This is a genomic window from Lentzea sp. NPDC042327, from assembly GCF_040647275.1.
Classification (GTDB): Bacteria; Actinomycetota; Actinomycetes; order Mycobacteriales; family Pseudonocardiaceae; genus Lentzea.
In genome coordinates this window covers 402482-458373 of record NZ_JBEZBX010000001.1, presented here as the reverse complement: position 1 = coordinate 458373, position 55892 = coordinate 402482, and the positions used below count along the sequence as shown (strand labels likewise).

Annotated in this window: 54 protein-coding genes (2 of these 54 running past the window's edge); 23 read left to right on the top strand and 31 right to left on the bottom strand. The window is 71.8% G+C overall.

From position 1 onward, the window contains the following. Positions 1-954 carry the 5' portion of an EamA family transporter gene (locus AB0A63_RS01745; RefSeq protein ID WP_360384180.1) on the bottom strand. Its footprint begins 27 nt before the window's first position, so 954 of the gene's 981 nt are visible here — the first part of the coding sequence; it begins with the start codon at positions 952-954; its stop codon lies off the left edge, out of view. Between the two features lie 54 nt (positions 955-1008). On the opposite strand from AB0A63_RS01745, the gene AB0A63_RS01740 reads away from it, so the two are divergent. Further along, on the top strand, positions 1009-1569 hold the full coding sequence (locus tag AB0A63_RS01740; protein WP_360384178.1) for a CGNR zinc finger domain-containing protein: 561 nt from the start codon (positions 1009-1011) through the stop codon (positions 1567-1569). 3 nt (positions 1570-1572) lie between these two features. Here AB0A63_RS01740 and AB0A63_RS01735 read toward each other — a convergent pair whose 3' ends face one another. The 3 genes from AB0A63_RS01735 to AB0A63_RS01725 form a co-directional block, all read right to left on the bottom strand. Then, positions 1573-2673, bottom strand: a complete 1101-nt coding sequence (locus AB0A63_RS01735) for an amidohydrolase family protein (protein ID WP_360384176.1) — start codon at positions 2671-2673, stop codon at positions 1573-1575. 1 nt (position 2674) lies between these two features. Beyond that, entirely contained in the window at positions 2675-3163 is a 489-nt protein-coding gene (locus tag AB0A63_RS01730) for a MarR family transcriptional regulator (RefSeq protein ID WP_360384174.1), read from the bottom strand. Positions 3164-3228: 65 nt separating this feature from the next. Next, positions 3229-4017 (bottom strand): SDR family NAD(P)-dependent oxidoreductase, encoded by a 789-nt coding sequence (locus AB0A63_RS01725; protein WP_360384172.1) that lies wholly within the window; start codon positions 4015-4017, stop codon positions 3229-3231. Positions 4018-4127: 110 nt separating this feature from the next. On the opposite strand from AB0A63_RS01725, the gene AB0A63_RS01720 reads away from it, so the two are divergent. Both AB0A63_RS01720 and AB0A63_RS01715 read left to right on the top strand, forming a co-directional pair. Continuing rightward, the gene (locus AB0A63_RS01720) at positions 4128-4715 is read left to right on the top strand and encodes a TetR/AcrR family transcriptional regulator (protein WP_360384170.1); all 588 of its coding nucleotides are present in this window, start codon (positions 4128-4130) and stop codon (positions 4713-4715) included. Positions 4716-5012: 297 nt separating this feature from the next. Next, positions 5013-6125, top strand: a complete 1113-nt coding sequence (locus AB0A63_RS01715) for a glutamate--cysteine ligase (RefSeq protein ID WP_360384168.1) — start codon at positions 5013-5015, stop codon at positions 6123-6125. Between the two features lie 35 nt (positions 6126-6160). Here AB0A63_RS01715 and AB0A63_RS01710 read toward each other — a convergent pair whose 3' ends face one another. Further along, on the bottom strand, positions 6161-6598 hold the full coding sequence (locus AB0A63_RS01710) for an Lrp/AsnC ligand binding domain-containing protein (protein ID WP_360384166.1): 438 nt from the start codon (positions 6596-6598) through the stop codon (positions 6161-6163). A 106-nt stretch (positions 6599-6704) separates the two neighbouring features. Between AB0A63_RS01710 and AB0A63_RS01705 the strand changes: the two genes are divergently transcribed. After that, positions 6705-7973 carry an ArgE/DapE family deacylase gene (locus AB0A63_RS01705; RefSeq protein WP_360384164.1) on the top strand — a complete coding sequence of 423 codons (1269 nt, stop codon included), beginning with the start codon at positions 6705-6707 and terminating at the stop codon, positions 7971-7973. Positions 7974-7997: 24 nt separating this feature from the next. Here the strand turns inward: AB0A63_RS01705 and AB0A63_RS01700 are convergent, their stop codons facing one another. Next, the gene (locus AB0A63_RS01700; protein WP_360384162.1) at positions 7998-8747 is read right to left on the bottom strand and encodes a glycoside hydrolase; all 750 of its coding nucleotides are present in this window, start codon (positions 8745-8747) and stop codon (positions 7998-8000) included. A gap of 266 nt (positions 8748-9013) precedes the next feature. Here AB0A63_RS01700 and AB0A63_RS01695 point away from each other — a divergent pair, with 266 nt between their 5' ends. Continuing rightward, the gene (locus AB0A63_RS01695) at positions 9014-10600 is read left to right on the top strand and encodes a molybdopterin-dependent oxidoreductase (RefSeq protein ID WP_360384160.1); all 1587 of its coding nucleotides are present in this window, start codon (positions 9014-9016) and stop codon (positions 10598-10600) included. Between the two features lie 99 nt (positions 10601-10699). Here the strand turns inward: AB0A63_RS01695 and AB0A63_RS01690 are convergent, their stop codons facing one another. The 3 genes from AB0A63_RS01690 to AB0A63_RS01680 form a co-directional block, all read right to left on the bottom strand. Then, complete coding sequence (locus AB0A63_RS01690) at positions 10700-13018, bottom strand: hypothetical protein (protein ID WP_360384158.1); 2319 nt, start codon at positions 13016-13018, stop codon at positions 10700-10702. A 274-nt stretch (positions 13019-13292) separates the two neighbouring features. After that, positions 13293-14423 carry a BMP family ABC transporter substrate-binding protein gene (locus AB0A63_RS01685; protein ID WP_360384964.1) on the bottom strand — a complete coding sequence of 377 codons (1131 nt, stop codon included), beginning with the start codon at positions 14421-14423 and terminating at the stop codon, positions 13293-13295. Between the two features lie 133 nt (positions 14424-14556). Next, a complete protein-coding gene (locus AB0A63_RS01680; RefSeq protein WP_360384156.1) occupies positions 14557-15114 on the bottom strand; it encodes a helix-turn-helix domain-containing protein in 558 nt (185 codons plus the stop codon). A 99-nt stretch (positions 15115-15213) separates the two neighbouring features. Between AB0A63_RS01680 and AB0A63_RS01675 the strand changes: the two genes are divergently transcribed. Beyond that, positions 15214-16095 carry an NmrA/HSCARG family protein gene (locus AB0A63_RS01675; protein ID WP_360384154.1) on the top strand — a complete coding sequence of 294 codons (882 nt, stop codon included), beginning with the start codon at positions 15214-15216 and terminating at the stop codon, positions 16093-16095. A gap of 85 nt (positions 16096-16180) precedes the next feature. After that, on the top strand, positions 16181-16912 hold the full coding sequence (locus AB0A63_RS01670) for a hypothetical protein (protein ID WP_360384152.1): 732 nt from the start codon (positions 16181-16183) through the stop codon (positions 16910-16912). Positions 16913-16918: 6 nt separating this feature from the next. Here AB0A63_RS01670 and AB0A63_RS01665 read toward each other — a convergent pair whose 3' ends face one another. After that, positions 16919-17242, bottom strand: coding sequence for a hypothetical protein (locus tag AB0A63_RS01665; protein ID WP_360384149.1), 324 nt, complete (start codon positions 17240-17242; stop codon positions 16919-16921). On the opposite strand from AB0A63_RS01665, the gene AB0A63_RS01660 reads away from it, so the two are divergent. After that, complete coding sequence (locus AB0A63_RS01660; RefSeq protein ID WP_360384146.1) at positions 17228-17530, top strand: hypothetical protein; 303 nt, start codon at positions 17228-17230, stop codon at positions 17528-17530. The genes AB0A63_RS01665 and AB0A63_RS01660 overlap by 15 nt on opposite strands. Here the strand turns inward: AB0A63_RS01660 and AB0A63_RS01655 are convergent. Further along, the gene (locus AB0A63_RS01655) at positions 17499-18782 is read right to left on the bottom strand and encodes a PQQ-binding-like beta-propeller repeat protein (RefSeq protein WP_360384143.1); all 1284 of its coding nucleotides are present in this window, start codon (positions 18780-18782) and stop codon (positions 17499-17501) included. The genes AB0A63_RS01660 and AB0A63_RS01655 overlap by 32 nt on opposite strands. A gap of 217 nt (positions 18783-18999) precedes the next feature. Here AB0A63_RS01655 and AB0A63_RS01650 point away from each other — a divergent pair, with 217 nt between their 5' ends. Together AB0A63_RS01650 and AB0A63_RS01645 are read left to right on the top strand one after the other, a co-directional pair. Beyond that, a complete protein-coding gene (locus AB0A63_RS01650; protein WP_360384140.1) occupies positions 19000-19644 on the top strand; it encodes a TetR/AcrR family transcriptional regulator in 645 nt (214 codons plus the stop codon). 133 nt (positions 19645-19777) lie between these two features. Further along, a complete protein-coding gene (locus tag AB0A63_RS01645; RefSeq protein ID WP_360384137.1) occupies positions 19778-20875 on the top strand; it encodes a ricin-type beta-trefoil lectin domain protein in 1098 nt (365 codons plus the stop codon). Between the two features lie 42 nt (positions 20876-20917). On the opposite strand, the gene AB0A63_RS01640 is transcribed toward AB0A63_RS01645, so the two are convergent. Next, a complete protein-coding gene (locus AB0A63_RS01640; protein WP_360384134.1) occupies positions 20918-23677 on the bottom strand; it encodes an EAL domain-containing protein in 2760 nt (919 codons plus the stop codon). Positions 23678-23880: 203 nt separating this feature from the next. Between AB0A63_RS01640 and AB0A63_RS01635 the strand changes: the two genes are divergently transcribed. Next, a complete protein-coding gene (locus AB0A63_RS01635) occupies positions 23881-25041 on the top strand; it encodes a beta-ketoacyl synthase N-terminal-like domain-containing protein (RefSeq protein ID WP_360384131.1) in 1161 nt (386 codons plus the stop codon). A 13-nt stretch (positions 25042-25054) separates the two neighbouring features. Here AB0A63_RS01635 and AB0A63_RS01630 read toward each other — a convergent pair whose 3' ends face one another. From AB0A63_RS01630 to AB0A63_RS01600, 7 genes are all read right to left on the bottom strand, one after another. Beyond that, the gene (locus AB0A63_RS01630; RefSeq protein ID WP_360384128.1) at positions 25055-25984 is read right to left on the bottom strand and encodes a PDR/VanB family oxidoreductase; all 930 of its coding nucleotides are present in this window, start codon (positions 25982-25984) and stop codon (positions 25055-25057) included. Then, complete coding sequence (locus tag AB0A63_RS01625) at positions 25981-26139, bottom strand: hypothetical protein (protein WP_360384125.1); 159 nt, start codon at positions 26137-26139, stop codon at positions 25981-25983. The genes AB0A63_RS01630 and AB0A63_RS01625 overlap by 4 nt, the downstream gene beginning before the upstream one ends. Further along, entirely contained in the window at positions 26136-27170 is a 1035-nt protein-coding gene (locus tag AB0A63_RS01620; protein ID WP_360384122.1) for an aromatic ring-hydroxylating dioxygenase subunit alpha, read from the bottom strand. Before AB0A63_RS01620 ends, AB0A63_RS01625 begins: the two co-directional genes overlap by 4 nt. A 105-nt stretch (positions 27171-27275) precedes the next feature. Next, positions 27276-27995 carry an IclR family transcriptional regulator gene (locus AB0A63_RS01615; RefSeq protein ID WP_360384962.1) on the bottom strand — a complete coding sequence of 240 codons (720 nt, stop codon included), beginning with the start codon at positions 27993-27995 and terminating at the stop codon, positions 27276-27278. Positions 27996-28398: 403 nt separating this feature from the next. Continuing rightward, on the bottom strand, positions 28399-29142 hold the full coding sequence (locus tag AB0A63_RS01610; RefSeq protein WP_360384119.1) for an ATP-binding protein: 744 nt from the start codon (positions 29140-29142) through the stop codon (positions 28399-28401). Further along, a complete protein-coding gene (locus tag AB0A63_RS01605) occupies positions 29139-29624 on the bottom strand; it encodes a hypothetical protein (protein ID WP_360384116.1) in 486 nt (161 codons plus the stop codon). Before AB0A63_RS01605 ends, AB0A63_RS01610 begins: the two co-directional genes overlap by 4 nt. Before the next feature lie 326 nt (positions 29625-29950). Continuing rightward, positions 29951-30979 (bottom strand): GAF and ANTAR domain-containing protein, encoded by a 1029-nt coding sequence (locus AB0A63_RS01600; RefSeq protein WP_360384113.1) that lies wholly within the window; start codon positions 30977-30979, stop codon positions 29951-29953. A 346-nt stretch (positions 30980-31325) separates the two neighbouring features. Here AB0A63_RS01600 and AB0A63_RS01595 point away from each other — a divergent pair, with 346 nt between their 5' ends. The 3 genes from AB0A63_RS01595 to AB0A63_RS01585 all read left to right on the top strand — a co-directional run bounded on the left by AB0A63_RS01595 (position 31326) and on the right by AB0A63_RS01585 (position 32626). Continuing rightward, a complete protein-coding gene (locus tag AB0A63_RS01595; RefSeq protein WP_360384110.1) occupies positions 31326-31514 on the top strand; it encodes a hypothetical protein in 189 nt (62 codons plus the stop codon). A 285-nt stretch (positions 31515-31799) separates the two neighbouring features. Next, positions 31800-32363 carry a M15 family metallopeptidase gene (locus tag AB0A63_RS01590; protein WP_360384960.1) on the top strand — a complete coding sequence of 188 codons (564 nt, stop codon included), beginning with the start codon at positions 31800-31802 and terminating at the stop codon, positions 32361-32363. Positions 32364-32455: 92 nt separating this feature from the next. Continuing rightward, positions 32456-32626 carry a hypothetical protein gene (locus AB0A63_RS01585; RefSeq protein ID WP_360384107.1) on the top strand — a complete coding sequence of 57 codons (171 nt, stop codon included), beginning with the start codon at positions 32456-32458 and terminating at the stop codon, positions 32624-32626. 13 nt (positions 32627-32639) lie between these two features. Here the strand turns inward: AB0A63_RS01585 and AB0A63_RS01580 are convergent, their stop codons facing one another. The 7 genes from AB0A63_RS01580 to AB0A63_RS01550 form a co-directional block, all read right to left on the bottom strand. After that, positions 32640-33455, bottom strand: coding sequence for a hypothetical protein (locus AB0A63_RS01580; RefSeq protein WP_360384104.1), 816 nt, complete (start codon positions 33453-33455; stop codon positions 32640-32642). A 46-nt stretch (positions 33456-33501) separates the two neighbouring features. Then, complete coding sequence (locus AB0A63_RS01575) at positions 33502-34068, bottom strand: DUF305 domain-containing protein (RefSeq protein WP_360384101.1); 567 nt, start codon at positions 34066-34068, stop codon at positions 33502-33504. Then, positions 34068-35126 carry a DUF1996 domain-containing protein gene (locus tag AB0A63_RS01570; protein ID WP_360384098.1) on the bottom strand — a complete coding sequence of 353 codons (1059 nt, stop codon included), beginning with the start codon at positions 35124-35126 and terminating at the stop codon, positions 34068-34070. The genes AB0A63_RS01575 and AB0A63_RS01570 overlap by 1 nt, the downstream gene beginning before the upstream one ends. Positions 35127-35194: 68 nt before the next feature. Then, positions 35195-37057, bottom strand: a complete 1863-nt coding sequence (locus tag AB0A63_RS01565; RefSeq protein WP_360384095.1) for a sigma-70 family RNA polymerase sigma factor — start codon at positions 37055-37057, stop codon at positions 35195-35197. A 122-nt stretch (positions 37058-37179) separates the two neighbouring features. Next, positions 37180-38169: an inorganic phosphate transporter gene (locus tag AB0A63_RS01560; protein WP_360384092.1), complete on the bottom strand. Its 990-nt coding sequence runs from the start codon at positions 38167-38169 to the stop codon at positions 37180-37182. After that, complete coding sequence (locus AB0A63_RS01555; protein WP_360384090.1) at positions 38169-38789, bottom strand: DUF47 family protein; 621 nt, start codon at positions 38787-38789, stop codon at positions 38169-38171. Before AB0A63_RS01555 ends, AB0A63_RS01560 begins: the two co-directional genes overlap by 1 nt. A gap of 221 nt (positions 38790-39010) precedes the next feature. Further along, positions 39011-39910: an SDR family oxidoreductase gene (locus AB0A63_RS01550; protein WP_360384087.1), complete on the bottom strand. Its 900-nt coding sequence runs from the start codon at positions 39908-39910 to the stop codon at positions 39011-39013. 148 nt (positions 39911-40058) lie between these two features. Here AB0A63_RS01550 and AB0A63_RS01545 point away from each other — a divergent pair, with 148 nt between their 5' ends. Further along, complete coding sequence (locus AB0A63_RS01545; protein WP_360384084.1) at positions 40059-40811, top strand: alpha/beta fold hydrolase; 753 nt, start codon at positions 40059-40061, stop codon at positions 40809-40811. A gap of 111 nt (positions 40812-40922) precedes the next feature. Here AB0A63_RS01545 and AB0A63_RS01540 read toward each other — a convergent pair whose 3' ends face one another. Continuing rightward, the gene (locus AB0A63_RS01540) at positions 40923-41315 is read right to left on the bottom strand and encodes a hypothetical protein (RefSeq protein ID WP_360384081.1); all 393 of its coding nucleotides are present in this window, start codon (positions 41313-41315) and stop codon (positions 40923-40925) included. Between the two features lie 80 nt (positions 41316-41395). Here AB0A63_RS01540 and glgX point away from each other — a divergent pair, with 80 nt between their 5' ends. Next, positions 41396-43507 carry a glycogen debranching protein GlgX gene (glgX, locus tag AB0A63_RS01535; protein ID WP_360384078.1) on the top strand — a complete coding sequence of 704 codons (2112 nt, stop codon included), beginning with the start codon at positions 41396-41398 and terminating at the stop codon, positions 43505-43507. Between the two features lie 202 nt (positions 43508-43709). On the opposite strand, the gene AB0A63_RS01530 is transcribed toward glgX, so the two are convergent. Beyond that, entirely contained in the window at positions 43710-44975 is a 1266-nt protein-coding gene (locus AB0A63_RS01530; protein WP_360384076.1) for a cellulose binding domain-containing protein, read from the bottom strand. A gap of 93 nt (positions 44976-45068) precedes the next feature. Beyond that, the gene (locus AB0A63_RS01525; protein ID WP_360384073.1) at positions 45069-46421 is read right to left on the bottom strand and encodes an endo-1,4-beta-xylanase; all 1353 of its coding nucleotides are present in this window, start codon (positions 46419-46421) and stop codon (positions 45069-45071) included. Between the two features lie 549 nt (positions 46422-46970). On the opposite strand from AB0A63_RS01525, the gene AB0A63_RS01520 reads away from it, so the two are divergent. The 3 genes from AB0A63_RS01520 to AB0A63_RS01510 are packed head-to-tail and all read left to right on the top strand — an operon-like array spanning position 46971 to position 49902. Continuing rightward, entirely contained in the window at positions 46971-48038 is a 1068-nt protein-coding gene (locus AB0A63_RS01520) for a helix-turn-helix domain-containing protein (protein ID WP_360384070.1), read from the top strand. Then, positions 48035-48637: a transcriptional regulator gene (locus tag AB0A63_RS01515; protein ID WP_360384068.1), complete on the top strand. Its 603-nt coding sequence runs from the start codon at positions 48035-48037 to the stop codon at positions 48635-48637. The genes AB0A63_RS01520 and AB0A63_RS01515 overlap by 4 nt, the downstream gene beginning before the upstream one ends. Continuing rightward, on the top strand, positions 48625-49902 hold the full coding sequence (locus tag AB0A63_RS01510; RefSeq protein WP_360384066.1) for a PEP/pyruvate-binding domain-containing protein: 1278 nt from the start codon (positions 48625-48627) through the stop codon (positions 49900-49902). The genes AB0A63_RS01515 and AB0A63_RS01510 overlap by 13 nt, the downstream gene beginning before the upstream one ends. A 100-nt stretch (positions 49903-50002) precedes the next feature. Here AB0A63_RS01510 and AB0A63_RS01505 read toward each other — a convergent pair whose 3' ends face one another. Together AB0A63_RS01505 and AB0A63_RS01500 are read right to left on the bottom strand one after the other, a co-directional pair. Next, a complete protein-coding gene (locus tag AB0A63_RS01505; RefSeq protein ID WP_360384063.1) occupies positions 50003-50590 on the bottom strand; it encodes a histidine phosphatase family protein in 588 nt (195 codons plus the stop codon). 48 nt (positions 50591-50638) lie between these two features. Beyond that, positions 50639-52123 (bottom strand): family 43 glycosylhydrolase, encoded by a 1485-nt coding sequence (locus AB0A63_RS01500; protein WP_360384060.1) that lies wholly within the window; start codon positions 52121-52123, stop codon positions 50639-50641. A 296-nt stretch (positions 52124-52419) separates the two neighbouring features. Here AB0A63_RS01500 and AB0A63_RS01495 point away from each other — a divergent pair, with 296 nt between their 5' ends. The 4 genes in view from AB0A63_RS01495 to AB0A63_RS01480 are tightly spaced (at most 36 nt apart) and all read left to right on the top strand, a layout consistent with a single transcriptional unit that may run on beyond the window. Further along, positions 52420-53502: a LacI family DNA-binding transcriptional regulator gene (locus AB0A63_RS01495; protein WP_360384057.1), complete on the top strand. Its 1083-nt coding sequence runs from the start codon at positions 52420-52422 to the stop codon at positions 53500-53502. Between the two features lie 36 nt (positions 53503-53538). Further along, entirely contained in the window at positions 53539-54813 is a 1275-nt protein-coding gene (locus AB0A63_RS01490; RefSeq protein WP_360384055.1) for a sugar ABC transporter substrate-binding protein, read from the top strand. Next, complete coding sequence (locus AB0A63_RS01485; RefSeq protein ID WP_360384052.1) at positions 54810-55706, top strand: sugar ABC transporter permease; 897 nt, start codon at positions 54810-54812, stop codon at positions 55704-55706. The genes AB0A63_RS01490 and AB0A63_RS01485 overlap by 4 nt, the downstream gene beginning before the upstream one ends. 2 nt (positions 55707-55708) lie before the next feature. Then, positions 55709-55892: the 5' portion of a carbohydrate ABC transporter permease gene (locus AB0A63_RS01480; RefSeq protein ID WP_360384049.1), read on the top strand. Its footprint extends 629 nt past the window's final position; 184 of the gene's 813 nt are visible here — the first part of the coding sequence; it begins with the start codon at positions 55709-55711; its stop codon lies beyond the right edge, outside the window.

Sequence of the window (55892 nt, the reverse complement as noted above, 5' to 3'; positions counted from 1 at the left end):
CACCGCGACCGGCTCCACCCGCTCCCGTTCCGCGCGGACCGCAGCGATCCCGGCGAGGATCAGCGCGCCACCGGCGAGCTGCAGCGGGGACAGGCCCTGGCCGAGCAGCAGCCAGGCGAACACCGACGCCGACACGACCTCCAGCAGCGCGATGAACGACGCCAGCCGCGAGCCGAGGATGCCGGACGCCGTGATGCCGCTCGCGTAGGCCAGTGCGGTGCCGACGACCGCGACGACGAGCAGCGGCGCCCACCACGGCGTGCTCGTGCCGAACAGCGGCAGGTCGCCGAACGTCGCCGTGAACGGCAGCAGACCGGTGGCGCCGACCAGTGCCAGCACCGGCACGGCGAGCAGCAGGCCCGCACCGGCCAGTGCGACCGGCGGCAGCCCCTCGTTGGGGCGTGCGGCGATCACGAAGTACACCGAGCAGCCGATGGCCGCGCCGAAAGCAGCGGCGACGCCGACCGGGTCCACCGCCTGGAGCGCGCCGGGCCCGATCACGAGCACCAGGCCGCCGACGGCGAGCACCGAGCCGACGAGGACGACGGGTGCGGGTGTGCGGCGGCTGACCGCCCAGGTGAACCCGACGAGGATGATCGGCGCGAGGAACTCGATCAGCAGCGCCGTCGCCACCGGGATGCGCTGGATCGCCGCGAAGTACAGCACCTGCGTGACCGCCACGCCGACCACGCCCATGCCCACCACGGACCACCGGGCGCGCACCAGCGACGACCACCGGCCGCGCAGCGAGAGCAGCACGAACGGCAGCAGCACCAGCCCGGCGGTGAGCGCGCGGGCCGTGACCGCCGCGGTCGGCGACCAGCCGTTGTCCAGCAGCGGCTTGACGAACGCCCCGGAGGTGCCGAAGGAGAGGAACGAGACCGCTGCCGCGATCAGACCCGTGGACTTCGACGGGACTCCCATGCGCGCCTCCCGGCTTCCGAGCGTTGTCATGGCCTAACCTGGCCGATGCCCCTGACGCTAAGCCGCTTCGGGTAAGGAGTCAATTTGCGTTTTGCCCCTGACACGGAGGTGTCGCTCGCCTTCGTCGTGGACCTGTGCAACACCGACCCGTCGGCGTCCCGCAGCGGTGCCGACGAACTGGCCACGGTCGAGCAGCTCTCGGAACTGGTGACCCGCGTCGGGTTCACCGGCCGCATCGACCGCGACGAGGCCGAGCTGCGGGAGGTGCAGGAGGCGCGGGCGCAGCTGCGGCACGCGTGGACGCTCAGCCGTGACGACGCCGTCGAGGTCGTCAACAAGATGCTGCGCGACGCCAAGGCGCTGCCTCACCTCGTGCGGCACGACACGCAGGACTGGCACATGCACGCCACCGAACCCGGCTCGCCGCTCGCGGAACGGATCCGCGTGGAGGCCGCGCTCGCCCTCATCGACGTGATCCGGATGGACGAGGTGGACCGGCTGCGGATCTGCGCGGCCGACGACTGCGCCGGTCTGCTGCTCGACCTGTCGCGCAACGGGCTCAAGCGGTTCTGCAGCGTGCGGTGCGGCAACCGGATGAACATGATCGCCTTCCGGGAGCGCCGCGCGCAGGAGGGGCGGGAGTAGGGGTCAGCGCGGTACGGCGACCCCGCGCTTCCACACCCCGGCGATCTCGCGGGTGGCGCTGATGTCCCGCGTGGGATCGCGGGCGACCAGCAGGAGGTCCGCGCGTTTGCCCGCGGCGATGACCCCGCGGTCGTGCAGGCCGAACGTGGTCGCGGCCCGGGAGGTCGCGGCCGCGAGCGCGTCGGCCGGGGTGAGCCCGGCGGACACCAGCAGGGCGAGCTCCTCGTGGACCGCGCTGCCGTGGGCGACCCTGGCGGGCGAGCTCGGGTCGGCGTTCGCGTCCGTGCCGAGGACGATCGGCACCCCGGCGGTGTGCAGGGCGGTGGTCGAGGCGACGGTCTGGCCGAAGTGCAGCGACTTCGGCTTGAACGGCACGCAGAGGTTCTCCAGAGCCGTTCGCATCATGACCATCGTGGGGGACACGGCCGTTCCCGCGGCGGCGATCCGGCCGGCCAGGTCGGCGGGGAGCGCGGCGCTGACGGGGGCGTGCGTGATGACGTCGGCCCCGGCGGCGAGCGCGGTGGCGTAGGCCTGCGGTGAGGCGGCGTGGACGACCACCTTCTTCCCGGCGCGGTGGGCCTCCGCGACGAGGGCGGTGACGGTGTCCTGGCTGAGCGGCCTTGGCTGGAACGGCAGCAGCCGCTCCTCCAGCACGACCTTCAGGTAGTCCGGGTCCTGCCGCAGGCGTTCAGCCACCCAGCGGGCGGCGTCGAAGGGACCCCGCACCGCGGTGGAGGCCGGGAAACCCATCTTGCGCACGGCGGTGCCGCGCACGGCACACGCGGGGTGGGAGACGCCGCGGACGTCGGCTCGGGTGTCGGACTCGGTGTCGCGCAACGACCTCAGGTCGTCCCACCGCTTCGACCCCATGTCGAGCGCGGTGGTGACGCCCCAGTGCAGCGCGGTGGTGAGCTCGTCGGCGTGTCCGATGTGGACGTGCGTGTCGATCAGGCCGGGCAGCAGGTAACCGCCCCGTCCGTCGACGAGCTCGCCACCACCGGTGCTTCCGGTGATCACGCCGTTGTCGACGGTCACCGAACCGAGCGGGCCGAAGGTGTGCGCCGCGGTGAACGGGTGGATGTTGGTGATCGTGAACCGGGACATGTCACGCCTCCGTCGCCGCGAGCAGGGCCGTGAGCGCGGCCACGGCGGCCCGCACGTCCGCGGGGTCCGCCTTGCCGACCAGCTCGTGCTGGGCGGCGACGACCGCGCGGACGACCTCCTCGGCCAGTTCGGTGCCCTGCCGGGTCAACGCGATGCGCTTGCTGCGGCCGTCCGTCGCGTCCGAGGCCGGAACGGTGAGCCCGCGCCGTTCCAGCGACCGCAGCACGTTGCTCAGCCCGCCGGTCGTGAGCAGCAGCCGTGCCGACAGCTCCGACGGCTTCAGCGTCGGGCGGTCCGCCGTCAGGAGCGTGCCGAGCACGTCGTACTCGGCACGGCTCAGGTCGAACCGGCTCAGCACGGCGACCGTGACGCGGTCCGTGAGCGCGTGCAGCCGTGCTACCCGCTTGGTGAGCTCGATCGTCTGCGCCGGCAGCTCCGGGGCGTGGCGCTGCCACCACGCCACCACCCCGCCCACCAGGTCCGTCTCCACATGTCCTCCTCGACCAGTTGCCTTTCAATATAGCTTTCTAGAAAGGCAACTGGCCGGGGCGGGTGTCAGGCGGTCTTCAGCTGCCCGCCGTGGACGGCCCAGTTCGACCCGACGGCGCTCGGCATCGTCGGGGACGACAGCAGCACGACCGCGCGGGCGATCTCACTCGGGTCGATCAGGTCGCCGGTGACCATGCCCAGCTGCTCGGGCAGGCCCTGGAAGAACGCGTCGCGCTCGACGCCGAGGTGCTCGGCGATCCCGGCCGCGTACCCGTCGTCGCCGACCAGCAGGTCGGTGCGGGTGGCGCCGGGCGTCACGGCGTTGATCCGCACGCCCATCCGGCCCGTTGCCTCGGCCAGACCGCGGGTGAACGCGTTGAGCGCCGCCTTGGCCGCGGCGTAGGGCAGCGGCGCGGTGTGCGGGTCGCGGGCGCTGCTGGAGCTGATGTTCACGACCGCGCCGCGCGACTTCGCGAGTGCGGGCAGTGCGGCCCGCGTCGCGCGCACGGCCGCGTTGAGGTTCAACGCGAACACAGTCGCCCAGGCGTCGTCGTCGCCGCTGAACGGGTCCTCGAACATGCCCTCCGCCCGATCGCCGCCGCCGGCGTTGTTGACCAGCACGTCGAGCCGCGGGTCGCGGGCGAGCACGGCCTCGACGAGCCGGGCGGGACCGTCCGGGGTGGACAGGTCGGCGGGGACGAACACGGCACCGGTGGCGGCGAGGTCCGGGGTCTCGCGCCGGGCCGTTGCCACGACGGACGCCCCCTCGGCGATGAAGGCGCGCACGACGGCGAGCCCGATGCCCTTGCTCGCGCCGGTGACGAGCACGCGCTTGCCTTCGAGCTGCAGGTCCATGACGTGGGTCCTCTCTGTGGTGATCCCTTTCAAGTGATACACACCTGTCGCACTTAGCGCAACAACTGCGACAGTGTCGTATCGTTTGCGGTGACGAGAGGGGCAGGCACATGAGCACGTCCACGGGGGCGCGACGACTGCGGGCCGACGCGGAGAACAACACCGCGCGGATCCTCGCGGCGGCCGCGGAGGTCCTGGCCGCCGATCCGGCGGCGTCGCTGGAACGCATCGGCGAGGCCGCGGGGCTCACGCGCGCCACCGTCCACCGCCGGTTCGCCTCCCGCCAGGCGTTGCTCGACGCGTTGACCGACCAGCTCAACCAGCGCTACCTCAGCGCGCTCGACCAGTCCAGGATGGACACCGCCGCGCCGCTCGTGGTGTTCCTGCGGCTCACCGAGATCCTCTTCGAGCTCAAGGTGAGCCACCGGTTCGCGATGGAGCTGATGGGCCAGTCGGACGGCTGCCGGGACGGCCTGAGCCCGGAGGTCGCGGCCGGGCTCGAACAGGTCTTCGCCCGGCTGCGCGCGGCGGGCGACATCACCGCCACCGGCGCCGACTGGTGTCGGCAGGTGTTCCTGGCGCTGGTGCACGAGGTGAACCGGCTGCCCGACGACGCACCGGACCTCGTGGCGGCTGGTTCACGCCCGCAACTGCTCGTGCAAGCCGTAACCGGCGCGTTGGGCGGCACCCCTCGCTAGCCAGGTTCGCCCTCCGCCCGCCCGGCTGCCTCAGGACTGGTTCAGCGGACGGCGAACCGGTTGGTGGTGGTCAGCGGCGATTTGATCATGGGTTGGCGGTACTTGCAGATGCTGTCAGCAGCAGGGGAGGGGATGGCGGGCTGACTTGGCGTGACCGGTTGCACCGAACGGGGGTCATCCGGCGGTTTTCGCGATGGCCCGGGAGGGTATTCGGCCGCTGGTCGCTGCGGGTCTGCCGCGCGGCCGTTTCACGAGCGCGGGACGGGTGAGCCAGTGGAGAAGCCGCCATCGGAGCGGATGTGGAGTCCGACAGTCGGTGTGGAGGAGGAGTTCCTCCTCGTCGACCCGGAGACCGGTGTGCCGGTGAACCGGGCAGAAGAGGTCGTCGCGATCGCACGCGAGCAGCACGGCCTCGAGCTGGAGCACGAGCTGACCGGCGCGCAGGTCGAGATCAACACCTCTGTCTGCCGCGACGTGGAACAAGCGCGCGACGAGCTGCTGGAGACACGCCGCAAGGTCGCCGCCGCCGCACGGGCGGCCGGGTGCCGGGCCGTGTCCGTCGGCGCGCCGCCGCTGGGTGACGGCACGGGCGAGATCACCGACAGCGCGCGCTACCTCCGGATCGCCGAGCAGTTCGGGGTGCTGGCCGAGCAGCAGCTGATCTGCGGCTGCCACGTGCACGTCGCCGTGCCGGACAAGGAAACCGCCGTGCAGGTGTGCAACCACGTGCGGCCCTACCTGCCGGTGCTGGCCGCGCTCACCGCGAACTCACCGTTCTCCGGCGGCGAGGACACCGGGTTCGCGAGCTGGCGCACCACGGTGTGGTCGCGGTGGCCGGTCTCCGGCCCGCCGCCGTTCTTCCCCGCGTTGCAGGACTACGAGGACGCGTGCGAGGCGGTGATCGAGGCGGGCACGGCACTGGACCGCGCGATGGTCTACTGGGACGTCCGCCCCGCCACCGACCTGCCGACGGTCGAGGTGCGTGTCGCCGACGTCGCCGTGAGCGTGGACGACGCGGCACTGCTCGCGGCGCTCGTCCGCGCGCTGGTGGCCAGGGCCGTGGTGGACGTCGGCCGCGGGGTGACCGCCGAACCGGTGCCGCTGGAGACGTTGCAGCAGGCGTGCTGGCGCGCGGCCAAGGACGGTTACGACGGCAGCACGACGGACGTGCTGTCCGGCGAGCTGGTTCCGGTGCGCGACCAGCTCACCGCGCTGGTGCGGGACCTGACGCCGATCTTCGAGGCGAACGGTGACCTGCCCGTCGTGCAACGGGGTCTGCGGCTGCTGGAGGAGCAGGGTTGCGGTGCGGATCGGCAACGCCGGGTCTTCCGCGACGGTGACGTGCAGGAGCTGCTGGCTCTGGTCGACGTCGACGCCGCCGACCGCGATGCCGCGAAACCCGTTGGCTGATCGGGTCAGCACTGCCGGCCGGCCGCGGGACGGAGTCACAACCGCGGCCGGCTGAGCAGCCTGGAGAGCACGATCGTGCTCTCCGTCCGGTCCACCGGAGCGGTGGCGCGCACCCGCTGGATGGCCTGCTCCAGGTGCGGGATGTCCCGCGCCAGCAGGTAGAGGAGCGCGTCCGCCGCGCCGGAGACCGTGCAGGCCTCGACGACCTCGGGGATGCCGTCCAGCGCGCGCAGCAACTCGGCCGGGGTCGGGTTGCCGGTGCAGTACACCTCGACATACGCCTCGGTGTGCCAGGCCAGGGCCTGCGGGTCGACGAGCGCGGTGAAGCCGCGGATGGCACCGGAGTCCACCAGCCGGTCGAGGCGGCGCTTCGCGGCGGACGGGGACAGGCCCGCCTCCTTGCCGATCTGGGCGTAGGTGGCGCGGGCGTTGCGCACCACGCAGCGGATGATCGCCTCGTCGATGGTGTCCATGGCGCAATAATCCGGCAATACAGCCGGAAGATTGCAAATAATTGGGGCCAGTTCGGCGAAGATGACGATTGTTTGCGCGCCAAGATCGAACCTACTGTCACGGCTCGTGAACCTGAGCAACGTGGAAGCGGCCGCACTGGCCGCCGTGGACGAGACGGCGATCGGCCGGACGCTGGTGGAGCTGCTCGCGGTGCCGAGCATCACCGGCAGCGCGGCGGAGTCCGAGCTGCAGCACCTGCTGGCGCGCCGGCTGGAACACCTGGACCTCGACGTCGACCTGTGGTCGATGGACCTGGCGGAGCTGAGATCCGACCCGCTGTTCCCCGGCGGCGAGGCCCCGCGCGACGAGGCGTGGGGCCTCGCCGCCACCACCCGGCCGCGCGGGGACGGGCCGACCCTCGTGCTGCAGGGCCACGTCGACGTCGTCCCTTCCGGCGACCTGGCCCAGTGGGAGGGCGACCCGTTCCAGCCGCGCGTCGCGGGCGACGTGGTGCACGGGCGCGGTGCGTGCGACATGAAGGCCGGTCTCGTCGTGGTCCTCGCCGCGCTGGCGGCGATCCGGTCGTCGGGGGCGCAGCTGCGGGGAACGCTGGCGGCGCACTTCGTCGTCAGCGAGGAGGACGGCGGGCTCGGGGCGTTCGGCACGTTGCGGCGCGGCCACACCGGCGACGCCTGCGTCATCACCGAACCGACCGGCGGCGTGCTGATGACCGCGAACGCCGGTGCGCTCACGTTCCGCGTCGAGGTACCGGGCAAGGCCACGCACGGCAGCACCCGTTACGCCGGGATGAGCGCCATCGACGCCTACCTGCCGATCCACCACGCGCTGGCGCGGCTGGAGGCCCGGCGCAACGCGGACGCCGACCCGCTGATGGCCGAGTACCCGGTCCCGTACCCGTTGTCCGTCGGCACGGTGCGGGCGGGCGACTGGGCGAGCAGCGTGCCCGACCTGCTGGTGGCGGAGGGGCGGCTGGGCGTCCGCCTCGGCGAGAACCCGGCGCTGGCGCGCGCCGAGCTGGAGCAGTGCGTGGCGGAGGCCTGCGCCGCGGACCCGTGGCTGCGCTCCCACCCGGCCACCGTCACGTGGCCCGGCGGTCAGTTCGCCAGCGGCCGGTTGGCGGCGGGCCACCCGCTGGCCGCCCTGGTGGGCGCCGCGCACGCGGACGTGACCGGCAGCGCCCGCCCCGCGGAACGCGGTGCCCCGTACGGCAGCGACCTGCGGCTCTACGCCGCGGCGGGCATCCCGACGCTGCAGTACGGGCCGGGCGACGTGCGCCTCGCCCACGGCCCGCGCGAGCAGGTCGGCGTGGCCGAGGTCGTCACCGCCACCCGTGCGCTGGTGCTGGCCGCGCTGCGCGCGGTCGGCTGCGAGTAGCCGCCGCGCGCAGCGGTGGCCGGCTCAGCCGCTGACCGAGGCGGAGAAGTTGCCGACCGCGAGGCCGACACCGCCGTTCCACGGTTCGAACCCGGCCTGGATGCTGGTCAGGTACCAGGAGCTGGTGATCGCACCGCGGTTGCGCACGTCGTTGATGAAGTCCATGACGTTGAACGACCACGAGCTGATCGCCGACGGGGCGACGTACGAGATCACGTTGTTCGACCCGTTGCTGCCGCGCCACACCTGCCAGCTCCGGCCGCCGATGTTCGTCGTGCCGACGGCGCTGCCGATGGGCTGGATCGAGCCCTGGCGGTTGAACCAGATCATGATCTCCATCTGGTTCACGCCGTTGGTCTTCGGCGTGGGGTCGAGCCAGATGTCGTACGAGGCGTTGTACGTGCCGCCGGCAAACCGGTAGTCGATCGACGACGTGGCACTGCGGATGCGGCTGACCTGCATCGGCAGCGTCGAACCGGGGGAGCAGTTGGTGTAGTGGCACCCGAGGAACACCGACGGGTACGACACCGGCGCCCCGTTGGTCGGGCTGGAGCCTTGCTGGGAGGTGATCTGGAAACCGGACGACGTGACGTTGATGCACTGCTGCGCGGACGTGCCCCATCGGTTGTTCTGGACCACGTAACGGCCCTGGATGGTGGTCGACCCGTACTGGTCGCAGATCGTCACATCGGCCTGTGCCGGTCCCGCTGTCGCAACGACCGTGCTTGCGACCAGCAGGGCGGCAGCGGCGAAAGAACGAACGGCCCTTCGCATGAAGACTCCTCTCGCAGGTCTGGGAGCGCTCCCAGATTACCGGAGTGTCAACAGCCGGTCACACGATGTGCTGACACGGGCCCCGGACGCGAACCGCGGCGGGCCCGTCGTGCGGACGTCGGGTGCGCGGATCCGCCAGATGCGGTTCAGCCGGTTCGGGACGGCGCCGCGCCCGTGCGCCCCGCCTCGCCCACCGCGGGGCGGGGCGCACGGGGCCCATCGGGTGACAGACCAAGCCGCACGGCTGCCCGCTGCGAACCACCCGTGTGAAGGCAACCCGAACCGTCCTGATCGGACTGGTCTCCGTGGTGGCGGCGCTGGCCGCCGGACACCTCGTGGCCGCGCTCGTGAACCCGCTGGCCTCGCCGTTCCTCGCGGTCGGCAACACCGCCATCGACCTGACGCCGCACCCGGTCAAGGACTTCGCCATCCGCACGTTCGGCGAGAACGACAAGCTGGTGCTGCTGGCCGGCATGGCGGTCGTCCTGGCCGTCATCGGCGTGGTGGCGGGCCTGCTGTCGCGGCGCAGCCCGTGGCCCGGCGTGGGGATCGCCGTGCTGCTCGGCCTGCTGGGCCTCGCCGCCGTGGTGGCCCGGCCGACGACGACACCGCTGTCCGTGCTCGCGCCGGTGACCAGCCTCGTCGTCGGGGCGGTGGCGTTCCGCTGGCTGTACTTTCGTGCGGCCGGGGCGGGGGCGACGTCCGCTGCTGGGACGGGGGCACCGGACGCGACGCCTGCGAGCACCCCGGACCCGGCGCCCGCGCAGCCTGCGGCCACCCCGGACCGGCGCCGGTTCCTGCTCTCCACGGCCGGTGTGGCGGTGGGCGCGGGCATCGCCGCGTCCGCAGGGCAGTTCCTCATCGGGCGGGTCGACGTGGAGTCGTCGCGGCGCGCGATCCGGTTGCAGCCGGGGGTGAAGGCGCCGGAGATCCCGTTCAACGCCGACTTCGCCCGCGAGGGCACGCCGACGTTCATCACGCCCAACGACGAGTTCTACCGCGTGGACACCGCTCTCACCGTGCCGAAGCTGCGCGCGGAGGACTGGCGGCTGCGCCTGCACGGCATGGTGGACAACGAGATGGTCCTCACCTACGACGACCTGCTGCGCCGCCCGCTGGTCGAGAAGACGATCACTCTGGTGTGCGTCTCGAACGAGGTCGGCGGCCCGTACATCTCGACGTCGAACTTCATCGGTGTGTCACTGCCGGACCTGCTGCGCGAGGCGGGGGTCCGGCCCGGCGCTGACCAGCTGGCGACCCGCAGCGTGGACGGCTGGACCTGCGGCACGCCGGTCGCGTCGATCATGGCGCCGGGCAGCGGTGCGTTGCTGGCGATCGGGATGAACGGCGAACCGCTGCCGGTGGAGCGCGGGTTCCCCGTCCGGATGGTCGTGCCCGGTCTCTACGGGTACGTCTCCGCGACGAAGTGGCTGGTCGACGCCGAGCTCACGACGTTCGACGCGTTCGACCCGTACTGGGCGCAACGCGGGTGGGCCAAGAAGGCGCCGGTGAAGCCGATGTCGCGGGTGGACCGTCCCAAGCCGTTCGAACGGGTCCCGCCCGGCCGGTTCGTCGCGGCGGGGGTGGCCTGGGCCCAGCACACCGGCATCGACAAGGTCGAGGTCCGCGTCGACGGGGGACCGTGGCAGCAGGCGACCCTCGCCACCGAGGTCAACATCGACACGTGGCGGATGTGGCGGATCGAGCTCGACCTGCCGGAGGGCGGCCACACCGTCGAATGCCGGGCCACCGACCGCACCGGGTACACGCAGACCAACGACCGCGCCGCCCCGGTCCCCGACGGTGCCACCGGGTGGCACTCGATCGTCTTCTCGGCGGTGGCGCAGTCGTAGCCCGGTGAACGGGTGGTGCCGGAAACGCCTGCCGCACAGGCATTTCCGGCACCCGGACGTCAGCCGGGGAGGTGCTCGGCACCGCGATCCGCGGCCACCTCAGCTCAGCAGGCAGAGCAGCGAGCAGGCCTTCGCCGAGGACCAGTCGCTGTACAGCCGCGTGCCGTTCACCGGCGTGTACTTCGCCTTCGCCTTGTTGGTCAAGGGGAACAGCGACAGCAGCGCGTACGTCGAGCAGTGCACCTGCTTCGACTGGCCCGGCTGCAACGTGAACGGTCCGGTCTGGCAGGACGGTTCCACGTCGTCCACCACGTACGCGTCCGTGATCGGGATCGGGCCGTTGTTGGTCACGGTGATGCGCCAGTAGGCCGTCGCGTTCAACAGCCCGAGCACGCCCACGGGTGCCTCCTTCAGCCACGGTCCCGAACCGCCCGCCGTGCAGTGCGCCAGCGTGTGCGAACCGCAGATCTCCTTGTTCACCACCACGTTCGGCAGGCACGCCGGGCCGGGCGCGATCTGCCGGGTCACGGTGTTGGACGAGAACGAGCCGGTCGCGTCGGTGCCGCCGGCCGTGTTGGCGACCGACGTGACGGTGCACTCCGCGGCGATCGTGGTGCGGAAGCACACCTGCGGTGCGTCACCGGTGAACTCCACGACCAGCGCCGGCTGGTTGCCGCCACCGAAGTCCGCCGCGTTGTTCAGCACGAGCGAGGCCGTGACCGTGACCGACGTGGCCGTCACGCCGCTCAGGTCCACGGTGCCGTCCGGTGCGAAACCCGGTGTGGCGACCGGGTTGCCGTCCTGGTCGACGACCTTCGCGCTGGACGCCGCGAAGTTCACGTTCGCCGGGGTCACGCCCGCCAGGCGTGCCCTGGTGTACGCGACCGGGTGCGCTTTGCCGTCGCAGTAGAACTGCGCCGGGGTGAGCGACACGGAGGCGCCGCTGCGAACGCAGGGCGACGCCCCCGTGTCAGGATCCATCGAGAACAGCACACCCGCGTCGCCCAGCCCGATCAGGCAGCCGGTGGGGGTGTCGTAGGCGTACCCGTAGTCCCTCGTGTCACCGCCGTTGACCGTCGGGTGCGGGATGCGCGCCGGCATCCCGGCGCACGACGTGCCGGTGCTCCAGTCGTGGCAGACCGTCGCGCCGAGGTACGGGCCGCGCCAGATGCCGAGGTAGCTGCGCACCCGGTTGCCGGTGCGGATCACCTCCGGGTTGAACACGATCACGCCGTTCTCCAGCCCGGTCGGACCGGCCGGAGCGGCCAGCGGCGACCCGTCGACGGCGTAGCAGACCGTGGTGTTCACCCCGGTCGTGCTGGAACACGCGCCGACCTCCGCACCCGTTGAGCTGTAAGCGGTGTAGGCGTTGTAGGTGTAATTGCCGGAGGAACCGACCGGTTTCGCGGTCGCCCAGCCCGTGCACGCGGTGGTGGTGGCGGGGTCGAAGCAGCCGAGCACGGGAACGGTGCCGGCGGGCTGTGACGACGACGCGAACACCTTGCCCGCGGCGACGGTCAGCGCGCCCAGGTAGTAGCCGCCGCTGTTGCTCGGCGGCACGACCGGCGCGTAGGGCTGACCGGCGCACGCGCTCTGCGTGGCGACCGTCCAGCACACCACCTGACCGGACGTCGCGACGCCGTAGAGGTTCCCGCCGACCTGGACGAGCCCGGCCATCTCGAAGACCTGTGCGGACCGCGCCGCGAGCGGCCAGTACCCGCAGTTGCCGGGTGCCGCGAGGTCGAGGCAGCCGACGCCGATCGAGGTCGCGGTCGTGGCCGAGTAGTAGACCCGCGCCGGGTTCGCCTCGTCGCGGACGTACTGCGGTTCCAGCGGGCTGCCGATGTCACCGGTCGCACCCGTGCCGAACGGGCCGGGTGCCGTGTTGAGCGGCCGCGGCCACGGACCGCCGGGGCAGGGCGAGTTGGTGGTGAGGTCGGTGCACACGAGCTTCGGGTTGGCGGGCGCCAGGTGGTGGTAGACGTTCCACGACTGCAGCCGCCCGTCCGGCGTGCGGTGCAGGATCGGCGTGAAACCGTCGCCGCCGGTGGCGTTGGCGCTCGCCTGCACCGGTGGCGTGAGCAGGCTGGAGAGAGCGGTGCCACCGTTGCGCACGTTCGGGTTCGTGGCGGTGACCGGGTTGCCCTCGGTGCCGGTCCAGCCGGGGGGAACGCGCAGCGAACCGGGCACGAGGGCCTGGCCGGCTCCGATCGGGTCGGTGATGGTGGCGGCACCGTCCGCACCGCCGGCGTAGGACACGACCCAGGTCGCGGTGTCGCCGTGCGCCGCGGGGTCGGACACGCCCTGGACGGTCTTCGTGAGGGTGGAGGCGAGCGGCTGGGCGACCGCGGTGGTGGCGGTGAGCGCGCTTCCGGCGAGCACGGCCGCGAGCAGCGTTGCCGGCAATCGTCTTCGCACGGGCGGATCCCTTCTGCGGTGGGATGTTCCCCGGTCCGGGAACAGACCGCAGACGCTAGGGAGACCGGCGCGGCAGGGCACTCCCCGTCACCCGCGTGCGCGGGACGTCCGCCCCAACAGCTCAGCGGGTCGGGTGGAAAACATCTGACCGGGAATGCGATTCCACTCCGGCGGCGACTCGGGGATCACCTGATCGCCGCCGAAGTGCCCATCGGGCACCCTCACACCGGGGCACCGGTCAGGTGACGGTGCCCCGGGAACGGGTGCGCCGCGGTCAGGGCTGCTGCGCCACCGTGATCTTGCCCTCGACGATCTGCGCCTTGTACGCCTCCAGGACGCCCTTGAGCTTCTCGTCGACCTTCCCGCCCGACGTCGCGTAGCCCATGCCGTCGACCTTGAGGTCGAAGACCTTCGGCAGCGACGCGAGGTCGTTCTTCGCGGCGGCGCGGTAGAAGTCGTACACCGCCACGTCCACGCGCTTGAGGCTGGACGCGACGATCACGTCCCGGTTGGCGGCCAGCGCGGGCTGGTTGTACTGGTCGGCGTCGCAGCCGACGGCGAGGACACCCGCCTGCTTCACCGCGGCGAAGACACCGATGCCGGAGGCGCCCGCGGCGGGGTACAGGACGTCGGCGCCCTTGTCGATCAGGCCCTTCGCGACCTCCTGGCCCTTCGGCGGGTCCTGGAAGCCGGTGAAGTCGCCGGCCGGGGTGATGTACTTCTTGTCCAGCTTGACCTTCGGGGCCGCGGTGCGCGCGCCCTGGGCGTAGCCGGCCTCGAACTTCTGGATCAGCGGGATGTCGACACCGCCGACGAAGCCCACGTGGCAGTTCTTGCTCTGGTACGCGGCCACGACGCCGGCCAGGAACGCGCCCTCCTGCTCGGCGAACACGAGCGGCGTGACGTTGGGGGCGCCCTCGACGGCCGAGTCGACCAGGCCGAAGCGGACGTTCGGGAACTCCGGGGCCACGACCTTCAGCGACTCGGTGTAGGCGAAGCCGACGCCGACGATCGGGTTGAAGCCCTCGCTCGCGAGCTGGCGCAGGCGGGTCTGCTTGGCGGTCTCGTCCTCGTTGGGCGCGGCGGAGAGCTCGCGGGTGTTCTCCTTCTTCACCCCGAGGTCCTTGATCGCCTGGTCGAAGCCGAGGGCGGCGAGGTCGTTGAACGACGCGTCGCCGCGGCCGCCGATGTCGTAGGCCAGGCCGATCTTGAGCGCGCTGCCGTCGACCTTCTCGCTGTTCTTCGCGCTGGTGCTCGCCGCGGGGGGTGCGGTGGGCGGGGTGGCGAGCTCGCAGGCCGCGCCGGTGGACGTCGACGCGGTGCCGCCGCCCCCGGAGTCCTTCGCGCAGGCGCTCACCACCATCAGGCTGGTCAACGCGATCGCGGCAACGGCGGTGCCACGCATACGACGGCGCACGGCTCGTCTCCTCACTGCTCGGCGAACGCACCCCGATGGCGGTACCGGGGGCACAGCGACGGACGCTACCTCGCCTCCCGATCGTTCCGGGTGAACGCTCACCTGCTGGGACCACCCCCGCTCAGCGGGAGGGGCCGATCCCCGCCACGGCGAGCGCGAACAACCGGTGCGCCGCGGCGGCCGGGTCCTGGTGCCCCTCGGTGGCCATCGCGATCCCCACGACCAACGTCACCAGCTCGACGACCGTGACGTCCCGCGCGACCGCGCCGTCCTCGACCGCCTTGCGCAGCAACGGTTCCGCCGCCTCCTCCAGGGCTCCCGCGCACGAGTTGCCGTGCACCGGGTCGCCCTCGTAGGCCAGTGCCGTGGCGAGTCCGCGTGCGGTGACGCAGTACGCCACCACCTCGGTCAGCCACGCGAGCAGCGCGTCCCTGCTGTCACCGGTCCCCGTCAGCTCGCGGGCGCGGTCGCACAGTGCCTGGACCCGGTGCCACGACACGGCTTCCAGCAGCGCCTGGCGGGTGGGGAAGTGGCGGCGCACGGTCGCCGAACCGACGCCGGCGACGCGGGCGATCTGCTCCAGCGACGCGCTCGCGCCGTGGGCGGCGACCTCTCGCTCGGCCACGGCGAGGATCCGCTCGTGGTTGCGCCGGGCGTCGGCGCGCTGGTTCTCGACCATGGGAACCTCGTGCTTGCGTAAACGGCGGGGGCCGCCATATCGTAGCCGAGCGATAAACGGCGGGCCCCGCCGTTTACGTTCTCGCTGTTGAGGAGTGTCATGTCCGCACCAGTTCTGGTGACAGGAGCCACCGGCAAGCAGGGCGGCGCCGCCGTCCGTGCGTTGACCGCGGCGGGTGTTCCGGTGCGCGCGCTCGTCCGCGACCCGGACGCCGATCGCGCCAAGGCACTGGGGGTCGAGCTCGTGGCCGGCGACCTGGACGACCGCGAGTCGCTGTCCCGTGCCGCCAAGGGCGTCCGCGCGGTGTTCTCCGTGCAGATGGCCGCGCTGACCGAGCGGGGGTTCGACTTCGCGGGCGAGCTCGCGCAGGCGGTCACCCTGATGGAGGTCGCACGGGAGCAGGGCGTCCGGCAGTTCATCCAGACCACGGTGGACGGTGCTGACCGGGAGGTCGTCGACGAGCGCTACCCGATCAGGGCCGCGGCGATGACCACCAAGGCCGCCGTCCAGGACCGGTTGCGCGCGGCCGGGTTCGAGCGCTGGACGCTGCTCAAGCCCGGCTTCTTCATGGAGAACTTCCTGCCGTCGTCGGCGTTCCTGTTCCCGCGCGGCGTCGAGGGCGGCCTGGTCAGCATGGTCAAGCCCGCGACCCGGCTGTCGCTGGTCGCCGTGCGGGACATCGGCACGGCGGTGACCGCGGCCGTCGCGGACCCGCAGCGGTTCGACCGGGTGGAGCTGGAGCTCGCGAGCGACCACCTGTCGATGACCGAGATCGCCGCGGTCCTCTCGGAGGTGCTCGGCCGGGAGCTGGCCGCGCCGGACCTGACGCAGGAGCAGGCGTTCGCCGCCGGGATGCCGGAGATGGGGGCCGGTCACGACCGGTTGAACGAGACCCCGATGGTGGGCCGTCCCGAGTTCGCCCGGGAGCTGGGGCTGCCGCTCACGAGTTTCGCCGAGTGGGCGCGGCAGGAGTTGCGCTGACGGAAGTGGACCAGTGGCGGAAGTCCTTTTCTGTCACTGAATTGTCCATTCGCCGGCACCGCCGGTAGCACTAGCATCGAATGCCGTGAAGGTGCGTTGGCGGCGCCGCGGCCTGCCGCGAGTCTCGTTGCCCGGCAGGTCCCCGGTCCGGTGGCTCGTCACGGCGTGTGGTCTGGGCGTCCTGGTCGTGGCGCTCATCGGTGGTGCGGAGCCCTACCGGCAGACGCGCGAGTTCCGCGCGGTCGCGGCGTGCGAGCAGGGTGGGGGCGGGTGCTTCGAGACCGAGCGGGGTTCGATCGCCGACCGGCGCACTTACACCACGACGTCGACCCAGACCGACGCCAACGGTCACTCGACCACCACGACCACCACCCACTTCGAGGTCACCTGGCAGCGGGCCGACGGTTCCCGGCGGGCCCGCGACGTGCCGTCCGACTTCTACTCCAAGGCCCGCGAGGGCGACGCGGCCGAGCTGCGGCTGTGGCGCGGCGAGGTGGTCGGCGTGCAGGTGACGGGCGCGGAGGCCTGGTTCCTGCCCACGTCCGGCTCGACCCTGCGCTGGTGGCTGCACCTGGGCTTCCTCGGCCTGGGTGTGCTGCTGTGGGGGTTGTTCCTCGGGTGGTGGGACGGACTGTTCATGCTGGCGTTCCGCACGTTCGCCTGGATGTTCCTGAGCTTCGTGCCCGTGTCCGCGACGACCCACGCACTGGCGTACGGCTGGCCTGGCGGCTGGGGACTCGTGGGCGAGCTCGCAATGGCCGGGGTGTTCACGGCCATCGCGGGCGGGATGCTCTACACCTCGCTGGACGGGTGGTGAGAGCGGTCAGGCGCAGGCCGGGAACAACCGGCGGGTGCCGGGACCGGTGTGGGCGGCGCGGTCGGTGAACCGGCAGCCGAACGCGGCGGCGGCGACGGTGCCGCGGTCACCCACCGCGTCACCGGCCGGTCGCGTGCCCCGGCCTGCCCACGCCACGAGGTCGTCCCACGCCGTGCCGACCTCGGCCGGCGAGAACTCGCAGTGGTCCACGGTCCGGATCGCCCGCTGCACCAGCCACCGCGACTGGCCGTTGCGGGCGACGTCCGCGCGGTAGTCCTGCTCCATCGAGAACGGCACGAACAGGTCGCCCAGACCGTGCAGCGAGATCACCGGCGCACCGGGCCTGCCGGTGATCCGCGGCACCTCGGTGAGCGCGGGGGACAGGCGCGAGCGCCAGTCCCGCGGCGCGACCCGCTGCACCGCCCGCTCACCGCCACCCAGCAGACGCTGGGCAACGGCAGCGGGCCGAACCTCGTGGTCGCCACCGCACCGGCCGGGTCGTCGTCGCAGGCCGCGCTGGCGCTGCTCGCCCAACTGAAGGCGGCGAGCAGCACGCCGGACCGGAACGCGCGTCCCGGCCGCGTCGTCAGCGGGTCGGACCCGTCCACCCGGCGGTGATGCGGGCGATGCGGACGCGCTGCGGGTGGTCGCCGACCGGCACCGAGACGATCTTCTGCCCGGAGGCGAAGTCGATCGCGGTGATCTGGTCGGAGCCGCTCTCGGAGATCACGCACGCGCGGCCGTCCCCGCTGACCGTGGCCCAGTAGGGCTTGGCGGCGGTGACGAGCGGGCCCTGGTCGAGCGTCGCGCGGTCGACCACCGCGGCGTAGTCGTCCATCGTCCCGGCGACGCAGAGCTTGCTGCCGTCGGGGCTCATGGACAGGCCGTGGTGGCGCGAGTCGTTGACGAACGTCTTGCGGTCGTCGCTCGTGTTCGGGTTCTTCGGCAGCGTCTTCACGCGGGTGACCCGGTCGGTGGCCACGTCGTACTCCACGAAGCCGTTGAAGAACGACACCTGGAAGTACAGCTTCTGCTGGTCCGGGCTGAACACCGCGGGCCGCACCGAGTTCGACAGGTCGCCGCGGCCGAACGCGTCGAGCCGGGCGCGCATGTCGATCGTCTTGACGGTCTGGAACGTGGTCGTGTCGACCACGGTGATGTGCCGGTCGCCCTTCAGCCAGTCCTGGTCCGGGGCGTCGAAGTCGTTGTTGACCTCGCCGATCGACATGTTCCAGAGGTAGCGGCCACCGTTGGTGAAGACGTTCTCGTGCGGCTTGTCGCCGGTGCGGAACGAGCCGAGCTGGCGGCCGGTGTCGATGTCCAGCACGTGCACGGTGTTGGAGGTCGACGCCGACACCGCGACCCTGGTGCCGTCGGGGGAGACGGCCATGTGGTCGGAGCGGAAGCCCGACACCGGGAACCGCCACCTGACCCGGCCGGTGGCGAGCTCGATCGAGACGACGTCGGCGAAGCTCGGGCGGGAGACGACCATGGCCGTGCCGTCGGGCGTGGCGTACATGTCGTCCACGAACTGGTCGTGGCCCTCGCCCGGTCCCTGCCGGATGCCGAGGAAGAACGCGAGCTTGATCGGGTTGAGGTAGATCTCGGTGAGCCGCTGGGTCTTGTCGGGGATCACGTTGAGGCGACCGATCCTCGCGAAGTCGCCGGTGGACTTGACGACGTCGGCGGTGCCGTCCCAGTTGTTGCCGACGAACATCACCTCGCGCAGGTCGGGTGCAGCGCCCGCGGCGGCGGCCGGCGTGGTGACGCAGGCGGCGAGAACGGTCACCGCGGCGGCGACGCGGGTGACGCGGCGCGTGAGAGCGCTCCCGGAAAGGGCTTTCCGTGCAGGGTCGGAACTGGCGGTCATCGCTTCTCCGAGTGAAGTCGGTGCCCCGGGAGGGGCGGGAACGCGGGCGGGCTCCGCGGCCGGGACGAGGTTCGCAGGGTCTCGGAGGGGAACTCACCCCGTGGGAAGATCTGAAATCGGCCGAGTTCAGATCTTGCTACTGGATAGTAGGGTCGGAGTGACGCCGACCACAAGACCCGCGGGGCGCAACCGCCGCGGGCCAGTCGACGGAGGTGCCGTGGCAGGCAGGATCACCCCGGCGGAGGGGCGCTACGGCGGCAAGGACGCGGCGCAGCGACGGGAAGAGCGGCGCGAGCGGTTCCGGCAGGCCGGTCTGGAGATGTTCGGCGCGGGGCCCGGTTACCGGGGCACCCGGCTCGGTGACCTGTGCAAGGCGGCGGGGCTGTCCAGCCGCCAGTTCTACGAGGAGTTCCGCACTCTGGAGGACCTGCTCGCCGACCTGCACCTGCACGTCAACGACGTGGCGGCGGGCGCGGTCGCCGAGGCCCTGCCGCGGCTGCTGCACCTGAGCACGGCCGAGTTCCTGCCGCTGGCCGTGCGCGCCTACGTGAAGGGCGCGTGCGCCGACCTGCGGCATGCCCGCATCGCCTACGTCGAGGTGGTCGGCGTCAGCCCGCGGATGGACCGCCAGCGGCTCGAACGGCGCGCGCTGTGGGTGGAGCTGATCGACCGGCTGGCGGGGGAGGCCGTCGCGCGCGGCGAGATCCCGCCCGGCAACCACCGCACCACGGCCGCGGCCATCATCGGCGCCGTCAACGGGCTCATGCACGACTGGGTCGTCGGGTGGGTCGACGCGACGCTGGACGAGGTCGCCGACGAGCTGGCCCAGATGGTGCTGGGCCGGTACCGGGTCGCCGGATGATGTGAGCGCTCACAGCGTCGCGTCGAGGATGTCGAATCGATTCGATGGTGACAGGCCCGCGTTCTTGACGTGACCCGGCGCGGCTCTGCAATGTTAACGCTCACTTAACGTTGTGCTGCGAGGGGAGAACGCGATGCCGAGGAAGTCCTGGCAGGCCGTCTGGGCGGCTGCCGCGGTGGTCGCCGCCGCGCTGCTGCCCGCCACACCGGCGGTCGCCGAGTCCAACGGCGGCACGCGGGTGATGCCGCTGGGCGACTCGATCACCGAGGGCACCCAGGTGCCCGGCGGCTACCGGATCGGGCTCTGGCAGCGGTTCGGCGGCGGTGGGTACCGGGTGGACTTCGTCGGCTCGCAGTTCAACGGCCCCGCCTCGCTGGGCGACCACGACCACCAGGGGCACCCCGGCTGGCGCATCGACCAGATCGACGCGAACATCACCGGCTGGCTGCGCAACACGACCCCGCGCACCGTGCTGCTGCACATCGGCACCAACGACGTGCTCCAGAACTACAACGTCGCCGGCGCACCCGGCCGCCTGTCGGCGCTGGTCGACCGGATCACCGCGACCGTGCCGAACGCCGACGTGTTCGTCGCGACGATCATCCCGCTGGCCAACCAGTCGCAGGAGGCGGCGGCGCGCTCGTTCAACGCCACGGTCCCCGGCATGGTGCAGAGCAAGGTGAACGCGGGCAAGAAGGTGCACCTCGTGGACATGCACGCCGCCCTCACCACCGGCGACCTGATCGACGGCGTCCACCCGACCGCGACCGGCTACGACAAGATGGCCGCCACCTGGTACTCCGCGCTGCGGGCCGTGCCGGGCGCCATCGGCGACCCCGTGGCCGCGGGCAAGCGGCTGGTGGGCGTGCCCTCGGGCCGGTGCGCAGACGTGCCGGGGTCCAGTACGGCGAACGGCGCCCAGGCACAGCTGTGGGACTGCCACGGCGGCGCCAACCAGGGCTGGACGTACACCGCGGGCAAGCAGCTGGTCGGGTACGGCTCCAAGTGCCTCGACGCCTACGGCTGGGGCACCACCAACGGCACGAAGGTCGTGACCTGGGACTGCTCCGGCGGCGCGAACCAGCAGTGGAACGTCAACGCCGACGGGACCATCACCAACGCGGCGTCGAACCTGTGCCTGGACGCCTCCGGACGGGCCACGGCCAACGGGACGCTGCTGGTGCTGTGGTCGTGCTCGGGACAGCCGAACCAGCAGTGGCGGCTCGGGTAGCCGCTGCGGGGCGGGTCGCGGCCGGACGGCTCCGGCCGCGGCTCACAGGTCGGCCAGCGGCACCGGCCGGCCCAGCAGGAACCCCTGCGCCTGGTCGCAGCCCAGCTCCCGCAGCACGTCGAGCTGCTCGGCCTGCTCCACCCCTTCCGCGATGACGCTCAGGTCGACCGCGTGGGCCATGGCGATGATGCTCGTGACGATCGCCTCGGCCTCCGCGGACCGGCCCAGGCCCGACGTGAACGACCGGTCGATCTTGAGCGTGTCCAGCGGCAGGGTGAGCAGCTGGGCGAGCGAGGAGTAGCCGGTGCCGAAGTCGTCGATCGCGAGCCGCACGCCCAGGTCGCGCAGCGCCGACAGGGTGCGGGCGGCCAGTGCGGGATCGCGCATCAGGGCGCTCTCGGTGATCTCCAGGCAGAGCGACTCCGGGGGCAGGCCCGCCTCGTGGGTGGCGTGCCGGATGGCCGAGACGAGCCACGGGTCGTCGAGCTGGCGGGCCGACAGGTTCACGGTCAGCTGCAGGTGCGGGGCCAGCACGGCGAGCTCGCGGGTCGCGGTGTGCAGCATGTGCGCGCCGATGATGTTGATCAGGTCGCTCTCCTCGGCGAGCGTGATGAACTCGCCGGGGGAGATGAGGCCGTAGCGGGGGTGCGTCCAGCGCAGCAGGCCCTCCACGGCCGTGCGGCGGCCCGTGGCGACGTCGATGATCGGCTGGTAGGCGAGCCACAGCTGGTCGCTCAGCGGCGCGCGGCGCAGGTCCTGCTCCAGCTGCAGCCGGCGCTGGATGCGGTCGCGCAGCTCCACGTCGAAGAACGCGATGCGACCGCGGCCGTCGGTCTTCGCCCGGTACATGGCGAGGTCGGCGTCGCGCAGCAGGTCGGCACCGTCGCGGGCGTCGCTCGGGTCGGCGAGCACGATGCCCACGCTCGCGTCGACGTGCAGCTGCCGGCCCTGCACGGTGATCGGCCGGTTGAGCTCGGCGCGCACGTGGCCGGCCAGTGCGTGCGCCTCCTCGGGGCCGGCCACGCCGTAGGCGATGACGGTGAACTCGTCGCCGCCGAGCCTGCCCACCACGTCACCCCGGCGGGAGCTGCGGCTCAGCCGCGTGCCGACGACCCGCAGCACCTCGTCGCCTGCGCTGTGGCCCAGCGAGTCGTTGATGACCTTGAACTTGTCCAGGTCGATGAACAGCACCGCGGTGAGCCCCGAGCGGTGCGCCCGCGCGGCCGGGCTGAGCCGGTTGATCGTCACCGTGCGGTTGCACAGGCCGGTCAGCGCGTCGTGCGTCGCCTCGTGCTCCAGCCTGCTGTCCATCAGGCGGCGCTCGGTGATGTCGGTGAACGACACGACCGTCGCCGACGGCAGCCGGCCGTCCTGGTTGAGCGCGCGGGCGCTCAGCGACAGCCAGACGCGGGTGCCGTCCGGCCGCAGCGCGCGCAGGATGCGGCCGTGCTGCGAACGGCCCGTCGCCCTGGTGATCGCGGACGGGAACTGGTCCACCGGCACCGGACGGCCCGCCTCGTCGTGCAGCTCGGTCAGCGACGCCGCCTGACCGATGGCGTCCTGCGCGCGCACGCCGAGAATCCGTTCGGCCGCCGGGTTGACCGACTCGACCAGGCCGGTCGGGCCGACCACCAGCACGCCCTCCTCGATCGCGGCGACCACGGCCGTGAAGTGGCGCTCGGCCCGGCGGCGCGCGGTCTCGTCGGCGCAGATCAGCACGTAGCCGTCGGCCATCCGCGCCACGGACACCCGCACCGCCAGCGCCTCGCCGTCGGAGCGGTGGTGCTCCGCCTGGGCCACGCCACCCGCCTCCAGCACGGCGGCCGGGTACAGCGCGGCGCCGACCACGGCGCCGATGGGCTGGCCGATCGCATCGGCCGCGCGGTGCCCGTAGACGTGCTCGGCGCTGGGGTTCCAGCTGGTCACGACGCCGTCCGCGGTGGTGGCGATCAACGCGTCGCTGACGTGCGCGACGAGCGCGGCCTGGTAGGTCAGCGCCGCGGCGGCCGCCTTCTGCTCGGTGACGTCCCGCATGATCACCTGGAACGCCGGCCGGCCCTCCCAGGTCGTGCGCACCGACACCGACTCGACGTCCAGGGTGCCGCCGCCGCGCCGCAGCAGCACGGCGTCCGCGGGGTCGCTGGTCGCGCCCGGCACGGTCAGCTTCTCGATCCGCCGCAGCATGTCGGACTGCGAGTCCGGGTGGACGAAGTCGGTGATCGGCCGCCCGAGCAGGTCGCCCTCGGACTGCGCCCGCACGAACCGGACCGCTGTCGGGTTCGCGTACACGAGCACACCGGCCTCGTGCACCACGATCGCGTCCGGCGACAGGTCCACCAGCAGCCGGTAGCGGTCGGCGAGGTCGGCCAGCTCCTGCTGCTGGGCGTGCCGCCGGGTCACGTCCGCGGCGACGCCGACCAGCGCCCGCTCACCACCGCGGGCCGAGACGCGGGCGTGGAACAGCAGCCAGCGCCGGCCGCCGGGGGTCTCCAGCGGCTGCTCCAGCTCGAACTCCTGCCACGCCGAGGCCACCCGCGCCGCCACGGTCAGCGGCGCGACGAGCTCGGTCAGCCGGGCGCGCACGGCGTCGGCGTCCGCACCGGGCAGGCCGAGCACCGAGTCGAGGCCCGCCGTCCAGCCGAACCGGTCGGTGCCCAGGTCCAGCCACCACGCCACGGCGGCACCGACCGAGAGCGCGAGGTCGGCCAGCAGCTCGTGGTCGAACTCGGCGTCGCCGGTCAGGCCGCTCACGTCGTCGCTCCCAGATCCGATCGTCCCCCGGACTCGCGGTGGCGTGGCCATCGTGAAGTCCTACTACACACCGTGCCAGAGCCGCACCCGTCTGGCGTGAACACGGTGAGCCGTTATATCCGGTCGCCGGGAGCGACGGGCGGCCAGGGGTCCCGTCAACAGTCCATTGTAGACTGCCGATTGATGTGTTCGCGAGCCGACCGACCCGTTTATGCTGGTGTGAGGTGTCGGCCCTCGGTGTGGGGGAGCGGGATATGGTCGCGCGTGGTGTGGGTGTCTGCGGAATCGGCGTCGTCAGCGCGTACGGCTGGGGCCGCCAGTCGCTCTGGGACGGTCTGGTGAGCGGGAGACCGGCCGCCGTCGTGGTGCCTGAGCTGGCCCGTTTCCCCGGCGACACCGTCTGGGCTGCGTGCGTGGGCGAGGGCGGCGACCCGGCCGACGGGCCGAGCCGGTTCACCCAGGCCATGCGGGCCGCGGCCAGGGAGGCGGTCGAGGACGCCGGTGCGCGCGGCTGGCAGCCGGGCCGCCGGGTCGGTCTGCTGCACGCCGTCGTGCTCGGCGAGGTCGACCTGTGGCGCGAGTTCTACGTCACGCGCGGAGGCGATCTGCCGGTGCACGACTACCTGGCGTTGATGCCGTCCACCCCGATGTCGATGTTCATGCAGGAATACGGTTTCCACGGTCCGGCCATGAACGTCTCGGCGATGTGCGCGTCCGGCAACGCCGGGCTCATCACCGCCAAGGCCTGGCTGGACGCCGGAATCGTCGACGACGTCGTGTTCGTGGCGACGGACCTGTCCCTCACCCCGGAGAACGTGGCCCACTTCGTCCGCCTGGGAGTGGCCATCGTGGACGCCGAGCCGCTCGACGCGTGCCGGCCGTTCCAGCAGGGCAGCCGCGGCTTCGTGATGGGCGAGGCGTCCGTGGCGTTCGTCCTGTCGCGCCGCGCGTCCAACCCGTACGCGATGACGCTCGGCGGCGCGATGTCGCACGACGCCTACCACGTGACCTCGATCGACCCGCGGCTCGACCAGATCACCACCTGCTTCACCGACGCGCTCGACAACGCCGGCGTGAGCGCCGCCGACGTGCGCTACCTCAACGCCCACGGTCCCGGCACGGCCCAGTGCGACGCCGCCGAGGCCGCCGTGCTGGAACAGCTGTTCGGACCGGACACCGGCATCTACTCGGTGAAGCCGCTGACCGGCCACTGCCAGGGCGCCGCGTCCGCCGTGGAGGTCGCGGTGACGGCCATGGCCTACGACTGCGGGGTCGTCCCGGCGCCACCGGTCGTCGCACCGGGACACCCGCGGCTGCTCAACGGGCCCACACCGGTCGCGGACGGCATCACGATCAAGTCGTCGCTGGGCATGGGCGGGCACAACTCGGCCGTCGTGCTGGCACCACCGGCCTGAGCCGCGCCGCCGGTCAGAGGTCCAGCACCAGCCGCGGTGAGCGGGACCGGGACACGCAGATCATCATCACGTCGCCGCAGTCCTGTTCGGCCGCGGTGAGGACGGAGTCCCGGTGGTCCGGCACGCCGTCGAGCACGCCCGTCTCGCACGTGCCGCAGGTGCCCTCCCGGCAGGACGACAGCACGGACACCCCGGCCCGTTCGACGGCGTCGAGCACGGACTGTCCCGCCGGCACCCGCACCGTGGTCCCGGTCTGCGCCAGCTCGACCTCGAAGTCCTGCCGCGGTCCCTCGCCGGCGCCGGGCTTCGGCGCGAACCGTTCGACGTGGAGGGTGCCCTCCGGCCACCGCGCGCAGTGCTGCTCGACCGCGGCCAGCAGGCCTTCCGGACCGCAGCAGTACACGGCCGTGCCCTCCTCGGGTTCGCCCAGCAGCGCGGCCAGGTCCAGCAGGCCGTGCTCGTCCTCGGGGCGCAGCTCCACCGCGGGCAGGTGCTCCAGCTGCGCGCGGAACGCCATGGAGGACCGCGTCCGGCCGCCGTAGACGAGCCGCCAGTCACCTCCCGCCGCCGTCACCGCGGCGATCATCGGCAGGATCGGCGTGATGCCGATGCCGCCCGCGATGAACAGGTGCCGCTTCGCCTCGACGAGCTCGAAGTGGTTGCGCGGCCCGTGCACCTCGACCTCCTGCCCGGCGGTGAGCACCTCGTGCACGTGCCGCGAGCCGCCGCGGCCGCCCGGTTCGAGCAGGACGGCCACCTGGAGGACCGCGGTGTCGGCCGGGTCGCCGCACAGCGAGTACTGGCGCACCACCCCGTCGGCGAGCACCAGGTCGACGTGCGCGCCCGGCGTCCACCGCGGCAGCGGGTCGCCCGCGGGGTGCCGCAACGTCAGCAGCACCACCCCGTCGGCGACCGGTTCCTTGCGTTCCAGCAGCAGTTTCACGGCGTGTGCCCCGCGGGGTGGGCGAGCAGCCAGTCCCACAGCTCGACCGGGCCCTCGAACTCGCGTTCCGCCGCGCAGTGGCAGGTCGCGCGGAGCCGGTCGGTGCCGGGCACCCAGTGGACGCGGTTGACCCGCTCGCCGGTGAGCGCGTTCACGCCGGCTCGCACAGGCGCCCGAGCATCCGCCGCGCGGCCAGCCCGCCGGTGTCGATGTTGATCGACAGCTCCTGGTAGCCCTCCGGCTCGGACGCGATGACCTGCTCCAGCACGTTCAGCGCCACGACGTCCTGCAGCACGACGGTGCGGTTGCTCTCCGCGAGGAACGCCGAGACCTCCTCGTCGCCGAGCGCGAAGTCCCGTGCCACGGCCCAGAAGTCGTGCGTCGAGGTCTCGGTCTCCGGCGTGATCGCGTACACGACCTCGACGTGGAACGCGTCCGGGTCGGTGCCGTCGGGGTTCGGCGTGGACCCGACTGGCGCGATGCGGCTGTGCAGCTTGTACAGGCACGGCGGCGTGTACTCGATGTCCTGCCAGCGCGCGATCCGGCCCTCCAGGCCCGTCGACTTCGAGTAGAACGGCGGGCACTCCGCGTCGTCCATGTGCCGCGACACGTAGATGATGCCCGCGTCCTCGTCGACCTCGGTCGTGATCGGGGTGGACGCGACCTCCGGTGTGCCGATGTAGCCGCCGTGCAGGTAGGTCTCGTGCGAGAGGTCCAGCAGGTTGTCCACGAGCAGCGAGTACCTGGCTTGCAACGGCTCCATGCCGCACACCGTCGTGTAGTCCGGCGCGACGAGCCACGGCGCCCGCGGGATGCGCGCCGCGTCGGCCTTCTCCGGGTCGCCGATGAACACCCACACGAACGAGTCCTGCTCCACCACGGGGTAGGGCAGCAGCCGGGCCGTGCGCGGGATGCGGGTCTGCCCCGGCACGGCGACGCACCGGCCGCCCGCGTCGTAGGTGAACCCGTGGTAGCCGCACACCACCTGGTCGTCGACGAGCCGCGACGGCGCCTGCGACAGCGGGAACCGCCGGTGCACGCACCGGTCCGGCATCGCCGTCACCGCACCGCCACGGGTGCGCCAGAACAGGATCGGCTCACCGCAGACGGTGCGGCTGAACAGGTCGTGCTCGATCTCGGACCCGTACGCGGCGACGTACCACTGGTCGCGCGGAAAGCCGGTCATTCGGGCTCCTTCGCCGGTGTTGCTCCGTGGTGGGAGAGCACAGCGTGGCGGAGACCACCGCACGCGGCGAAGCGCCGTTTCCGGAAAATGGAAGCCCTGACGCCGTTAGCCGCAGAGCGCTCGGGAGATCGCCTGAGCGCTGGTGCGCACGAGCGGCGCCAGCGCGTGCGGCGTCATGGTGCCGTGCCGCACCACCAGCGACACGGCGGCGACGACCTCGCCGTGCTCGTCGTGGACCGGCGCGCCGACCGAGAGGGCGTCCATGGTCACCTGCCGGTCGCTGACCGAGAAGCCGTTCGACCGGACGGCGGCGAGCATCCGCCGCAGCTGGGCCGGATCGGTGACGGTCCTGGCGGTGTAGCGGTCGATCGGGCCGCTCAGCACGTCCTCCTGCACCTCGACCGGCGCGTGCGCGAGCAGCACCAGGCCGACACCGGTGGCGGTGAGCGCGAACCGGTCGCCCACGCGGGTCAGCACCGGCACGGCGACCGACCCCGCGATCCGCTCGACGAACACGACCTCGGTGCCCTCCCGGACGGCGAGCTGCACGTTCTCCCTCGTGACCTGGGACAGGTCCTCCAGGAACGGCAACGCGGTCTCCCGCAACCCCGGACCGCGCGGCGCGAGCGAGCCGAGCTCCCACAGCCGCAGCCCGATCCGGTAGAGCCCGTCCGCACCCCGCTCGGCGGCACCCCACGCGCACAGCTCCTGCATCAGCCGGTGCGCGGTCGACAACGGCAACCCGGCCCGCCGCGCGAGGTCGCTCAGCGTCAGCTCGCGGTGCTCGGCGTCGAACGCGTCGAGCAGTTGCAGCGCACGGCCGATGACCGGTCCGGTGGGACCGGTGGGCCGGCCTCGACGCGGGGCACTCACCCCGTCATCTTGCCGGAGCGGCCCGTGCGAGTGGCTTGAACCGGGGATCTTGGATTCGGGATGGCTTGGACCGGCCGTCGGTGGTCAGGTGCGGTGACCGGGGCGCGGTGACCGGGGTGCGGTGGCTGAATGTCGTGGCTGGATGACGTGACCGCCCCCGCCGCCTCAGTCGGCCTGCTGCTCCATCACCAGGATCGCTCCACCCGGCTCACCACCGTTGTTGCGCAACGAGCTGCACACGACCCGGACGACGACTTCGTGCCCGCGCCGGTTCACCGCGCTGCCGGAACCGTTGGGCGCCTTGCGGAAGACGCGCTGCTTCAGGTCGAGGCGACGGGCGCTTACGGCGGCAGAACTACCGGTTCACCCGCAGCGCCAGCACGGCCCACACGATCTTGCCACCGTCGAGGGACGGGGAAGAGCCCCAGGCGAGGGACAACCGGTGGACCAGCTCCAGTCCGCGGTGGCCCGGCTCGCCCGGCGGGGAGGACTCCCGGACGGGGGGATCGGGGTTGTCGTCGCACACGGCCAGGGACAGGCCGCTGGAGTGCAGCTCGATGCGCAGCACGGCCTCGGAACCGGAGTGCCGCACCGCGTTCTCGACCAGTTCGCTGACCACCACCAGTGCCTGTTCGAGCATCTCGGGCAGCCGCCACTCCTCGCAGGCGGTGCGCACCTCGTCGCGCGCCACCAGCGCGGCCAGCAGGGACTTCGGCAACGTCAGCCGCCGGTAGCGGCGCGGTGGCGGTTCCTCGGCCCGCCGCAGTGCCGAGGCGAGGTCGTTCTCCGTGGCCACGTGCCGGCTCACGCCGCTGCGCCGCAGCTCGTGCCGGTGCCGTTCGGTCTCGGTGACGAGGACCACGGGCACGCCGGGCCACTGCGAGACCTTCATCCACACGGTGGCGAAGACCGCCAGCATCGCCCGGCTCGCCGACTCGAAGTCCGGGCCGAGCCGCACGACGAGCGCGTCCGGCGCGACCGTCGCCTGTTTGAGCAGGCCGTCGCGCAACGCCGGGTAGGACGACAGGTCGAGCCGCCCCACCGGTGTCGCCACGACGACGCCGGCCAGGTCGGCCGTCCTGATGTCGATGTCGGTCACGCGGCGGCGCCCTCCCGCAGCTCGGAGCGCAGCAGGTGCTTGCGCAGGACCTCGGATGCCACCAGCGTCTCCTCCTGGTTGTCGTAGCGCGCCGCGGCGAGCTCGCGCCCGGCCTGCCGGGAGTGCGAGGCCATCCGCCGGGCGAGCGCGGTCTTCTCCTCCAGCGTGCGCAGCGCCGTCCACAGCGCTCGCTCCAGGCCGCCCATCTCCGCAGCCGCCGCCACGTGATCCATGTCGACGTGGTTGCAGCACGCTCTCCGGCATTCCGGAGCACAGGGCGTCGTCAGGGGACTGCACGAGCGCGAGGCCGTTCCCGTTTTTGACCACGCCGACCACCGCCGCACCTCTTGCCGCCGCGGCGGGCCGATGACGTTCTCCGTCGGCCCCTTCGCCAGCCGCAGCGCCTCGCTGCGGGCGAGGATCACCGGCAGCGCGGAGGAACCACCGGTTGAGGCTCCGACGACGAACAGGTTCCTGCGCACCTGTGCTCCTCAAGCTCGACGTCGTGCACGAGTACCCCGTGGTGCTGGTGCGACACCTCAGCCCGCCCGGCCGCCCGACCTGCACAAGCGCCGGGTCCCCGGTTCGACGGCGCCGCCGAGGAGGAATGCGGTCGGTTTCAGGAGGCAGCTCGGCTCAGTGGTTTCACCCTGAGGGGGAGTGCGCCCGTGCGTCCAGAACGTCCTGTTCCCGACGAGATTGCGTCCGTGCGTGTCGGCGACTCCGGTGCCGTCGTGGTCGTCCGGGTGCTGACACACAGCGACACGGCAGCGTACCTCCGTTTGGCGGTGTGCAACCACCGGAGCGGTCAGCGACCGGGAGCCGGCAGGCGGCCGGTCCTGGTGAGCTGCTCGGCGATGTCGCGCAGCTTGAGGTTGGTGTGCTGGCTCGCGCGGGTGAGCACCGCGAACGCCTGGTCCGCGGTGATCTGGTGGCGTTCCATCAGGATGCCCTTGGCCTGGCCGATCAGGTCGCGGGTCGCCACCGCCGCGCTCAGCTGGCTGCGTTCCTGGGCGGAGGCGAGCGCGATCGCAGCGTGCCCGGCGAACAGGCTGCCGACGTGCCACGACTCGTCGTCGAACGCACCCGTTCGCGCGGAGTACAGGTTGAGCGCGCCGAGGTCCTCGTCCTGCACGAACAGCTGGAACGACAGCATGCTGCCGACCTCCAGGTCCGCGGCCTTCCCGATGAACACGGGCCACCGGTCGTCACCGGCGACGTCAGGAACGGAGACGATCTTCTCGTCGTACAGGGCGGTCAGGCAGGGACCCTCACCGGACGCGAGCTGCGCCTGGTCGACCTCGCACGGCAGGTCACCGGTCGTGGCGACGGTCCGGATCTCCCTGCGGCCGAGCACGGTCATGATGCCCGCGTGCTCGGCACCCGGAATGGTCCCGGCCGCGGCGTGGACGATCGCGTCCATCGTCTCCTGCTCGCCGTGCTGCTGCTGGAGCGCACGGGCGATCCTGGTCAGGTGCGCAGCCAGGTCCGGTTCGCGCTCGGCGGGGAGTCCGAGGTGGCCCTCGCCCGGCGGGCCTGCGGTGTCGGTGGCCATGCGGGTGGTTACCCGGAACGGCCGCCGGTACACGGGTGCGGTACGGGTGCACGGAGTGGAACGGCGCATCCGTGCGCTGGAGTCGCGCCGGGCCCGGCTCAAGACGCGGGCCGGCAGGGCGTCGAGCTCGGGTGACGTCAGCACGGCCATGGCCGCGCCGGCCGAGGCGCGCCTGCACGCGGCGCAGGCACGACAGCGGTTGCGGGAGAGCCTGATCAGCTCCGCGCGTGCGCACGAGCGGGCAGCCGCTGTCCACACGCGTGCGGCGGAGCACGGGGGCATGGGCGTCGCGGAACACCGGGCCGCAGCCGCGCAGCACCGCCGTGGCCGACCGCGAGAGCGCTGCCAAATCGTGATCACGAAAACCCCCCAGTCCTCTGTGGAACCAGGCGTAGCACCGGACCCGGCAGGGAACTCCCGGTCCGCCGGGCCCGGTGCGCCGGACGCGGCGGCACCGCGCGTGTGGTCGGGCTGTGTTCGGCAGTGTTGTTCAACAGCCAGCAACCGCGCGGGTCCGGTAGCGCGGTGCGGATCTGCGTTCGCGCGGTCCGCACCGCGTTCGCCGGTTCAACGCGCCGCCGCCGGGTATGCCGCACGGACGGAAGCCGACCTCCAGGAGGAGAGTGCCGTGACGGGACCGGACCGGGACGAGGAGACGGTGCAGCGGGGAGCCGCGGAGGAAGCGAGCGGCACACCCCTGACCGAGACGGAGGCCGAGGTGTCACGGCGGCCGCCGAGCGACACCCCCGAGGACGTCCCCGACGAGGACGGCCGCGGGACCGGCGGCATGGGCCTCGGCGGTGACGACGTCGAGTGAGACCGGACGAGCCGGTGGTACAGCAGCGGCGGTTCGCCGGCCGCAGCTCGCGTGGTCGGGTGAGGTGGCCCGGCGCGCGAAGGAGCTGGAACGCGGCAACTGCGTGACCTGACCGGCCACCCGGCGCGGTCCGCTGTTCCCGGACGAGCGGTCCTCACGGGCACCCCGTCGACAGGTCGTTGCAGAACGAGCACATTCCGCGCGACGGCCGATCACATCGGCGCGGCATCGTCGAGCACGTCGGACACACCCGGCGCGCGACGACGAGGAGATGAACCAGTGGTGATGCGGGGACACGCGGGCGGCAACGGACTTCGCACCGCCTGCGCGGTGGTGCTCGTGCTCGTGGTGACGGCCTGTGCGACACCGCCGGAGGCCGGCACCGTCCACTCGGGAGGTGGCAGCTCCCGGGCGGACGGTGACGGCAGCATCCCGGAGAACGAGAGCATCTCGTTGCAGGACAACGACCACCCCGCCATCGCCAACCTCGACCCCGCACTGCTCGCGGCGGTGCGGGCGGCCGCCGTGGACGCCGCGGCGCGCGGGGTGGAGCTGAAGGTGACGTCGGGCTGGCGCAGCAAGCGGTACCAGCAGCGGCTGCTGGACGAGGCCACCGCGCGGTACCGCAGCGCGGAGGAGGCCCGCAAGCTCGTGCACCCGCCGGAGAAGTCGAAGCACGTGACCGGGCACGCCATCGACATCGGGCCGACCGCCGCCGCGGACTGGCTGATCCAGCACGGCGCGGACCACGGGCTCTGCCAGGCGTTCGCCAACGAGATGTGGCACTTCGAGCTGCTGACCACGCCTGGCGGCCAGTGCCCGCAACCGCAGGGCACCGCACTGGGCTGAACCCTTCCGATTCCTTTCACCGCCTCCACGGGTCCACACCCCCGAAGTGCCGGCGTCGGGTGACACCGGCCGGAGCCAGAGGGGGAAGGACAGTGGCCACCCGCACGTGGGTGCTCGTGACGACCGCGCTGACGGCGGTCAGAACGGACCTCGGCGCGTCGGTCACCGAGCTGGAGTGGACGGTCAACGGCTACGCGCTGAGCTTCGCCGTGCTGCTGCTGACGGCAGCGGCGGGGTTGCCGGAGCGGATCGGTCCCGGGTGACCGGCATCGGGCGTCAGGTGCTGGGCACCGGGTGCGCGCGGGTCCAGTCGTCCACGTGGAACGGTCCCGCTCCCTCCGGCACCAGCCCGGCCGCGTGGGCGGCGACCGCGGCGGGGACCTGCCCGTCGGCCAACCCGAGCCGGTCGCGGTAGTCCGCCGCGAACGCCGCCGCGACCTCCGCCGAGGACAGCCCCGGCGCGTAGTCGGCCAGCCCGGCGATCGAGCTCTCCCGCAGTCCGTAGCCCAGCGCCTGCGACACCGCGGTGAGCACGGCGCGGACCTCGTCCGACACGGCGACCTGGACGACGGTGCTGAACAGCGACCCGGTCGCGGTGACCCGCTGGGCCGAGCCCACGACCTTGGCGGTGCCCGCCACGTTGATGCTGTACTCGCCGGGGCAGTACTCGCCGTCGACCTCGCCGACGCGGGCGTCGACGTCACCGAGCCCGCGCAGCACCCGCACGTGGCTCTCGGCGTTGGCGGCGAACGTGGCGCTGCCGGCGTGCCGGATTCCGGTGGTGCGGTCGAGGTGGTCGATCACGACGGCACCGGCGTCGTAGGCGACCATCCGCCCGCCCGGCGAGCGCACCACCGTCGCGAACCCCGCCGCACGGGCCACCTCGGTGGCCTTCGCGATGCCGGGTGAACGGAGGTCACGGCCGCTGAACGCGACCGTCGGGCCGTGCGGCACGTAGATGTGGACGAGCTCCGACCACGTCGCGGTGGGGGCGCGCAGCAGCAGGGCCGGGACCACCAGCTCGGTGGGTGCGGGGCCGGTGCTGCCGGTGGCCAGCAGCCGGGGGAGGTCGAGGTCGTTCGCAGGAGACACGCGACGATTCTCGACCACCGCCCCGATGACCGTCGCGGTGAGCCGGTCACGACCCCAGCAGCACCAGGAACTCCGCCCTGCTGCGCTCGATCCGCGCACCCAGGTCGAGTGCCTGCCTGCTCGTCCCGGCCGACAGCTCCGCACGGGCGACGGTCCGCGCCTCCTCGCACTGGGTGCGCAGCAACGTCCGCAGCTGCCCGTCGAAGTCGGCGTCCCGCGCGCCGCCGGCCGCGGCCAGCTCGGCGGGCGTGATCATGCCGGGCATGTCGTGGCCCGCGTGCTCACCGGACTCCGGCCGGCCCGCCCGCGCGAGCACCTCCCTGGCCTGGACCAGCTCAGCTCGATAACCGGCACCGAACTGCTCGGCCACCGGACGCAGCGCGGAGCCGGGACGGCCGGCGACCAGCGCCAAGGCGGCCAGCGCCGACTCGTTCTGCGGGATCACGAGGTCCACGAACGCCAGGTCCGTCGCGGTCGGCCCGGCTGGCGACGAGACGGCAGGCGACGAGACGGCAGGCGACGGGACAGCGGCCGGTGGTGCCTCGGCCACCGCACCGCACCCCGTCGGCAGGACCGCCGCCAGCAGGACCACCGCGACGTGCAGGACCCGCACTACGGGCGGCCGTCCGGTCCGCACTTGACGATCCGGTTGATGCAGTCGCGCACGCGCTGCGCCATCTCGGCCTCGGGCCACACGTTGAAGAAGTCGCCGTGCATCGTGTAGCCGGGACCGGACGACAGCCTGAACCGCGCCGGGTCGCCGTTGGCCGGGTAGCGCAGCACCTGGCGCAGCTTCGGCACGGGCACGGGGTGCGTGGCCGGGCAGTCGCCCGCGACCGGGTAGGACATGTGGCTCTTGTGGTCGGCGGAGTCGAGGTCCTTGCCGTTCCAGCACTGCGGGAAGTCCAGGTAGGACTCGATCATCGTGCCGGCCGGGCAGTTCACGAAGTCCTTCGAGGCGCCGACATGGCCGGCGTGCAGGCACGACCAGCGCGACCGCGTGCTGTCGTCCGGCGCGGTGGCCTTGGCGTTGCCCGCGACGATCCGCAGGCCCCGCGGCAACGGCTGGGTGCGGGCGATCACGTCGTCGCGCACGCCCTCGCCGAGGTAGTAGAACGTGGTGCCGGTCGGCTCGACGGGCTGGCCGTCGACCAGCAGGGTGGGCACCCAGTACGACGACAGGTCGGTCTTGGGGCTGCACGTGCTCGTCGCGCCGCCCAGGCTCGTCACGTCCGAGCGGGCGTTGGTGGAGACGTTGCCGAAGAAGCTGTGCATGTGCGAGACACCGGGCAGGTTCGGGAAGACGATCGGGTCGTCCGGCAGCCGGTGGGTGAACGGGCACTCGGCCACGAACTCCGCCACGCGCACCGCGTTCGGCGGGATCGGCGCCTGCGGCGGCAGGGGAGCGACGGCCTCGGTGGTGGGCGGAGTGGTGGCCGGGGTGGTCGCCGGTGCGGAAGCGGGAGCGGGAGTCCCGGGAACGGCCGTCGCGGTGCGGGTCTGCGCGGCGGGCGTCGTGGTCGTGGTCGGCGCGACCGCGGCCGGCGGTGGCTTGGGCGGTGAGAAGAACATCGCGTTCGCGGTCACCGCGGACGCCGCGACACCGGCCACGGCGAGGACCGCGATCAGGACGCGCCTCCGCAGCCGTGACGGGGTGGGGGCGTGGGTCATCGGAAGTCCTTTCGGGCAGGGTGGACTGACACAGGGGTGGAACGGGACGAGCGGACGCGAGCGGGAGCTCAGCCCGCGTCGCGGTAGGCCTCGCCGGCCTGGTTCGGGGTGCCGCCGGGGGCGTAGAGGCCGGTGCCGGGCTTGTCGGCGGGCAGCGCGAACCACGCATACCGCTCGACGTGCGGCAGGCCCTCCATCATCGCGCTGGAACCGCGGGCGAACGCCGCGAGCTGCGCCTGGGTCGGGTAGCGGGGTGTGCCGCCGGAGAAGTCGATGAGCGAGTACTCGGTGAGCCACACCGGTTTGCCGTACCGCGCGTGCACCGCGTCGAGGTAGTTCTTCAGGTGCTGCACGGCCGCCGCGCTGAAGTCCGACCCGTACCAGTGCACGGTGATGAAGTCGACCCGCAGGCCGCGCTGGGCCGCACCGGTCATGAACCGGTCGAGCCAGCCGCCCGGCTTGTCACCGCTGTGCGCGACGGCGGGGCTGCCGAGCCGCAACCCGGTGGCGGCGAGCTTCGGCCACAGGTCGAGCGCCTGCTCCGGCGTCATGTTGGCCTGATCGGGGAAGTCCGGCTCGTTGAACCCGAGCAGCACCTTCCCGTTGGCCTTCGCGCGGGCGATCGTGGCGTCGTCGGTGAACTTCGCGCCCCAGATCATCGGCACGAACTCGACGTTCGGCGGCGTGGCGATGCCGTCCGGGTGCACGGCCCAGTTGTAGTACCACCCGGCGCGCACGTCGGTGAGCGCCTTGCCGACGCCGGAGAAGTTCCACGTGCTGACGCCCTTCTTCGCCGACGCCGCAACGGGTTTCGGCGCCGCGGCGGGCACGGGCGGTGCGGCCACCGTCGTCGAGGACGGCGGCGCCGTGGACGGCGCTGGTGACGGAGTGGTGGTGATGGCCGGCGGTGTGGTCGTGGGCGCGCTCTGGGAGGTGGTCGCGGACACCGCGCGGGTGACCGGTTCCTCCTTCGAGGGCAGCACGGCGACCACGATGCCCGCGGCCAGCACGGCGGCCGCCGCGGCGGCGATCGGTTTGACCAGCGCGCCCTGCAGGAACACCCCGAACTTGCCGGTCGCCGCCGTGGACGTCGTGGTGGCGGCGGGCGCCGTGGTGACGGGGGAGATGCTCACCTGCGTCCCGACGAGCGCCGACTGGTCGAGCCCGAACCCGAACGCGGCGGGCAGCGGCACCAGCGGCAGCCGGGCGATCAGTCCCTCGACCGCGGCCAGGTCGTACCCGCACCGCTCACACCGGGGGCAGCCGCGGCTGTGCCGGACGATCCGCTTGCGCCACAACGGGCTGGGGTCACCGTCCCAGTCGGCGACGACCTCGGCCAGCTCGGGGCAGCGCGGCGTGCGCTCCAGCGTCCGCACGACGATCCGCGCGGCGTCGAGCTGCGCCTTGACCCGCTGCACCCGCACGGCGGTGTGCTGCGGCGTCAGCTCCAGCGCGTCGGCGACCTCGGTGCGGGTCAGCCGGCCGGCCGCCTCCAGCCACCACAGCGACAGCAGCTCGCGTTCGTCGGCGCTGAGCCAGCGGGTGGCCGCGACGACCTCGCGCCGCTGCCCGGACAGCTGCAACCGCATGATCGTGAGGTCGACGAAGTCAGCGCCGGGGTCGGCGACGTCCTCCAGGACCGGTCCGGTGATCGGGACCCGCTGGTTTTCGCGGTGCCGCAGCCGGATCTGGTTCATCGCGATCACGACGAGCCACGACCGGAACCCGGCCGGGTCGCGCAGCGAGGACAGCCCGTGCACCGCGCGCAGCATGGTCTCCTGGACCACGTCGTCGGTGTCGGCGTGACCGCCGAGCGCGTGCCCCACGATGTTGTAGACGAGGGGCAGGTATCCGCTCACCAGGTCGTCCAGCGCGCGCTGGTCGCCGTCGCGTGCGGCCACCACCGTCGCGACGCCGGGTTCCTCGGCCACCGCCATGCCCACCTCACTTGCCGGTCCAGGGTCCTCTGACCAGGAGATGTCCCCGGCGCCCGGCAATAACGAAAAAACTTCGAAGAACTTTCGAGCGCTCCGCCGCCGCCGCGGGCAGGAGCTCAGAGCAGCGCCACGAGCCCGTAGGCACCGGCGGCGACGGTAGCGGACGCGGGCAGCGTCAGCACCCAGCCCTTCGCGATGTCCGCCGCCACCGACCAGCGCACCGCGGACCGGCGTGTGGTGGCGCCGACGCCCATCACCGCCGAGGTGATGACGTGCGTGGTGGAGATCGGGGCGTGGAAGACGAACGCGGTCAGGTACAGCACCGAGGAGGCGGACAGCTCGGCGGCGAAGCCGTGCGGCGGCGTGAGGTGGAAGATGCGCCGGCCGAGGGTGCGCATGATCCGCAGACCACCGGCGTACGTCCCGGCCGACAGGGCCAGCGCGCAGGCCCCGATCACCCAGAACGGCACCGAGTAGCCGGCCTGGTTGCCGCTGACGACCAGCGCCAGGACGATCACGCCCATGCTCTTCTGGGCGTCCTGCAGGCCGTGGCCCAGCGCGAGGCTCGCCGCGGAGAACACCTGGGCGCGGCGCATCAGCCGGCCCGCGCGGTGCGCGTTCGCGTTGCGGAACGCCCACATGATCACCGTCATCACCAGGTAGCCGAGCAGCAGGCCGACGACGGGCGAGACCACCATCGGGATCACGACCTTCTCCACCACGCCCGCCCAGTGCACCGTGGTCGCGGAGACCAGCGCGGCACCGACCAGGCCGCCCACCAGCGCGTGCGACGAGGACGACGGCAGCCCGAAGTACCAGGTGACCAGGTTCCAGGCGATGGCGCCGACCAGGGCGGCGGTGACCACGTGCAGCGCGTCGTCGCCGACCGGGGTGTCGATGAGACCGGAGGCGATGGTGACCGCGACGCCGGTGCCCAGCAGCGCGCCGACCAGGTTCATCACCGCCGCGAGCGCGAGTGCGGCGCGCAGGGTGAGCGCACGGGTGGAGACCGCGGTGGCGATGGCGTTGGCGGCGTCGTGGAAGCCGTTGGTGAAGTCGAAGGCCAGTGCCAGCACCACCACGAGCACCAGGCCCGCGGTGAGCATCAGGCCTCCTTGACCGCGATCGAGTGCACGGCGTTCGCCACGTGCTCGAACGCGTCGGCCGCTGCCTCCAGCTCGTCCACGACCTCCTTGAGCTTCATGACCTCCAGGGCGTCGCGCTGCCCGTTGAACAGCTCCGACAACAGCCGCCGGTAGACCTGGTCGGCCTCGTTCTCGACCTGGTTCACGTCCACCCAGTAGGCGGTCAGCTCCTGCGGCTCTGCCAGCCGGGGCATGGCCGCCGCGGTCAGCTGGGCGGCCCGGCACAGCAGGTCCACCTGCGCGTTCACGCCGTCGGGCAGCTCACCCACGCGGTAGAGGGTCGCCAGGTCGACCGCGGCGTCCATGTGGTCGACGACGTCGTCCAGCCTGGCCGCGAGCCGGTAGATGTCCTCCCGGTCGAACGGCGTGACGAACGACCGGTCCAAGTGCTCGATGATCGCGTGCGTGGCGTCGTCACCGGCGTTCTCCAGCGCGTGCATGCGCTCCGCCAGCTCCTGCCGCCGGTCGGCGGGCGCCCGCACGAACTCGCCCAGCAGCTCCACGCTCCTGCCGATGTTCGCGCCGATCTCGGTGAACAGCTCGAAGAACTTGGCACCCGTGGGCTTGCGGCTGATGCGCATGCGGTCGTTCCTCCCTCGCCGTGGTGGGTCGTGCGGCGTCTCCGGACGTGCCCGAGGTCAGTCGCGTGCGCGTCCGGGGGAGGTGGGGAGCCCGGCGGTTGCCCGCCCGCAGCCCGCCGGCGTGGCACCGCCGGCAGGCTCGTGGTGCGGATGCGGTCGGTGGTGCGCACGCGGCACGGTTACCCGGCGGGGTCGCGGGCAAACAGCGCGTTGTCACCTCGTCAGGTGAGCAGCTGGCCACCGGTGACGCCGAGGACCTCGCCGGTGATGTAGCTGGACTCCTGCGAGGCGAAGAAGACGTAGACCGGTGCCAGCTCGGCCGGTTGCGCGGCCCGGCCCAGCGGTGTCTGCGCGCCGAAGTCGTCGACCTTCTCGGCGGGCATGGTCGCGGGGATCAGCGGTGTCCACACCGGACCGGGGGCCACGGAGTTGACCCGGATGCCCTTGTCGACCAGGTCGGCGGAGAGCGCCTTGGTGAAGTTGACGATCGCGCCCTTGGTGGCGGCGTAGTCCATCAGCTCGGGGGAGGGCTGGAACGCCTGGATCGACGACGTGTTGATGATCGCCGCACCCGGTCGCATCAGCGGCACGGCGGCCTTGGTCAGCCAGAACATCGCGTAGACGTTCGTCTTGAACACGCGGTCGAACTGGTCGCTGCTGATGCCGAGCAGCCCCTCGTCCTGCGCCATCTGGTAGGCCGCGTTGTTGACCAGGACGTCGATCCGCCCGAACTCCTCCTCCGCGCGCCGGGCGACCTCCCGGCACGCCTCCTCGGTGCGCAGGTCACCGGGGACCAGCACGGCCTGCCGGCCGGCTTCGCGCACGAGCTCGGCGGTGCGCTCGGCGTCGGCCTGCTCCTCCTCCAGGTAGCAGAGCAGCACGTCAGCACCCTCGCGGGCGAACGCGATCGCGGTGGCGCGGCCGATGCCGGAGTCGCCGCCGGTGATCACGGCCTTGGTGTCGCGCAGCCGGTCGCTGCCCCGGTAGGTGTGCTCGCCGTGGTCGGGCTCTGGACCCATCCGGCTGCCGGTGCCGGGGTGCTCCTGCTCCTGGCCCTCCTGCCGGCCGGGACGCGGGTACTGCTCCCTCGGGTCCTGCCGGGTGTACTGGTCTGCTGCCATGGGCGGTCACCTCACGATGATCGAACGTCGGAACCGCAGGTGTTCCCGCGCACCGGACGTCCAATCACGCGGATCTCCGCCGTGCGTCACGTTTCGCCGATCGGGGGAGCGGTAGTTCCGGTGTGGACCACGGCGGAGGGAGCCAGCCATGCCGGACCGCCCGCGGCACGTGCGGGAACGGTGGGACCGGGTCGGGGACCGGGAGTTCCGCAGCCTGACGGCGGGGCACCGCGTCGGCGACCGGCCCGACGTCGTGCTGGTGCCCGGCCTCGGCGCACTCGGCTACCTAGCCGACACCCTCGCCGGCTGCGGTGCCTTCACCAGGGCGCACCTGCTCGACGTGCCGGGCTTCGGCCACCGCGCGGCGCGGGTGTGCCCGGCCGGGATCGGCGCGGTCGCGCGGGCGGTGTGCGACTGGGTCGAGGAGGTGGTCGCGGCTCCGGTGGTGCTGGCGGGGCACTCCACCGGTGCCCAGGCCGCACTGCACGCCGCGGCGGCCCGGCCGGAGCTGGTGCGGTCGCTGGTGCTGCTCGGCCCCACCTTCCCACCGGAACAACGCGGCCTGGGCGGCCTGGTCAGCGGGTTCCTGCGCACCCTGCCGCACGAGCCGCCCTCGGTGGTGCGCGGGACGGTGCCCGACTACCTGCGCGCCGGTCCGGTGGAGATCGCGCGCTTCGTCCGCTCGGCCCAGCGGGACCGGCCGGAAGAGGTCGTCGCGCGGGTGGGTTGCCCGGTGCTGGTGGTGCGCGGTGAGCACGACGCGTTGTCGCCGGTGCACTGGGTCGAACGGCTCGCCGCCGCGGCACCGGACGGGCGGGCGGTGGTGGTACCCGGTGCCCACGCGTTCCTGTTCCACCGCGGGGGGATGACGGCGCAGCTGATCGCCGGGGTGACCGGGTAGCCGAGCGGCGTCGTCGAGGTCCTGTTCGGACGTCTCAACCGGTGACGCGGGCTTCGGCGCAGAACGGCGCCCGCCGGACGGTTGCGTCCGGCGGGCGCGGCCGCTGCGGGATCAGATCGGCTCGTCGGGCGTCCGTGCCGTGCTCGCCACCGAGCCACCGGGCTCGTCGGCGAGCTGGCCCCGCCCCGCGGCCTCGGTCTGCGACTCCTCGTCCAGCTCGCTCGGCACGACCGGCACGTCGGGCTGTTCCTCTGCCAGCCGGTCGTCCAGCGGACGCGGGTGGGCCTGCTCGTACGGCGTCGTGCCGTACTTGTCGGCGGCCGTCCACCGCTCCGGCGGGTCCATCCCCGCTTCGAGCGGGTCCAGCTTGAGGCGGTCCTCGTCGAGGTCCTCCGCGCTGTTCAGGGCCGCGGGATCGGTTTCGACCGAGTCGGGTGAGCCGGTGTCGTGCGGGGGCGTGTAGGACGCCTGGTCGTCGCCCGCGCCCAGATCATGTGTTGCCATGAGAGCCGGTTACCCGGTGATCGCGAGCACAACCTGCACTCGAAAGAGTTAGATCGGGTGATCCTGGGCATACCTCGCGCGTGAAAGCCTGGCCTGGAACGTCCTACCCGCTCGGCGCCACCTATGACGGCGTCGGCACCAACTTCGCGTTGTTCTCGGAGGTGGCAGACCGCGTCGAGCTCTGCCTGTTCGACGACGACGGCACCGAGACGCGGGTTCACCTGCCCGAGGTGAGCGGTTTCGTCCACCACGGTTACCTGCACGGCGTCGGACCGGGACAGCGGTACGGGTACCGCGTGCACGGGCCGTACGACCCGGAGCGGGGCCTTCGCTGCAACCCCACCAAGCTGCTCATCGACCCGTACGCGAAGGCGATCAGCGACGGGCTGCGGTGGGACGAGTCCCTCTACAGCTACCGGTTCGGCGCGCCGGACGAGCGCAACGACGACGACTCGGCGCCGTTCGTGCCGAAGTCCGTGGTGGTCAACCCGTTCTTCGACTGGGCGGAGGACCGGCTGCCGAGGACGCCCTACAACGAGAGCGTCGTGTACGAGGCGCACGTCCGCGGCCTCACGATCGACCACCCGGAGATCCCGGAGCGGATGCGCGGAACGTACGCGGGTCTCGCGCACCCGGTGATGATCGACCACCTGACCAGGCTGGGTGTGACCGCGGTCGAGCTGATGCCGGTGCACCAGTTCATCAGCGACCACACCCTCGCCGACAAGGGCCTCACCAACTACTGGGGTTACAACACGATCGGCTTCTTCGCGCCGCACGACGCCTACGCCTCCCTCGCCGGCTCCGGCGACCAGGTGCAGGAGTTCAAGGGCATGGTCCGCACCCTGCACCAGGCGGGCATCGAGGTCATCCTCGACGTGGTCTACAACCACACCGCCGAGGGCAACCACCTCGGGCCGACCCTGTCGATGAAGGGCATCGACAACGAGGCGTACTACCGGCTCGTCGAGGACGACCCGCAGTACTACATGGACTACACGGGCACCGGCAACTCCCTGAACGTGCGGACGCCGCACACGTTGCAGCTGATCATGGACTCGCTGCGGTACTGGGTCACCGAGATGCACGTCGATGGCTTCCGGTTCGACCTGGCGGCGACGCTGGCGCGGGAGTTCTACGACGTGGACCGGCTGGCGACGTTCTTCGAGGTCGTGCAGCAGGACCCGGTGGTCTCGCAGGTCAAGCTGATCGCCGAGCCGTGGGACGTCGGTCCCGGTGGGTACCAGGTGGGCAACTTCCCGCCGCTGTGGACGGAGTGGAACGGCAAGTTCCGCGACACCGTCCGCGACTTCTGGCGCGGTGAGCCGGCGACGCTGGGCGAGTTCGCCTCGCGCATCACCGGCTCCTCCGACCTCTACCAGAACGACGGCCGCCGGCCGTACGCGTCGATCAACTTCGTCACCGCCCACGACGGCTTCACGCTCAACGACCTGGTGTCGTACAACGAGAAGCACAACGACGCCAACGGCGAGGACAACAACGACGGCGAGAGCCACAACCGCTCGTGGAACTGCGGCGCCGAAGGACCGACCGACGACGAGGGCGTCCTCACGCTGCGCGCCCGGCAGCGGCGGAACATGATGGCGACGCTGCTGTTGTCGCAGGGCGTGCCGATGATCCTGCACGGCGACGAGTTCGGCCGCACGCAGGACGGCAACAACAACGTCTACTGCCAGGACAACGCCATCTCGTGGGTGGACTGGACGTTGGCCGACGCGAACGCCGAGCTGGTCGACTTCACCTCGGCGCTGACCGCGTTCCGCAAGGCCCACCCGGTGTTCCGGCGCAAGCGGTTCTTCGTCGGCCGGCCGATCCGCAAGGGCGAGGAGCTGCGCGACATCGCGTGGTTCACCCCCTCCGGTGAGGAGATGACCGAGCAGAACTGGGAGGACGACTTCGGCAAGTGCATCGTCGTCTTCCTCAACGGCGAAGGCATCCCCGACCTCGACCAGAGCGGGATGAGGGTGGTCGACGACTCGTTCCTCATCGGGTTCAACGCCCACCACGAGGACATCGAGGTGACGCTGCCCGAGCCCACCTACGGCCCGGAGTGGGTGGTCGTGGTGGACACCGCGACCGGTGAGGTCGGCGAGCGGGAAAAGCCGATCCCCGCGACCGGCCAGCTCGTCCTGGCGGCGCGGTCGCTGGTGGTGCTGAAGCGGGTGGGCTGACGGTCAGGTGACCGGTAGGGCCACGGGTGGCTGCCGCGGACGTCCGCGGCAGCACCTCGTGGCAGTGCCCGGAACCGGCCGGTGACCCGCGCAGCCCGACGCCGCAACGCCGTGCGGGTGCGCCCTGCGCCCCTGCGCCGTCACGGCGTTGCGGCGGCCCCCGCCCTGCCGGGGTCTGGAACTGCCGGGGTCTGGAACCGGGTCAGAAGTTCTTCTTGGCCACCACCCACGGCGCCTTGGCGGCCAGGCCGGACGGGCTGAGGACGTAGTTGCGGGCGGTCTGGTTGCCGTTGAGCACCATGTCGAGGAACTGCACGACCGTCGTCATGCCGTCGGTCAGCTGGCTGCCGGTGATGAACCCGACGTGCCCGGCCTGCGGGTGCCGCGCCAGCACGGACGGCACCGTGGCCAGGTCGTAGTTGGCCTGGTTGTTGGCGTAGGCGATGTCGGAGGAGCCGCCGTCCATGAACAGCGCCGGCGTGTGCAGCTTGCCGAGCTCGGAGCGCGGGTAGCCGAAGGCGCCGTCGGCGAAGAAACCGCTGTTCAACGCGATCACGGCGGACACCCGGCGGTCCTGCGCGGCGACCAGTGCCTCCAGCCCGCCGCACGAGTGGCCCGCGGTGGCGACCCTGGTCAGGTCGAGGCGCTGGCGCAGGGCGGCGCCGGAGCGGTTCTGCTCCCGTTCGGCCCAGGTGATCGCGTCCGTCAGCAGGGAGGGGATCGGCGATCCGCTCGGCACGCCGTTGGGCGAGCCGTCGACCGAGCCGGTGTCCACGACCACGAAGCCCTTCGACGCGACGAACGTCAGGATGCGGGTGACCTCGCTGTTGTTCGTGTGCGCGCAGGCGCCGTTGCCGAACGCCAGCACGGGCAGTGGCCGGTCGGCCGCCTGCGGGTTCGCCGGGCGGAACACCGTGAAGCGGTTGTCGCCGTACGCGCCCTCGCGGGTGACGGGGAAGTTGTTCTCGATCGCGGGCCGGCCCGGCTGGGGGTCCGTGCTCGTCGTGGTCGTGGTCGTGGTGGTGGTCGTCGTGGTGGGGTCGGTGGTGCCGGTGCACGCGGTGCCGTTGAGGGTGAACACCGCCGGGGTCGCCGCGCGCGCACTGGCGGTGGCGTTGAACCCGAGCGAGACGGTCGCGCCGGTGGCGATGCCACCGTTCCAGGCCGCGTTGACGGCGGTCACGTTCGCGCCGGACTGGGTGTGCGACCCGTTCCACGACTGCGTGATCCGCTCGTCACCGGGGAACGTCCACGCGAGCCGCCAGCCGGTGACCGCGTCACCGAGGTTCGTGACGACGACCTCGGCGGTGAAGCCGCCCTGCCATTGGGACCCGATCCTGTAGTCGGCCCTGCAGCCGGCGGCGGCTGCCGCGGACTGCGACCCGACCACGGCGGCCGTTGTCGTGACGAGCACCGCGGCGGCCATGGCCGCGGCTGCTCTGAACGTGCGGGAATCGGTGGAGTGCATGGCTTTGCTCCGTCCAGTCCGGGTGGCGGCGGAGTGGCGTAGCGCGGACGGGGGAAGGGCCCCGGTGGTCACCGGGGCCCTCCGCTGGTGTGATCAGGCGACCCGGCAGGAGATGCTGGGCCAGTTCCAGTTGCCGCCGTGCATGATGGTGAAGCCGAACGTGTTGCCGCTGCCGTTGGGGCGCGCGGTCATCACGTTCGCGGAGTCCCACGAGGCACTGGTGTTCCAGGTGGCGATGATCCGCTGTGGCGAGCTCACGGTCACCGTCACGATCCAGTTGTCAGTGCCCGACACCGTGACGTTGCCGTTGAAGCGGTCGCCCCACTTCTCACCCTCGGAGTACGTCGCCGTGCAGCCCCCGCCGCCGGGGTTGGACGTCGTGGTCGTCGTGGTGGTGGTCGTGGTCGTGGGGTCGGTGCCGCCCGTTCCGCTGTTCAGGACGCTGAGGACCGAGTTGTACGCGGCCTTCTTGTTGCCGCTGCCGTCGAACAGCAACGGGGTGCCCGAGGCGCGCCACGAGTCGGTGTCGCGGATGCCCCACACCGTGATGCCGGTGCAGCGGGCCACGGAGAGACAGGCCTGCGTGACACCCTGGTACTGCTGGGCCTGCGAGCTGCCGGAGCCCTCGATGTCCAGTTCGGTGATCTGGACGTCCACGCCCAGCGCCGCGAAGTTCTGCAGCGTGGTGTGGTAGTTCGACGGAACCGGGTTGCCGCTGTTGAAGTGCGCCTGGAAGCCGACGCAGTCGATCGGGACGCCGCGGGACTTGAAGTCCTGCACCATCCGGTAGACGCCCTGGGTCTTGGCGTGCGACCAGTTGTCGGTGTTGTAGTCGTTGTAGCAGAGCTTCGCGTTCGGGTCCGCCGCACGGGCCGCGCGGAACGCGGCCTCGATCCAGTCGTTGCCGGTGCGCTGGAGGTTCGAGTCGCGACGCCCGCCGCTGTTGCCGTCGGCGAACGCCTCGTTCACCACGTCCCAGGCGTAGATCTTGCCCCGGTAGTAGGTGGCGACCTGCGTGACGTGGTTGAGCATCGCGTTGCGCAGGGCGGTGCCGGACATGTTCTGCATCCAGCCGGGCTGCTGCATGTGCCAGGCCAGCGCGTGCCCGCGCACCCGCTTGCCCTGGTTGCGGGCCTGGTTGACGATCCGGTCCGCGTTGCCGTAGCTGAACTGGTTCTGGTTCGGCTCGGTCGCGTCCATCTTCATCTCGTTCTCGGCGGTGACCATGTCGAACTCGCGGTTCAGAATCCCCACGTAGGTCGAGTCGCCGAGCTTGTTCGCGGCCACCGCGGTGCCGAAGTACCGGCCGCTCTGCTGGGCCGCCGCGGCCAGTGTGGACGCGGCCCCACTGGCGGGCGACGCCGCGATGATCGCGGCACCGACGGTGGCGGCGACAAGGCTGGACACGAGGGTCACCCGTGCGACTGACTTCGCTGTCAGCGTCATATTCGGCGCTTTCTGAGTTTGCACCCGCAGCTTCGCGGGTGGAATGGGTTCAGTTGCTGATCTGTCCGGTGCGGGCGATGCGGATTGCGCCAAAACCACCCCGCCCGACGCCGAACTGCGAGCAGTATTAACCGAATCCGTTCGACGGATCAAGGGTCGCGTTCGCGCTGCTCACAGGCCTTGGTGCGGTCCGGGGAGGACCGTTGAAGCTGTCAAGACCCGTGTCGAATCGTTGTCGAACGACCAGGTGAACGACATGTTCGACTACATGGGATTCACTCTTGTGCGAGTGCTTCCGACTCGCTGTGCCGACGCGTGAATCGGCGAAGTTTCGAAACTCTTTTCGAAAACTCCGGCGCGTGTGGTTCTTGATCAGGACCCGTGCGCGTGCCGACGATCATGAATTGTGCTCCGCCATTCGTGTCGCGGGCGGCGCCACGGCGGGACCCACCCTCAAGCATGTGCCGCCGGGGCGGCGGTCCTGAACTGATTCGGACGTTGCGGTAATCTGGATGTTCACAACATCTGAACCGTAGCGGGGAGTGGCCGATGGTGCGGCTGACGAGGGCACAGCAACAGGCGCGCACGCGGGCGTCCGTGCTGGCGGCGGCGAAGGAGGAGTTCACCGAGCACGGCTACGCCGGGGCCAAGGTGGACCGCATCGCGGAGCGGGCGGAGCTGACCCGTGGCGCGGTGTACTCCAACTTCCCCGGCAAGCGCGCGCTGTACCTCGCCGTGCTGATCGAGCTGGCCGGTGCCGCGGGCGGGATGCCGGCCGAGGTGTCGCCGTCGTCGGCGGTCGACGCGCTGGGCGTGTTCGCGCGGGTGTGGCTGGAGCGGTTGCCGCTGGTGGGCGACTCGGCCGCGGGCGGGCGGATGCAGCTCAGGTCGCTGGACGGTGTGCTCGACGACCGGCACGGACCGGTGCTCGCCCAGGTCGCGGCGCTGGAGGCGGTCCTGCTGGCGACGGCGCTGGAACGCGGTGGTCCCGCGCGACAGGTGCGGCTGGCGCAGGTGGTGCTGACGTTGCTCGACGGCGCGGCGCACCGGGCCGAGTCGGCGCCGGGCTTCGGCGACCCGTTCGACGTGGCGCACGCGTGCCGGCACCTGGCGCAGGTCGACCTCGCGGACACCTGGGCGCCACCGCACCTGCCCTACGTCGCCCCGGCGCGGACCTGCGCCGACGCCTGGACCGCGCCGGAGGGTCTAGTCGACCTGATCGGCGGAGGCCCGGTCGACCTGACCGACGGCCTGGTCGCGGTGCTCGGCGCCGGCCGGCTCGGCGCGGCTGAGGAGGCGCTGCGGTCGGTGCGGCCCGGCGAACAGGTCGTGCTGGTCGTGGTGACCGGCGACCAGGAAGAGACCGGCCGCCTCGTGCGGCTGCGGCTCACCGACCTCGTCGGCTGCCTGCGGCGGGTGTTCGCGCCCGACGTGTGGCGGCACGTACGGCTGGTGCTCGACGAGGACGCGGCGGTGCCGTCCGCGCTCGGGCTCGGGAACGCCGGCGACGACACGGAGGCGGCGGTCCGGGTGCGCGACGGCGTGGTCGTGGCCCGCGCTCAGGGGCTGGGCGCCAGTCACGCGGCCGGTGCGCGCAGGCGGGAGGCGACGTCGTGAACCCGTTGGTGCTGCACGCCCTGCGCTGCACCGGTGCCACGAACGTGACGCGGGTGGCCGCGTTCACCGGGCTGTCACCGTCCGAAGTGGAGTCCGACCTGATCGACCTCGCCGTTGCCGGCCTCGTCACCCACCACCGCGACTTCGGCGGCTGGTCGCTGACGGGGGACGGCAAGGCCGCCGACGCCGAGCAGACCGCCGCCGAGCTGGACGGGGCCGACACCCGTACCGAGCTGAAGGCCGCGTTCGAGGAGTTCCTCGTCCTCAACCCCGAGCTGCTCGACCTCTGCACGGCGTGGCAGATCCGCCCGGTCGACGGCGCCACGACCATCAACGACCACACGGACGCTGCCTACGACGACCGCGTCGTGGGCCTGTTCCGCGACTTCCACGACCGCGCGCTCGTCGTGATCGCCGCTCTGGCCGCCGCGCTGCCCCGGTTCGGCCGCTACGAGACCCGCCTCGGCACCGCCCTGGCCCGCGCGGAAGCGGGCGAGCGGGACCACCTCACCGACACGATCGACTCGTTCCACACCGTGTGGGCCGAACTGCACGAGGACCTCCTCGCGACCATGGGGATCCAGCGATGGGCTGGGTGAGGACGGTCTCCGCGGACCTGCACGAGCCGCCGGAGGTGGTGGGCGGCAAGGCGCACGGCCTGGCCCTGCTGCACCGCCTCGGCCTGCCCGTCCCCGCCGCGGTCGTCGTGACCACGGACGCGTGCCGCGCGTTCCTGCGCGACGGCAGGCTTCCACCCGGACTCGGTGCCGAGCTCGCGGCGGCCGTGGTGGGGATGTCCGCGGTCTCGGTCCGCTCCGGCGCTGCGGTGTCGATGCCCGGCATGATGGACACGATCCTCGACGTGGACCCGACCTCCCTGGACGACGCGGTCGAGTCCGTGTTCGCCTCGTGGAACACACCCCGTGCCCGCACCTACCGCACGTTGCACGGCATCCCGCACGACCTCGGCACGGCCGTCGTGGTGCAGCAGATGGTGTTCGGCACCCGCGACGACCACAGCGGCGCCGGCGTCGCCTTCAGCCGCGACCCGAGCACCGGCGCGCGCACGCCGTTCGGCGAGGTCCTCTTCGGACACCACGGCGAGGCCGTCGTCTCCGGCCGGTCACTGACCCTGCCGCTGACCGCGCTGGAACCCCCTGTGCGGCAAGACCTCCACGACGCGCTGCACCGAATCGAGCGGCACCACCGCGACGCCTGCTACGTCGAGTTCACCTTCGAGTCCGGCCAGCTGTGGCTGCTGCAGGTGCGGCCGGGACGGTTCACCGGGGCCGCCGCCGTTCGCACCGCCACCGACCTCGCCGACGAAGGCCTGATCACCCGCGCCGAGGCCCTGCTGCGGGTGTCGCCCTCGCACCTGCGGCACGTGCGCGTGCCGCGGATCGCCGCGGGAACGGAGGTGGTGGCGCGAGGCGTGGGCGTGTGTCCCGGGGTCGCGACCGGGCGGGTGGCGCTGACCTCCGACGACGCGGTGCGTTCGGCCGCGGCTGGTCCCGTCGTGCTGGTGCGGCCGGAGACATCACCGGACGACATCCGCGGGCTGGCCGTGGCGGCCGGCGTGGTGACTGCGCGCGGTGGGCCGGCGAGTCATGCGGCGGTGGTGGCGCGGTCGATGGGGAAGCCGGCCGTTGTCGGGGCAGGGGAGCTGACCCTCGCCGCCGGTGTGGTGGTCACGCTGGACGGGACGAGTGGTGAGGTCGTGCTCGGGCGGCCCGAAGTGGTGACGGGAGAGGCGGATTCGCGCCTGGAGCGGTTGCTCGGGTGGGCGGACGAGGTCGTCGGAGGAGCCGGGGGCGGCGGCGAGGTCGAGCGGCTGGTCGCCGCGCAGGCGGTGCTGCGCCGATAAGGGCACCACCGGGCAACCGGCTCCCTCACCTCACGGCCGCAGCCGGGCGATCCGGCCTCCTCACCTCACGGCCGCAGCCGGGCGACCCGGCCTCCTCACCTCACGGCCGCAGCCCCGGCCCGAACCCCGTCCACCGCAGCTCCGCCGGCAGGTGCCCCATGTCGTTGTAGACCACCAAAGCCGGCGGACTCCCGTGCCGGTGCTCGACCACCGTCAACGCCGCGTTCCCGCAGCTCATCCCCAGCCACCGGGCCGGCGGCGCCCCGAGGGCGTCACGCACCAGCCACGCCACCTGGTAGGCGTGCGTCACCAGCACCTCGTGCGACTCGGCAGCGGCCGGCCCGGCGAACCGCGCGGTCAAGGCCTCCGCCAACCGTGCGCCTGCCGCGGCCTCCGCGGCGTCGTAGCCGTCGAAGAACCCCGCCCACGCCGGTGGGACGTCCTCCGGCACGTGCGGCACGTGGTCGACCAGCTCCGGTGCCTCGGCCACCGTCGCCCCCGGCAGGTGCGTGCCGAGGATCCGGGCGGTGCGCACGGCTCTGGGCAGAGGGGAGTGCCACACCGCCGTGATCGGCGACTCCGCCAGGCGCTCACCGAGCAGGTGCGCCTGGCGTTCCCCGACCTCCGTCAGCTCGCCGAACGGGTCCGCCGCGCCGTGCCGCACCACGTACAGGTGCCGAGTCGCCATTCACCACTCCTGGATGTCGTCAACATCCGGATGGTAACAACAGACGGCTCACCGGTGCGCGACCGCGAAGTTGTCGAACGCCGCACCCGTGTTGAACACGCGCACCCCGTTGGCCCCGCTGGCGTAGCTCGTGTCGGTCACCGAGATCTTCGGCGTCGTCAGGTCCCCGACGTACACCTTGATCGACGACCCGACCGCCTCCACCCGCAGCCGGTGCGCCGCGTTCGGCCGCACGGTCGCCGGCGCAGACGCCAGCTGCGTCCAGCTGTTGTCCGCCTTGCCCAGCACCACCCGGCCGTTGCCGGTGATCCCCGCGTAGTAGCCGCGGTAGCTGTCGGTGCCGGTGGCCGCCTGCGTCACGCGGAACACGACGCCGCTGTCACCTGCGGCCGAGCGGGGGATGACGTCGACGTCCTGGACGAAGTTCGTGAAGTTGGTGTCCAGCAACGACTTCCCGCCGAACGACGAGCCGGCCTCGTAGCGGCCGGCGCGGGCTGCCCAGGTGCCGCCGTGGGTGGTCCAGCCGATCGCGTTGTCGTCGGCGAAGTTGTCCTTGACCCGCATGGTGACCGGCTGGATGGTGCCGTCGGCGTTGAAGGTCATGCGGTCGTAGGCGAGCTGGCGGTCGTTGGCGCCGGACTTGCTCAACGGGCGGCGGTGGTAGGTGATGTACCAGATGTCGGTGCCCGGCACGTTGATCACGCCGTTGTGGCCGGAACCCCGTGCCACCGCTGGGTCCTGGCTAAGCACGCGGCCGACCTTCGTGAACGGGCCGGTGGGGGAGTCGGAGATCGCGTAGGCCACGGCGTAGTTCGGGCCGGTCCAGCCGTCCTCGGACCACATGAAGTAGTACTTGCCGCCGCGCTTGAACATCTGCGACCCCTCGGTGAAGTTCGCCGGGGTGATCTCCCTGTACGTGCTGCCGTCCGCGAACGTGCCGAGGCTCGTCATGTCCGCGTTGAGCTTCACGACGTTCGCGTGACCCCAGCCGCCGTAGTACAGGTATGCCTGACCGTCGGTGTCGATGAAGACGTCCTGGTCGATGGGTTGCGCGCCGTTGACGAACTGCGCGATCAACGGCTTGCCGATCGCGTCCCGGTACGGGCCCTCCGGCCGGTCGGCGACCGCGACGCCGATGCCGCCGAGCTCGGAGTCGGACTGGATGTCGTTGGCGCCGAAGTACAGGTAGTACTTGCCGTTGCGTTGCACGGGGGCCGGTGCCCAGACGGCGCGGCGGGCCCAGGAGACGGACGCGGTGGTCAGGACGTTCGGGTGCTTGGTCCAGGTGACCAGGTCGGTCGAGGAGAAGGCGTCGAGGTAGGTCTGCTCGTCGTAGGGGCGCGACGAGGTGGGGAAGACCCAGTGCCTGTTCTCGTAGAACGCGGTGTCGGGGTCGGCGTACCACCCGTCCACGAAGGGGTTGCCGGCCTCCGCCGTCGCGAAGTCGGGTACGGCGGCCGTGGACGAGGCCACGGCGGGCACGCTGCCGAGCAGCAGGGCGGCCAAGGCGGAGGCGACGATCCTGGAGGTCAACGTCTCGGTCCAATCTGCCGGGATACAACGTTGTAAGCACGGTGTGTAATCATCCAAACACCAGTGGATGAACACTGTCCAGGTTGCGGGGCGGATCTGTCCTGGACAGCAATCGGTCGCGCACCTTGGCCCGGCGGGCAGCTGACCGACAATCCTCGAAACTTTCCGACACGCGCCTGAGCAGCGCTTTTCTGGTGTCATGGCGAGCTGGCCGGCAGTCGTCGGTCTTGTGTCCCGCCGCAACACGTGCCTATATTTGCCTCATCAAGCCTATGTAAGCGCTTACATCACAAATAGTGACATGTAAGCGCTTACATAGAACCGTCAGCGACGACGAGGTGGCAGGCAGCACGATGGCGAAGCAGCACCACGCCTCCCAGGAGGCCAAGCCCGCGGGCGCGACGATCTACTCGGTCGCCGAGCGTGCCGGGGTCAGCATCGCCACCGTCTCGCGGGTGTTGCAGGGGGCCACCGTCGTGGCCGAGACGACCCGGCAGAAGGTGCTCACCGCCGTCGAGGAGCTCGGGTACGTGCCGCTCGGGGCGGCGCGGAGCCTGGCGGTGCGGCACCACGAGGCGCACGGGCTGGTGCTGCCGGAGCTGTCCGGTCCCTACTACGCCGAGCTGCTGATGGGGTTCGAGGCGCGGGCCGCCGAGCTCGCGCAGTCGGTCGTGCTGGTGCTCACCGACAGCCGGACGGACCTGGCCGCGGCGGTGCGGCAGCTCGCCACCAGGGTCGACGCCATCGCGGTGTTCGGGGCGGCGGCGATCTCGCGGGACGTGGTGCGGTTGCTGCACGCCAGAAAACCTGTCGTCGTCATCGCCGGTGAGCCGCTGGACGGGGTCGAGGCGGTCGCGGCGGAGAACCTGGAGAGCGCGCGGGAGCTGGCCGGGCACGTGCTCGACCACGGGCGGCACCGGGCGTTGTTCGTCGGCGACCCGGACAGCGGGCCCGACATCCGCGACCGGTACGCGGGGTTCGTGGCCGCCCACGAAGACCGCGGGCGCACGGCCGCCGAGCCGGTCGGGGTCGGGTTGCGCGAGGCCGACGGTGCCGCGTTCGCGCGGGACCTCCTGCGCGGCGAGCACGACGTGGACGCGCTGATGTGCGCCAACGACGAGCTCGCGTTGAGCGTCATGACCACGTTGCAGGACGCCGGGAAGGACGTGCCCGGTGACATCGCGGTGGTCGGCTGGGACGACGTCATGACCTCGCGGTACGTGCGGCCGGGGCTCACCACCGTCCGCCAGCCCGTCCACGCGCTCGGCTCGCTGGCCGCGAGCCGCCTGCACGACCTGGTGAGCGGGGAGCCGGTGCGGAAGAACGCGCAGACGTTGCCGACGCAGCTGGTCGTGCGCTCGTCGTGCGGCTGCCCCTGATCACACCGTCCACTTCAGAGAGGAAGCGGGAAACCAATGGTGCGCAAGACCGCCAAGTCGCTCGCGGGCCTGTCCGCCCTGGTGCTGGTGCTCGCCGCGTGCGGGCGCGGTGACGACCGGGCCGGTGGCCAGCAGGGAGGCGACATCTCCCAGGGACCCGCCACGGGCACCGTCACCGTCTGGGCCATGGGCGCCGAGGGGGAGAAGCTGCCTGCCCTCGCCGAGGAGTTCGAGAAGGCCAACCCCGGTGTGGACGTCCAGGTCACCGCGATCCCGTGGGACGCCGCACACAACAAGTTCACCTCGGCGATCACCGCGGGCCAGGCGCCCGACGCGGCCATGGTCGGCTCGACGTGGATGGGGGAGTTCGCGGGCATGGGCGCGCTCGACCCGACCCCGTCGTCGATCGACAAGGGCGCGTTCTTCGACGGCGCGCAGCGCACCACCGAGGTCGGCGGCACCTCCTACGGCATCCCCTGGTACGTCGAGACGCGGCTCGTCTACTACCGCAAGGACCTCGCCAAGACCGCGGGCTTCGAGACGCCGCCGAAGGACTGGGCCGGCCTCAAGGAGATGGCCAAGGCCATGCAGGCCAAGGCGGGCGCCAAGTTCGGGATCGGCCTGCAGGCGGGCGGAACCGGTTCGTGGCAGTCGCTGCTGCCCTTCGCCTGGTCCAACGGCGCGCAGCTGACCAAGGACGACGGTGCCGCCTACAACTTCGACAGCCCGGAGCTGAAGGAGACGCTGGAGTACTACGGCTCCTACTTCTCCGAGGGCATCGCGGACGGGGAAGCACCCGCGCAGCCCACGACCGAACCCGACTTCGTCAGCGGCCGCGTGCCGATGTTCATCTCCGGTCCCTGGATGATGTCCGCGGTCGAGAAGCTCGGCGGTGAGGGTTTCAAGGACAAGTACGACGTCATGCCGATGCCGGTCAAGAAGACCTCGTCGAGCTTCGTCGGCGGCTCCAACTTCGTGGTGTTCAAGGAGACGAAGAACCGCGACTCGGCCTGGAAGTTCGTGAGCTGGCTCGCCGACGCCAAGACGCAGGTCAAGTGGTACCGGCAGTCCACGGACCTGCCGTCGGTGAAGAGCGCGTGGCAGGACCCGGCGCTCACCGCCGACACCAAGCTCGCGACGTTCGGCAAGCAGCTCGACACCGCCCAGTCGCCGCCCACCTTCGCCACCTGGGAGCAGGTGATCACCGCGCTCGACACCGAGGTCGAGAAGGTGGCCCGCTCCGGTGCCGACCCGGCCGGCGCGCTGAAGGCGGCCCAGTCGGCGGCCGACTCCATCGGCACCGGCAGGTGAGCTCGCCCGCCGCGGCCCGCCGCCGCGGGGTCGAGCGGGCGGCGTGGGGCCTGGTCGTCCCGTTCTGCGTGCTGTTCCTCGTGTTCACGGCCTGGCCGGTGCTCCAGTCGCTGTTCATGAGCCTCACCGACACCCGCAACCGCGACCTGCGCACGCCGTTCGCGGTGGAGTTCGTCGGGCTCGAGAACTACGTGCGGGCGTTCGCGGACCCGCTGTTCCGCACGGCCGCCGCGAACACCGCGTACTTCGTGCTCGTCGGCGTGCCGCTCACGCTGGGCATCGCGCTGCTGGCCGCCGTGGTGCTGGACAAGGGCATCACCCGGTTCCGCGCGTTCTTCCGGCTGGGCTTCTACACCCCGGTGATCACCTCGATCGTCGCGGTCGCGGTGGTGTGGCGGTTCCTGCTGCAGGACGAGTTCGGCCTGGTCAACACCGTGCTCGGCTGGTTCGGGATCGACGGGCCGAACTGGCTCGGCGACCCGGACTGGTCGATGCCCGCGTTGATCCTGATGGCCGCGTGGCGCAACTTCGGCACCGCGATGATCATCTTCCTGGCCGGGTTGCAGGCGGTGCCCGCGTCGCTGCACGAGGCGGCGTCCATCGACGGCGCGGGGTCGCTCAAGCGGTTCCGGCACATCACGCTGCCGCTGCTGCGCCCGACGATCCTGTTCGTGTCGGTCACCACGGCGATCGGCTACCTGCAGTTCTTCGAGGAGCCCTACGTCATGACCAACGGCGGCCCGCTCAACTCGACGATCTCCGCGTCGATGTACACCTACCGGCAGTTCGGGTTCGGCAACTACGGCTACGCCTCCGCGATGAGCTACCTGATCTTCGTCGTCATCGCCGTCGTCACCGCCCTGCAGTTCCGGCTGCTGCGGGAGAGGGGCTGAGCATGAGGAACCGCTGGTGGCTCTACGTCCCGCTGACGGTCGCGTTCGCCGCCGTCGTCGCGCCGTTCGCGTGGATGGTGCTGGGCAGCTTCAAGGGCGAGGGCGAGATCCGGGCGAACCCGCCGACGTGGTGGCCCGGCACGGCGTCGCTGGACAACTACACGCAGCTGTTCTCCCGGCTGCAGT

Excerpts from the sequence above, each read along its gene's own strand:
- AB0A63_RS01590 (WP_360384960.1), top strand. The coding sequence starts at position 31,800 with ATGCGGGGACACGCGGGCGGCAACGGACTTCGCACCGCCTGCGCGGTG.
- AB0A63_RS01520 (WP_360384070.1), top strand. The coding sequence starts at position 46,971 with ATGGTGCGGCTGACGAGGGCACAGCAACAGGCGCGCACGCGGGCGTCC.
- AB0A63_RS01710 (WP_360384166.1), bottom strand. The coding sequence starts at position 6,598 with ATGGACACCATCGACGAGGCGATCATCCGCTGCGTGGTGCGCAACGCC.
- AB0A63_RS01620 (WP_360384122.1), bottom strand. The coding sequence starts at position 27,170 with ATGACCGGCTTTCCGCGCGACCAGTGGTACGTCGCCGCGTACGGGTCC.
- AB0A63_RS01640 (WP_360384134.1), bottom strand. The coding sequence starts at position 23,677 with ATGGCCACGCCACCGCGAGTCCGGGGGACGATCGGATCTGGGAGCGAC.
- AB0A63_RS01530 (WP_360384076.1), bottom strand. The coding sequence starts at position 44,975 with ATGCACTCCACCGATTCCCGCACGTTCAGAGCAGCCGCGGCCATGGCC.
- AB0A63_RS01655 (WP_360384143.1), bottom strand. The coding sequence starts at position 18,782 with ATGACCGCCAGTTCCGACCCTGCACGGAAAGCCCTTTCCGGGAGCGCT.
- AB0A63_RS01725 (WP_360384172.1), bottom strand. The coding sequence starts at position 4,017 with ATGGACCTGCAGCTCGAAGGCAAGCGCGTGCTCGTCACCGGCGCGAGC.
- AB0A63_RS01490 (WP_360384055.1), top strand. The coding sequence starts at position 53,539 with ATGGTGCGCAAGACCGCCAAGTCGCTCGCGGGCCTGTCCGCCCTGGTG.
- AB0A63_RS01720 (WP_360384170.1), top strand. The coding sequence starts at position 4,128 with ATGAGCACGTCCACGGGGGCGCGACGACTGCGGGCCGACGCGGAGAAC.
- AB0A63_RS01680 (WP_360384156.1), bottom strand. The coding sequence starts at position 15,114 with ATGGTCGAGAACCAGCGCGCCGACGCCCGGCGCAACCACGAGCGGATC.
- AB0A63_RS01600 (WP_360384113.1), bottom strand. The coding sequence starts at position 30,979 with ATGCCCCCGTGCTCCGCCGCACGCGTGTGGACAGCGGCTGCCCGCTCG.
- AB0A63_RS01510 (WP_360384066.1), top strand. The coding sequence starts at position 48,625 with ATGGGCTGGGTGAGGACGGTCTCCGCGGACCTGCACGAGCCGCCGGAG.
- AB0A63_RS01545 (WP_360384084.1), top strand. The coding sequence starts at position 40,059 with ATGCCGGACCGCCCGCGGCACGTGCGGGAACGGTGGGACCGGGTCGGG.
- AB0A63_RS01525 (WP_360384073.1), bottom strand. The coding sequence starts at position 46,421 with ATGACGCTGACAGCGAAGTCAGTCGCACGGGTGACCCTCGTGTCCAGC.
- AB0A63_RS01550 (WP_360384087.1), bottom strand. The coding sequence starts at position 39,910 with ATGGCAGCAGACCAGTACACCCGGCAGGACCCGAGGGAGCAGTACCCG.
- AB0A63_RS01635 (WP_360384131.1), top strand. The coding sequence starts at position 23,881 with ATGGTCGCGCGTGGTGTGGGTGTCTGCGGAATCGGCGTCGTCAGCGCG.
- AB0A63_RS01560 (WP_360384092.1), bottom strand. The coding sequence starts at position 38,169 with ATGCTCACCGCGGGCCTGGTGCTCGTGGTGGTGCTGGCACTGGCCTTC.
- AB0A63_RS01735 (WP_360384176.1), bottom strand. The coding sequence starts at position 2,673 with ATGTCCCGGTTCACGATCACCAACATCCACCCGTTCACCGCGGCGCAC.
- AB0A63_RS01685 (WP_360384964.1), bottom strand. The coding sequence starts at position 14,423 with ATGCGTGGCACCGCCGTTGCCGCGATCGCGTTGACCAGCCTGATGGTG.
- AB0A63_RS01555 (WP_360384090.1), bottom strand. The coding sequence starts at position 38,789 with ATGCGCATCAGCCGCAAGCCCACGGGTGCCAAGTTCTTCGAGCTGTTC.
- AB0A63_RS01675 (WP_360384154.1), top strand. The coding sequence starts at position 15,214 with ATGTCCGCACCAGTTCTGGTGACAGGAGCCACCGGCAAGCAGGGCGGC.
- AB0A63_RS01540 (WP_360384081.1), bottom strand. The coding sequence starts at position 41,315 with ATGGCAACACATGATCTGGGCGCGGGCGACGACCAGGCGTCCTACACG.
- AB0A63_RS01505 (WP_360384063.1), bottom strand. The coding sequence starts at position 50,590 with ATGGCGACTCGGCACCTGTACGTGGTGCGGCACGGCGCGGCGGACCCG.
- AB0A63_RS01570 (WP_360384098.1), bottom strand. The coding sequence starts at position 35,126 with ATGACCCACGCCCCCACCCCGTCACGGCTGCGGAGGCGCGTCCTGATC.
- AB0A63_RS01700 (WP_360384162.1), bottom strand. The coding sequence starts at position 8,747 with ATGCGAAGGGCCGTTCGTTCTTTCGCCGCTGCCGCCCTGCTGGTCGCA.
- AB0A63_RS01715 (WP_360384168.1), top strand. The coding sequence starts at position 5,013 with ATGTGGAGTCCGACAGTCGGTGTGGAGGAGGAGTTCCTCCTCGTCGAC.
- AB0A63_RS01645 (WP_360384137.1), top strand. The coding sequence starts at position 19,778 with ATGCCGAGGAAGTCCTGGCAGGCCGTCTGGGCGGCTGCCGCGGTGGTC.